The 57008-nt window shown below is 71.4% G+C and carries 48 protein-coding genes and 5 tRNA genes (2 of these 53 running past the window's edge); 23 read left to right on the forward strand and 30 right to left on the reverse strand.

The annotated features are described in order from the left end of the window. Positions 1-660 carry the 5' end (the start) of an ATP-dependent DNA helicase RecG gene (gene recG / locus ACIGYR_RS18225; RefSeq protein ID WP_391847206.1) on the reverse strand. The gene continues 1560 nt to the left of window position 1, outside the view, so only the first 660 of its 2220 coding nucleotides appear in the window; its start codon is at positions 658-660; its stop codon lies beyond the left edge, outside the window. A 197-nt stretch (positions 661-857) separates the two neighbouring features. Between recG and ACIGYR_RS18230 the strand changes: the two genes are divergently transcribed. Both ACIGYR_RS18230 and ACIGYR_RS18235 read left to right on the forward strand, forming a co-directional pair. Further along, positions 858-2696, forward strand: coding sequence for an HSP90 family protein (locus tag ACIGYR_RS18230; protein WP_399598304.1), 1839 nt, complete (start codon positions 858-860; stop codon positions 2694-2696). Further along, positions 2693-6169 carry a tetratricopeptide repeat protein gene (locus tag ACIGYR_RS18235; protein ID WP_399598302.1) on the forward strand — a complete coding sequence of 1159 codons (3477 nt, stop codon included), beginning with the start codon at positions 2693-2695 and terminating at the stop codon, positions 6167-6169. The genes ACIGYR_RS18230 and ACIGYR_RS18235 overlap by 4 nt, the downstream gene beginning before the upstream one ends. A gap of 679 nt (positions 6170-6848) precedes the next feature. Here ACIGYR_RS18235 and ACIGYR_RS18240 read toward each other — a convergent pair. Further along, complete coding sequence (locus tag ACIGYR_RS18240) at positions 6849-8618, reverse strand: DAK2 domain-containing protein (RefSeq protein ID WP_399598299.1); 1770 nt, start codon at positions 8616-8618, stop codon at positions 6849-6851. Between the two features lie 257 nt (positions 8619-8875). On the opposite strand from ACIGYR_RS18240, the gene rpmB reads away from it, so the two are divergent. After that, on the forward strand, positions 8876-9061 hold the full coding sequence (gene rpmB, locus ACIGYR_RS18245; protein ID WP_003973430.1) for a 50S ribosomal protein L28: 186 nt from the start codon (positions 8876-8878) through the stop codon (positions 9059-9061). Positions 9062-9292: 231 nt separating this feature from the next. On the opposite strand, the gene thiD is transcribed toward rpmB, so the two are convergent. Further along, positions 9293-10102, reverse strand: a complete 810-nt coding sequence (gene thiD, locus ACIGYR_RS18250) for a bifunctional hydroxymethylpyrimidine kinase/phosphomethylpyrimidine kinase (protein WP_391847199.1) — start codon at positions 10100-10102, stop codon at positions 9293-9295. Beyond that, on the reverse strand, positions 10099-11064 hold the full coding sequence (locus ACIGYR_RS18255; protein WP_391847197.1) for a thiamine-phosphate kinase: 966 nt from the start codon (positions 11062-11064) through the stop codon (positions 10099-10101). Before ACIGYR_RS18255 ends, thiD begins: the two co-directional genes overlap by 4 nt. Before the next feature lie 268 nt (positions 11065-11332). Here ACIGYR_RS18255 and ACIGYR_RS18260 point away from each other — a divergent pair, with 268 nt between their 5' ends. Beyond that, complete coding sequence (locus ACIGYR_RS18260; RefSeq protein ID WP_391847195.1) at positions 11333-11566, forward strand: Lrp/AsnC family transcriptional regulator; 234 nt, start codon at positions 11333-11335, stop codon at positions 11564-11566. 20 nt (positions 11567-11586) lie between these two features. After that, positions 11587-12108: a DUF3515 domain-containing protein gene (locus tag ACIGYR_RS18265; protein ID WP_391847193.1), complete on the forward strand. Its 522-nt coding sequence runs from the start codon at positions 11587-11589 to the stop codon at positions 12106-12108. Between the two features lie 12 nt (positions 12109-12120). Here ACIGYR_RS18265 and ACIGYR_RS18270 read toward each other — a convergent pair whose 3' ends face one another. The 3 genes from ACIGYR_RS18270 to ACIGYR_RS18280 all read right to left on the reverse strand — a co-directional run bounded on the left by ACIGYR_RS18270 (position 12121) and on the right by ACIGYR_RS18280 (position 15182). Then, positions 12121-13278: a D-alanine--D-alanine ligase family protein gene (locus tag ACIGYR_RS18270; protein ID WP_399598296.1), complete on the reverse strand. Its 1158-nt coding sequence runs from the start codon at positions 13276-13278 to the stop codon at positions 12121-12123. A gap of 126 nt (positions 13279-13404) precedes the next feature. Further along, a complete protein-coding gene (locus ACIGYR_RS18275) occupies positions 13405-14415 on the reverse strand; it encodes an NAD(P)H-dependent glycerol-3-phosphate dehydrogenase (RefSeq protein ID WP_391847189.1) in 1011 nt (336 codons plus the stop codon). Next, the gene (locus ACIGYR_RS18280; RefSeq protein WP_399598294.1) at positions 14412-15182 is read right to left on the reverse strand and encodes a lysophospholipid acyltransferase family protein; all 771 of its coding nucleotides are present in this window, start codon (positions 15180-15182) and stop codon (positions 14412-14414) included. The genes ACIGYR_RS18275 and ACIGYR_RS18280 overlap by 4 nt, the downstream gene beginning before the upstream one ends. Positions 15183-15380: 198 nt before the next feature. On the opposite strand from ACIGYR_RS18280, the gene cofC reads away from it, so the two are divergent. Then, on the forward strand, positions 15381-16016 hold the full coding sequence (gene cofC / locus ACIGYR_RS18285; RefSeq protein WP_399598292.1) for a 2-phospho-L-lactate guanylyltransferase: 636 nt from the start codon (positions 15381-15383) through the stop codon (positions 16014-16016). Positions 16017-16126: 110 nt separating this feature from the next. Beyond that, on the forward strand, positions 16127-16330 hold the full coding sequence (locus tag ACIGYR_RS18290; protein WP_161294781.1) for a hypothetical protein: 204 nt from the start codon (positions 16127-16129) through the stop codon (positions 16328-16330). Positions 16331-16401: 71 nt separating this feature from the next. Here ACIGYR_RS18290 and ACIGYR_RS18295 read toward each other — a convergent pair whose 3' ends face one another. The 4 genes from ACIGYR_RS18295 to leuC all read right to left on the reverse strand — a co-directional run bounded on the left by ACIGYR_RS18295 (position 16402) and on the right by leuC (position 19737). After that, positions 16402-17064, reverse strand: coding sequence for an HU family DNA-binding protein (locus ACIGYR_RS18295; protein WP_391847183.1), 663 nt, complete (start codon positions 17062-17064; stop codon positions 16402-16404). 136 nt (positions 17065-17200) lie between these two features. Next, positions 17201-17431: a hypothetical protein gene (locus tag ACIGYR_RS18300; RefSeq protein WP_391847181.1), complete on the reverse strand. Its 231-nt coding sequence runs from the start codon at positions 17429-17431 to the stop codon at positions 17201-17203. A gap of 275 nt (positions 17432-17706) precedes the next feature. After that, positions 17707-18300: a 3-isopropylmalate dehydratase small subunit gene (leuD, locus tag ACIGYR_RS18305; RefSeq protein ID WP_391847179.1), complete on the reverse strand. Its 594-nt coding sequence runs from the start codon at positions 18298-18300 to the stop codon at positions 17707-17709. A gap of 6 nt (positions 18301-18306) precedes the next feature. After that, positions 18307-19737: a 3-isopropylmalate dehydratase large subunit gene (leuC, locus tag ACIGYR_RS18310; protein WP_399598287.1), complete on the reverse strand. Its 1431-nt coding sequence runs from the start codon at positions 19735-19737 to the stop codon at positions 18307-18309. Between the two features lie 208 nt (positions 19738-19945). On the opposite strand from leuC, the gene ndgR reads away from it, so the two are divergent. Next, a complete protein-coding gene (ndgR, locus tag ACIGYR_RS18315) occupies positions 19946-20662 on the forward strand; it encodes an IclR family transcriptional regulator NdgR (protein ID WP_009320373.1) in 717 nt (238 codons plus the stop codon). 122 nt (positions 20663-20784) lie between these two features. Here ndgR and ACIGYR_RS18320 read toward each other — a convergent pair whose 3' ends face one another. Beyond that, the gene (locus tag ACIGYR_RS18320) at positions 20785-21270 is read right to left on the reverse strand and encodes a DUF4188 domain-containing protein (protein WP_399598285.1); all 486 of its coding nucleotides are present in this window, start codon (positions 21268-21270) and stop codon (positions 20785-20787) included. 101 nt (positions 21271-21371) lie between these two features. Between ACIGYR_RS18320 and ACIGYR_RS18325 the strand changes: the two genes are divergently transcribed. Then, positions 21372-22019: a MerR family transcriptional regulator gene (locus ACIGYR_RS18325; RefSeq protein WP_391847172.1), complete on the forward strand. Its 648-nt coding sequence runs from the start codon at positions 21372-21374 to the stop codon at positions 22017-22019. A gap of 49 nt (positions 22020-22068) precedes the next feature. Here the strand turns inward: ACIGYR_RS18325 and ACIGYR_RS18330 are convergent. From ACIGYR_RS18330 to ACIGYR_RS18370, 9 genes are all read right to left on the reverse strand, one after another. Continuing rightward, positions 22069-22141 (reverse strand) — tRNA-Glu (locus ACIGYR_RS18330). 28 nt (positions 22142-22169) lie between these two features. Next, a tRNA-Gln gene (locus ACIGYR_RS18335) sits at positions 22170-22241 on the reverse strand. A gap of 21 nt (positions 22242-22262) precedes the next feature. Further along, positions 22263-22335 (reverse strand) — tRNA-Glu (locus ACIGYR_RS18340). Positions 22336-22397: 62 nt separating this feature from the next. Further along, positions 22398-22470: transfer RNA gene (locus tag ACIGYR_RS18345), tRNA-Glu, on the reverse strand. Between the two features lie 21 nt (positions 22471-22491). Then, positions 22492-22563 (reverse strand) — tRNA-Gln (locus tag ACIGYR_RS18350). A gap of 89 nt (positions 22564-22652) precedes the next feature. Then, complete coding sequence (locus tag ACIGYR_RS18355; protein WP_391847170.1) at positions 22653-23384, reverse strand: HAD family hydrolase; 732 nt, start codon at positions 23382-23384, stop codon at positions 22653-22655. 134 nt (positions 23385-23518) lie between these two features. Then, the gene (gltX, locus tag ACIGYR_RS18360) at positions 23519-25003 is read right to left on the reverse strand and encodes a glutamate--tRNA ligase (protein ID WP_399598281.1); all 1485 of its coding nucleotides are present in this window, start codon (positions 25001-25003) and stop codon (positions 23519-23521) included. Further along, entirely contained in the window at positions 24996-25781 is a 786-nt protein-coding gene (locus ACIGYR_RS18365) for a fumarylacetoacetate hydrolase family protein (protein ID WP_391847166.1), read from the reverse strand. The genes gltX and ACIGYR_RS18365 overlap by 8 nt, the downstream gene beginning before the upstream one ends. Positions 25782-26003: 222 nt before the next feature. Then, a complete protein-coding gene (locus tag ACIGYR_RS18370; RefSeq protein WP_391847164.1) occupies positions 26004-26198 on the reverse strand; it encodes a hypothetical protein in 195 nt (64 codons plus the stop codon). 569 nt (positions 26199-26767) lie between these two features. Between ACIGYR_RS18370 and ACIGYR_RS18375 the strand changes: the two genes are divergently transcribed. The 9 genes from ACIGYR_RS18375 to ACIGYR_RS18415 all read left to right on the forward strand — a co-directional run bounded on the left by ACIGYR_RS18375 (position 26768) and on the right by ACIGYR_RS18415 (position 40703). Next, complete coding sequence (locus ACIGYR_RS18375; protein WP_399598277.1) at positions 26768-30640, forward strand: nitrate- and nitrite sensing domain-containing protein; 3873 nt, start codon at positions 26768-26770, stop codon at positions 30638-30640. A gap of 9 nt (positions 30641-30649) precedes the next feature. Then, on the forward strand, positions 30650-31063 hold the full coding sequence (locus ACIGYR_RS18380) for a roadblock/LC7 domain-containing protein (protein ID WP_030346561.1): 414 nt from the start codon (positions 30650-30652) through the stop codon (positions 31061-31063). Between the two features lie 111 nt (positions 31064-31174). Beyond that, on the forward strand, positions 31175-31573 hold the full coding sequence (locus ACIGYR_RS18385; protein ID WP_009190816.1) for a DUF742 domain-containing protein: 399 nt from the start codon (positions 31175-31177) through the stop codon (positions 31571-31573). Beyond that, entirely contained in the window at positions 31554-32129 is a 576-nt protein-coding gene (locus tag ACIGYR_RS18390; RefSeq protein ID WP_391847160.1) for an ATP/GTP-binding protein, read from the forward strand. The genes ACIGYR_RS18385 and ACIGYR_RS18390 overlap by 20 nt, the downstream gene beginning before the upstream one ends. Positions 32130-32509: 380 nt before the next feature. Further along, entirely contained in the window at positions 32510-35818 is a 3309-nt protein-coding gene (locus tag ACIGYR_RS18395) for a nitrate- and nitrite sensing domain-containing protein (protein WP_399598275.1), read from the forward strand. Between the two features lie 10 nt (positions 35819-35828). After that, entirely contained in the window at positions 35829-36242 is a 414-nt protein-coding gene (locus ACIGYR_RS18400) for a roadblock/LC7 domain-containing protein (protein WP_030948713.1), read from the forward strand. A gap of 94 nt (positions 36243-36336) precedes the next feature. Next, complete coding sequence (locus ACIGYR_RS18405; RefSeq protein WP_399598272.1) at positions 36337-36900, forward strand: DUF742 domain-containing protein; 564 nt, start codon at positions 36337-36339, stop codon at positions 36898-36900. Continuing rightward, positions 36881-37462: an ATP/GTP-binding protein gene (locus tag ACIGYR_RS18410; protein WP_009314218.1), complete on the forward strand. Its 582-nt coding sequence runs from the start codon at positions 36881-36883 to the stop codon at positions 37460-37462. The genes ACIGYR_RS18405 and ACIGYR_RS18410 overlap by 20 nt, the downstream gene beginning before the upstream one ends. Positions 37463-37610: 148 nt before the next feature. Then, positions 37611-40703 (forward strand): NACHT domain-containing protein, encoded by a 3093-nt coding sequence (locus ACIGYR_RS18415; protein WP_399598269.1) that lies wholly within the window; start codon positions 37611-37613, stop codon positions 40701-40703. Between the two features lie 58 nt (positions 40704-40761). On the opposite strand, the gene ACIGYR_RS18420 is transcribed toward ACIGYR_RS18415, so the two are convergent. The 4 genes from ACIGYR_RS18420 to ACIGYR_RS18435 all read right to left on the reverse strand — a co-directional run bounded on the left by ACIGYR_RS18420 (position 40762) and on the right by ACIGYR_RS18435 (position 45603). Next, positions 40762-40956 (reverse strand): acyl-CoA carboxylase subunit epsilon, encoded by a 195-nt coding sequence (locus ACIGYR_RS18420; RefSeq protein ID WP_345053599.1) that lies wholly within the window; start codon positions 40954-40956, stop codon positions 40762-40764. A gap of 57 nt (positions 40957-41013) precedes the next feature. Next, the gene (locus ACIGYR_RS18425; protein WP_391847150.1) at positions 41014-42609 is read right to left on the reverse strand and encodes an acyl-CoA carboxylase subunit beta; all 1596 of its coding nucleotides are present in this window, start codon (positions 42607-42609) and stop codon (positions 41014-41016) included. Positions 42610-42763: 154 nt separating this feature from the next. Continuing rightward, positions 42764-45067: a polysaccharide lyase 8 family protein gene (locus ACIGYR_RS18430; RefSeq protein ID WP_399598660.1), complete on the reverse strand. Its 2304-nt coding sequence runs from the start codon at positions 45065-45067 to the stop codon at positions 42764-42766. A 29-nt stretch (positions 45068-45096) separates the two neighbouring features. Then, a complete protein-coding gene (locus tag ACIGYR_RS18435; RefSeq protein ID WP_391847148.1) occupies positions 45097-45603 on the reverse strand; it encodes a hypothetical protein in 507 nt (168 codons plus the stop codon). A 214-nt stretch (positions 45604-45817) separates the two neighbouring features. Here ACIGYR_RS18435 and ACIGYR_RS18440 point away from each other — a divergent pair, with 214 nt between their 5' ends. Continuing rightward, positions 45818-46423, forward strand: a complete 606-nt coding sequence (locus tag ACIGYR_RS18440; protein WP_399598265.1) for a YceI family protein — start codon at positions 45818-45820, stop codon at positions 46421-46423. Between the two features lie 51 nt (positions 46424-46474). On the opposite strand, the gene ACIGYR_RS18445 is transcribed toward ACIGYR_RS18440, so the two are convergent. Beyond that, on the reverse strand, positions 46475-46909 hold the full coding sequence (locus tag ACIGYR_RS18445) for an ATP-binding protein (RefSeq protein ID WP_399598263.1): 435 nt from the start codon (positions 46907-46909) through the stop codon (positions 46475-46477). 112 nt (positions 46910-47021) lie between these two features. On the opposite strand from ACIGYR_RS18445, the gene ACIGYR_RS18450 reads away from it, so the two are divergent. Both ACIGYR_RS18450 and ACIGYR_RS18455 read left to right on the forward strand, forming a co-directional pair. Next, positions 47022-47843, forward strand: coding sequence for a Scr1 family TA system antitoxin-like transcriptional regulator (locus ACIGYR_RS18450; RefSeq protein ID WP_399598261.1), 822 nt, complete (start codon positions 47022-47024; stop codon positions 47841-47843). Beyond that, positions 47840-48076: a DUF397 domain-containing protein gene (locus ACIGYR_RS18455; RefSeq protein WP_399598258.1), complete on the forward strand. Its 237-nt coding sequence runs from the start codon at positions 47840-47842 to the stop codon at positions 48074-48076. The genes ACIGYR_RS18450 and ACIGYR_RS18455 overlap by 4 nt, the downstream gene beginning before the upstream one ends. A gap of 19 nt (positions 48077-48095) precedes the next feature. Here the strand turns inward: ACIGYR_RS18455 and ACIGYR_RS18460 are convergent, their stop codons facing one another. Together ACIGYR_RS18460 and ACIGYR_RS18465 are read right to left on the reverse strand one after the other, a co-directional pair. Next, positions 48096-49463 (reverse strand): hypothetical protein, encoded by a 1368-nt coding sequence (locus ACIGYR_RS18460; RefSeq protein WP_399598256.1) that lies wholly within the window; start codon positions 49461-49463, stop codon positions 48096-48098. A 55-nt stretch (positions 49464-49518) separates the two neighbouring features. Continuing rightward, complete coding sequence (locus ACIGYR_RS18465; RefSeq protein WP_399598253.1) at positions 49519-52530, reverse strand: glycoside hydrolase family 3 N-terminal domain-containing protein; 3012 nt, start codon at positions 52528-52530, stop codon at positions 49519-49521. A gap of 124 nt (positions 52531-52654) precedes the next feature. Between ACIGYR_RS18465 and ACIGYR_RS18470 the strand changes: the two genes are divergently transcribed. Both ACIGYR_RS18470 and ACIGYR_RS18475 read left to right on the forward strand, forming a co-directional pair. Next, positions 52655-54520 (forward strand): ricin-type beta-trefoil lectin domain protein, encoded by a 1866-nt coding sequence (locus ACIGYR_RS18470; protein WP_399598250.1) that lies wholly within the window; start codon positions 52655-52657, stop codon positions 54518-54520. A 242-nt stretch (positions 54521-54762) separates the two neighbouring features. Further along, positions 54763-55365, forward strand: coding sequence for a GPP34 family phosphoprotein (locus tag ACIGYR_RS18475; RefSeq protein WP_391847135.1), 603 nt, complete (start codon positions 54763-54765; stop codon positions 55363-55365). Positions 55366-55368: 3 nt separating this feature from the next. Here ACIGYR_RS18475 and ACIGYR_RS18480 read toward each other — a convergent pair whose 3' ends face one another. Together ACIGYR_RS18480 and cimA are read right to left on the reverse strand one after the other, a co-directional pair. Beyond that, the gene (locus ACIGYR_RS18480) at positions 55369-55794 is read right to left on the reverse strand and encodes a VOC family protein (RefSeq protein ID WP_399598248.1); all 426 of its coding nucleotides are present in this window, start codon (positions 55792-55794) and stop codon (positions 55369-55371) included. A 13-nt stretch (positions 55795-55807) separates the two neighbouring features. Continuing rightward, positions 55808-57008 carry the 3' portion of a citramalate synthase gene (gene cimA / locus ACIGYR_RS18485; protein ID WP_399598245.1) on the reverse strand. It continues 410 nt past the right edge of the window, so 1201 of the gene's 1611 nt are visible here — the last part of the coding sequence; its start codon lies beyond the right edge, outside the window; it ends in the stop codon at positions 55808-55810.

Raw genomic sequence — 57008 nt, forward strand, 5'->3', positions numbered from 1 at the left:
GTGCGGCCGGTGGATCTTGAGCAGGGCCTCGGGGAGGGTGACCAGGCCGCGGCCGTCGCGGAGGGAGTCCGGGAGGGGGTCCAGGGCTTCCTGGGCGCTGGGCAGCACCGTCTGGACCGCCTTGCCGATCTTCCAGGACTCCAGCTTGCCGGTGGCGGGGTAGATCGGGATCAGGGAACCGGCCCAGGTCTCGACGGCTTCGGCGCTGTCACTTCGGAGCAACTCGTAAGCCGGGTGGGCGAGTTGGAGGCGTCGATTGAAGAGCGAGACCTTGCCGGCGAACATCGCGCGGGTGCCCGGCAGCAGCTCCTTGTGCGGTTTGTGGACGCCGTTGCCGAAGAAGACGAGCTGGAGCCGGCCGCTGCCGTCGGTGATGGTGACCTCGAGGCGCTGGCCCTTGCCGCGGGGGGCCTTGGCCGAGGCGAAGGTGTGCAGGCGGGCGTCGGCGACCTGGGCGACCACCGTGACGTGCTCGTCCATGGGCAGGTCGGCGAGGTGGGTGAGCTGGCCGCGCTCCTCGTATCTGCGCGGGTAATGGTGCAGGAGGTCGCCGACGGTGTGCAGGCCGAGGTGCTCGGCCATCACCTTCGCGGTGGCGGGGCCGAGCACTGACTTCAGGGGCTGCTTCAGTGGTTCTCGCAGTGCGGGCACGAGATCCATTGCACACCACGGCACTGACAATGCCGTAGACGCCGTCCTGCGTCTTCCCGGCGCAGTGCCGTAAACATCGGGGAAACTCCTGGTCAGGTGGGCTGATCGGCTCTAGGATGACGCGCTCCGGCCATCCTTCGCGGTCACCGCCCCGCCGGGACCGCCCGACCCCGCGCCGCCCGCACCTCCCCTCCGGCGCAGTGACGATGGACTCGCAGACCTCACAGCCACCCCAGGCATCCCACTCACCTCACACACCTCATACGTTCCAGGTCGACCTGCGTGGTCTGGTGGACCTGCTCTCCCATCACCTCTACTCCAGCCCCAAGGTCTACCTGCGCGAGCTGATGCAGAACGCCGTGGACGCCATCACCGCCCGGCGGGCCGCCGAGCCGGACGCTCCGGCGCGGGTGCGGCTGTACGCGGTGGACGGCGGGCTGCGGGTGGAGGACACCGGCGTCGGGCTCACCGAACCGGACGTGCACAGCCTGCTGGCGACCATCGGCCGCAGCTCCAAGCGGGCCGAGGGCCTCCAGGAGGCCCGCTCGGACTTCCTCGGCCAGTTCGGCATCGGGCTGCTCGCCTGCTTCGTGGTCGCCGAGCGGATCAGGGTCGTCAGCCGCAGCGCCCGTACGCCCGAGGCCCCGCCGGTGGAGTGGACGGCCCGGGACGACGGGTCGTACACCGTGCGGACGCTGTCCGGCGCGGAGCGGCCCGAGCCGGGTACGACCGTGTACCTGACGGCACGGGCCGGAGCGGCGGAGTGGCTCGCGCCCGAACGGGTCCGCGCCCTGGCCCGCGACTTCGGCTCCCTGCTGCCGTACGACGTCCGGGTCGGTGACGAGCCGGTCGCCGATCTGCCCGCGCCCTGGGACCGCGCCCATCCGAGCCCGGCCGGCAGGAGGGTGGCGCTGGCCCGGCACTGCCAGGAACTGTTCGGGTTCACGCCGCTGGACTCGATCGACCTTGACGTGCCCCTGGCCGGGACCCGCGGGGTGGCGTACGTGCTGCCGACGGCGGTCAGCCCGGCCCAGCGGGCGACCCACCGCGTGCACCTGAAGGGCATGCTGCTCACCGAGCGGGCCGAGCAGCTGCTGCCGGACTGGGCGTTCTTCGTGCGCTGCGTCCTGGACACCGACAGCCTGCGACCCACCGCCTCGCGCGAGTCGCTGTACGAGGACGAGACCCTGGCCGCCGTACGGGACGCGCTGGGCGAACGGATCCGGTCCTGGCTCACCGGGCTCGCCGCCGGTGACCCGGAGCGCCTGTCGGCCTTCCTCGCCGTGCACCACCTGGGCGTGAAGTCCCTCGCCCGGCACGACCGGGAGATGCTGCGCACGATGCTGCCGTGGCTGCCGTTCGAGACCACCGACGGGCAGATCTCCCTGGAGGAGTTCGCGCGGCGGCACCCGGTGGTGCACTTCACGCGGACGGTCGAGGAGTACCGGCAGGTCGCGCCGATCGCCTCGGCGCAGGGCGTGGGCGTGGTCAACGGCGGCTACACGTACGACAGCGAGCTGGTCGAGGCGCTGCCGCGGGTGCGGCCCGGGACCGTGGTCGCCGAGCTCGACGCGGACACCGTGACCGCGCACCTGGACGCGGTCGACCCGGGCGAGGAGCTGGCGCTGTCCGGGTTCCTGGCCGCCGCCCGGGACCGGCTGGACCCGCTGGGCTGTGACGTCGTCCTGCGGGCCTTCCACCCGCTGTCCGTGCCCGCGCTGCACCTGGACGACCGGGCCGCCCGGCACGAGCAGGCCCGCGCGGCGGCCGAGGAGCGGGCCGACGACCTGTGGGCGGGCATCCTGGGCTCGCTGCGCGGCAGTGCCCCGCGCGCGCGTCTGGTGCTCAACCATCTCAACCCGCTGGTCCGGCGCATCGGTTCGCTCGGCGACCCGGAACTGATCGGCACCGCGACCGAGGCGCTGTACGGGCAGGCGCTGCTGATGGCGCAGCGCCCGCTGCGGCCGGCCGACTCGGCGCTGCTCAACCGGGCGTTCATCGGGCTGCTCGAATGGGCGACCCACGGGGAGGGGGACGGACGATGACCGAGATCACGGACTTCGACGCGCTGCGCCGGGCGCTGGCGGAGAACTCCGGGCAGCCGGAGGGTCCGGCCCGCAACGCGCGCGCGGAGCAGCTGCTCGCCGAGGCGGAACGGCTGGACGTCCCGCTCGCCGTGATCGAGGCGCTCGGGCACCAGCTGAAGGTCTACAACTACAGCTCCGAGAAGGACAAGATGTTCGTCCCGTTCGCGCGGCTGCTGCGCATGTGGGACGAACGGCCGGCGGACTTCGACGAGTACGAGGCGCACTCGCTGCACTGGGCCTTCAAGTGGATGTCGGCGGGCATGCTGGACCAGCCGCACATTCCGCTCGCCTCGATCGAGAAGTGGCTCGGCGAGATGGGACACCGCTACCGGCTCGCCGGGCACTCCGAACGGGCGGTGCGCGGCGCCGAGTTCAGTGTGGCCTCGCACATCGGGGACCTCGCGCGCGCGGAGCGGGCGTACGCCGCGTGGCTGGCCGCGGACCGGGACCGGATGGCCGACTGCCACGCCTGCGAGCTGCACGGGCAGGGCGCCTGGCAGGTCCGGTGCGGGCGGGACGCGGAGGCGCTCGAGCTGTGGCGGCCGGTGCTGGAGGGTGAGTTGGCCTGCGCGCACGAGCCGCACACCGTGCTCGCCTCCTCGCTGGCCCCGCTGCTGCGCCTCGGCCGCGTGGACGAGGCGCGCGCCCACCATCTGCGCGGATCCCGTCTGGTGCGGCCCATGGAGAGCATGCGGGGCGCGTACGCCGACCATGTGGAGTTCTGCGCGCTGACCGGCAACGAGGCGCGCGGTCTCGAGCTGCTCGCCGAGCGGCCCGCCTACTTCACGGACACCGGGCATCCGCGCAGCCGGCTCGACTTCATGGCCGTGGTGACCCTGTTGACGGACCGGCTGACCGAGCTGGGCCTCGGCGGGCAGCGGGTACCGGGGCCGGCCGGGCGGACCTGGACCGCGCGGGAACTGGCCGCGCACGCGCGCGTGGAGGCGACGGAACTCGCCGAGCGGTTCGACCGCCGCAACGGCACCTCCTCCGTCGGCGACCGGATCCGCGCGCGGATGGCCCAGCGCCCGCTGGTGGAGCGGCTGCCGCTGGGCGTGCGGGCGGTACGGCCCCCGGTGACGCCGCCGGCCGCTCCTCCCCCGCCCGTCGAGGCGACCGGCGAGCCGGCCGCCGAAGCCGGGCTGCCCGTCCTGCTCGCCGAGGCACGGCGGCTGTCGGAGACCTTGCAGCCACACGCGCTGGAGGCGTGGGCGGCGGTCGCTCGGGCCGCGCAGGACGGCGCCGGGCTGGAGCCGCGGGACCGCGCGGAGCTCGCCGACCACGAGGCGATGGCCCGTGGCCCCGAGGGGCTCGCCCTGTTCGAGCGGGCGGCGGCGCTGTACGCGGAGGCGGGAGACCCCGGGGAGGCGCTGGCGGCACGCGCGCGCGGGGCGTACGTCCGCGCGCTGACGGGAGAGGTGGACACCGCCCTGGCGACGGTCACGGGCCTGTACGACGAGGTGCTCGCGCTGTACTCCGACGAGGGCACCGGGGTGCGCCAGACCGCGTCGGTGGCGATGAGCCGGGCCCGGATCCTGATGCGCCGGGTCCACGAGACCACGGCTCGGAACGCCGCGCACGCCGACACCGAGGGATCCACCGGGACGGCCGGCGCGGACGCGGGGCAGCAGGGCGGTACGGCCACCGGGCAGGGCGGAGCGGACGCCGGGCTGGGCACCGCGGACGCCGGACAGGACGGAGCGGACGCCGGACAGGACGGAGCGGACGCCGGGCAGGGAACTGTGGACGCCGAGCGGTGGGCTGCGGACGCCGGACAAGACGGTACGGACGCCGGACAGGACGGAGCGGACGCCGGACAAGACGGTACGGACGCCGGACAAGACGGTACGGACGCCGGACAGGACGGAGCGGACGCCGGGCAGGGAACTGTGGACGCCGAGCGGTTGGCTGTGGACGCCCGGCCGGCCGCCGGCGACGCCGATCGAGACGCCATGGACGCCCGGCCGACCGGCGCGGACACCCCTTCGAACGCCGGGCCGGCCGCGGACGGCGCCCGCCGAGCCGTCCTCGACGCCGAGGCGGCTGTGCGGGAGGTGCTCGCGCTCGTCGAGGGGCGCGGTGGGGACGACGTGCGGCTGGCGGCGCGGGCCGCCGAGGCTCGGGCGATCCTCGCCGAGCTGGCCGGACTCAGCGGGGACACGGAACGCGCGGCGGAGCTGTTCCGGCGGGCCGCCGGCGCGTACGTGTCCGCCGGGCTTCCCTGGTTCTCGGTGGAGTACGAGGTGCAGGTCGCCGCCCTGGCCCACCAGTCCGGTGACCTGGCCGGGGCCGAGCGGGCACTGCGGGCGGCCCTGGTGCACGGCGGGCCTTACGTGGAGCCGGTCGGGCGGTCCCAGCTGCACCTCCAGCTCGCCGAGGTGCTCGGCGGCCGGGACGCGACCGGCGAGGCGGCCGAGCACGCGCTGGAGGCCGCGCACTGGGCGGACGAGGCCGGGGAGAGCGGCACCCTGGGCGCCTGGGCGCGGCAGCAGCTCGGTGGGTTCCTGCTGCGCCTGGGCCGGTACGCGGAGGCCGCCGAGGTCCTGGAATCGGCGCTGGCCGACCTGAGCGCCGACACACACGGCGACGGCGCGGTCGTCCAGGCCCGCTGGTGGCTCGGGGACTGCCTGGGCGAACTGGGCGAGCACCGGGCCGCCGCCGAACAGCGGCTCAAGGCCGCCGAGCTGGCCCGGCACTGGCCCGAGCAGCAGGACCACGCCACACTCGCCCACCTCGCCGCCGAGTCGCTGGCCAATGCCGGCCTGGCGGAGGAGGCGGACCGGGCCTACGCGCGCGCGGGCGGCCTGTGGCGCTCACTGGGCAACGCGCAGTTCCTGGTCCGCTCACTGCGCGCCCGCGCCTGGCTGGCGCTGGACCGGGACTCCGGCGCGGCGGACGCGCGCGAGCTGATGGCGAGCGCGGTGCGGGAGTGCGAGACGGCGATGGCGGCGGCGGACCCGGTGGACCGGGAACAGTTGTCCGCGGAACTCGGCGGCACGTACCGCCAGTTCGCGGAGCTGCTGGCCCGTTCGGCGCCGGAGGAGGCCGAGGACACGGCGATCCGGGCCGCGTTCGCGGCGGCGCTGGAGCAGATGACCCGGGCCGTGGCGGTGTTCGCCGCGCTCGGCGCGGCCGGACTGCACGACCGTACCGGCGCCGAACTGGCGGCGGGCTGGCTGGAGGCGGACCTGAGCCGCCCGGCGCGGGCAGCATCACGCGCGCGTGACGTACTCGCGGCCTACGAGGACGCCGCCGACGGCGAGGGCGAGGGCGAGGGCGACGAGACCGTCCGCGCGCGGCGGGCGGAGGCGGCCCAGCTGCTGGAGGCGGCGCAGGAGGCGGCAGAGACACAGGAGGCGGTGGAGCCGCCGGAGACACAGGGGGCCGTGGAGGCGCAGGAGACGGAGGAAGCGGAGGAGACGGAGGCGTAGGAGCACCGGGGGACGGAGCACGGGACCGAACGCGGACGGGACCGAGGCACGCCGAGACAGAGCACGCCGGGGACCGAGCACGGAGGAGACGGAGCACGGAGGAGACGGAGGAAGCGGAGAAGGCAGGGTCGGCAGTGCTCGCGGCACCGCCGCAGGGGCGGTCCGGACCTCGGGGCTGCGTCACTCCCGCCGGTCACGCCACCCGGATCGCTGCCCGCCGGTCACGCCGCCCGGATCACTGTCCGCCCGCCAGCCACCCGGATCCGCTGCCCGCCGACACACCACCAAGACCGCTACCCCACCCGCCAGCCACCCGGATCACTACCCGCCAGCCACGCCGCCCGGATCACTGTCCACCCGCCAGCCACCCGGATCACTACCCGCCGATCACGCCACCCGGATCACTGTCCACCCGCCAGCCACCCGGATCACTACCCGCCGATCACGCCGCCCGGATCACTGTCCGCCCGCCAGCCACCCGGATCCGCTGCCCGCCGACACACCACCAAGACCGCTACCCCACCCGGCAGCCGCCCGGATCGCTACCCACCGATCACGCCACCCGGATCACTGTCCGCCCGCCAGCCACCCAGACCGCTACCCACCGGTCACGCCACCCGCATCCGCTGCCCACCGAGCACGCCACCCGGATCCGCTGCCCGCCCGTCAGCCAGGCCCGTCACTCCACGCCGATGAGCAGCAGCGCCCCCTGTCGGCCGCCGCGGTACACCGCCGTGTCCACGGCCAGGTAGGACTCCCGTACGCGTGCCTCCAGGTGCGCGGCGACGGTCCGGGGCGCCTCGTCGCCGACGACGAGCGTGACCAGTTCGCCGCCGGCCTGGAGCATGCGGTCCAGAACGATCCGCGCGGTGGCGGTGACGTCCGAGCCGATCACCGCCACGTCACCGTCGATCAGGCCGAGCACGTCCCCGGCCTGGCAGATGCCGGCCGTCGTCCAGGACTGGTGCTCGGCCACGACGACCTCGGCGTACCGGGTGGCGCCCGCCGCCGAGGTCATCTGCACGACGTCCTCGTCGAACCGGCGCCCCGGCTCGTGCACGGCGAGCGCGGCGATGCCCTGGACCGCGGAGCGGGTCGGGATCAGGGCCACCCGGATGCCCTCGGTGCGGGCCTGTTCCGCCGCGGCGGCGGCCGTGTGGCGCAGCTCGGCGTCGTTGGGCAGCAGGACCACCTCACGTGCGTGGGCGCGCCGTACCGCCTGCACCAGCTCTCCGCTGGCCGGTGGCTCTCCGGGGCGGGCCAGGACGGTGGTCGCGCCGGCCTCGGTGTACAGCCCGGCCAGTCCCTCGCCCGGTACTACGGCGACGACCGCCCGCTGGGCGCGTTCGCGCGGCGGGCGCGCGCGGCCGGCGTGCGCGTCGCCGAGCCCGAAGTGGGTGATCCGGATCCGGTACGGCCGCCCGGCCTCCACCCCCGCCTCCACGGCGGCACCCGCGTCGTCGACGTGCACATGGACGTTCCACAGGCCGTCGCCGCCGACCACGACCAGGGAGTCCCCGAGGGCGTCGAGCCGGGAGCGCAGCCGGGCGACGGCCGTGTCATCGGCCTCCAGCAGGTAGATCACCTCGAACGCGGGCCCGCCGGTGCCGGTGGCTTCCGCGCAGAGTTCGGCTTCGGACAGCCCGGCACCGGAAGCACTCTCCACGCGCACGTGCCCGCCGGAATCCGTCACGGTCTCCACGCGCGCGTGCCCGCCGGAATCCGCCACGGTCTGCACGCGCACGTGCCCGCCGGAATCCGCCATCGTCTCCACGCGCGCGTGGGCGCCGGGACCCGCCTCCCCCGTGAACGCCTCCACCAGCGCCCCCAGCACCGCCACCAGTCCCCGTCCGCCCGCGTCGACCACACCCGCCCGCTTCAGCACGGCCAGCTGGCCCGGCGTCGCCGCCAGGGCCGCCCGCGCGCCCTCGTAGGCGGCCCGCGCGACCGTCCCGCAGTCGCCCTCGGTTCCCTCGGCGGCGTCGGCGGCGGCCGAGGCGACCGTCAGCACCGTGCCCTCGACGGGGTGGGCGACGGCCTGCCGGCCGGAGTCGGCGGCCCGGCGCAGGGCCAGCCGCAGCCCCGGGCCGTCGACGCGGGAGGCGTCGCCCGCCTCCGCGAGCACCTGCGCCATCCCCCGCAGCAGCTGGGCCAGGATCGTCCCGGAGTTGCCGCGGGCCCCGATGAGCGCACCGTGGGCCATGGCCCGTACCGCGTCCGCCAGGGAAGGCTCCGCGCAGCCGGTCTCGTAGCCTGCGAACACCGCCTCCACGGCCGTCGCAGCCGACTCCAGGGTCAGATAGAGGTTGGTCCCGGTGTCGCCGTCCGCCACCGGATAGACGTTGATCGCGTCGATCTCCTCACGGGCCCGTCCCAGTGCCCGGAGCGCCAGACCGCACCAGGTGCGCACCGCGAGAGCATCGAAGAATGTCTGCGGCACCTGCGCCACCTGCGCCTCCCTGAGCTGGCTGGACGTGGGAGGCAGCGTAGACCCCGGACCGGTGTCCTCCGGAAGAGGGCCGGGAGCCTGGTCCTGAGCTGCCGTGGTAGTTTCGTGGAACGGGCGCAGCCGTTGTATGCTGCTCCGGTTGCCCGATCTGATCGGGCTATTCCCCTGGCAGCGCCACTCAAGATCTCATGTCTTAGATCTCGATCCCGGCATGCCGGGATTAACCGTAAGTGCATCTGAAGTCTTTGGAGTGACCCGTGGCTGCCAACTGCGACGTCTGCGGCAAGGGGCCGGGCTTCGGCAACAACATCTCGCACTCGCACCGCCGTACGTCCCGCCGCTGGAACCCGAACATCCAGCGTGTACGTACCGTGGTGAGCGGGACGCCGAAGCGCGTGAACGCTTGCACCTCGTGCATCAAGGCCGGCAAGGTCTCGCGCTGACGCTACAGCTGAGCGCGCGGCCACTGCCTGGTTCGCTGCACTGAAGCCGGTCCACCTCCGGGTGGGCCGGCTTCTTGCCGTTCCCTGCCGCCTCCGGGCCGCCCCCGCCTGATCACCTCTGGCCGCCGTACCCAGCCGCCCCGGCCGCCGCACCCCGGCCGGGAGCACCGTCGTGTCCGGCCGTGTTCTCCAAGCGGCTGACGGAGACGGCGGCGACGACAGCCACCGGGCTCAGGGGGTATCCCGCCTGAGCGCCCAGCCGTGGTCCACGGGCCCGATGCCGGCACCCAGGGCGAACCCGGCGGCGATCGCGCCGGTGACGTACTCCTTGGCGGCGGTGACCGCCTCCGGTACGGAGCGCCCCTTCGCCAGGCCGCAGGCGATCGCGGAGGCGAGGGTGCAGCCGGTGCCGTGGGTGTGCCGGTTGTCGTGGCGGGGGGCCCTGAGCAGGAGTTCCTCGGAGCCGTCGGTGAGCAGGTCCACGGCCTCCCCGGACAGATGGCCGCCCTTGATCAGCACCCACCGCGGCCCGTACGCCAGCACGGCCGCCGCGGCCCGCCGCAGGTCGCCCTCGGACTCGACGCGCACTCCGGTGAGTTGGGTCACCTCGTCGAGGTTCGGGGTGGCCACGGTGGCCACGGGCAGCAGCCTGGTCCGTACGGAGTCCAGTGCGGATGCGGCCAGCAGCGCGTCGCCGTGCTTGGAGACGCCCACCGGGTCCACCACGGCCGGTGCGTCCGTGCCGGAGATCAACTCGGCGACCGTCTCGACCAGTTCGGCGGAGGACAGCATGCCGGTCTTCACGGCCTGGACGCCGATGTCGTCGACCACGCTGCGGTACTGGGCCCGGACCGCGTCCACGGGCAGTTCCCAGGCGCCCTGGACGCCCACCGAGTTCTGCGCGGTCACCGCGGTGAGCACGCTCATGCCGTGCACGCCGAGCGCGAGCATCGTCTTCAGGTCGGCCTGGATGCCGGCGCCGCCGCCGGAGTCCGAGCCGGCCACCGTCAGTACGCGGGGAGGCACCTGCGCAGCGCTCATGACTCGATGTCCCCGAAGTGGTCCCAGCCGCCCTTGCTGGTCCAGGGCGCCCCGTCGACCGTGACCTGGGGCAGCGCGGACGGGTTGAGGACCTCGCCGATGACCTTCCATCGGGCCGGGAGCTTGGTGTCGGACGGGAAGGTCGCGACGATCGCGTGGTCCTCTCCCCCGGTCAGCACCCACTGGAGCGGGTCCACGCCGACGGCCTGTCCGATGTCGTTCATCTGCGTGGGGATGTCGATCGCGCCGGAGCGGATGTCGATCCGGACCTTGCTGGCCTCGGCGATGTGCCCGAGGTCGGCGATCAGACCGTCGCTCACGTCGCACATCGCGGTGGCGCCGAGCCCGGCGGCGGCCGGGCCCGCGTGGTACGGCGGCTCGGGGCGCCGGTGGGCCTCCACGAAGGCGCGCGGCGAGCGGAAGCCGCGGGCGAGCACCGCGTACCCGGCCGCGGACCAGCCCAGCCAGCCGGTGACGGCCACGAGGTCGCCGGGCTGGGCACCCGCGCGCGTGACGGGTTCCTGGTTGCGCAGGTCGCCGAGCGCGGTGATCGACACCATGATCGTGTCGCCGCGTACGACGTCCCCGCCGACCACGGAGGCGCCGGCGACCTGGCACTCGTCGCGCAGGCCGTCCATCAGCTCGGTGGGCCAGGCGACCGGCAGTTCGGCCGGGACGACCAGGCCGAGCAGCAGGGCGGTCGGTACGGCGCCCATCGCGGCGATGTCCGCGAGGTTCTGCGCGGCGGCCTTGCGGCCGACGTCGTAGGCCGTGGACCAGTCACGGCGGAAGTGCCGGCCCTCCAGCAGGATGTCGGTGCTCGCCACCACCCGGCGGTCGGGCGCGGCGACCACCGCGGCGTCGTCGCCGGGGCCGACCCGGACCGCCGGGGTGGTGGTGAGACGGGAGGTGAGCTCCCTGATGAGCCCGAACTCCCCGAGCTCACCAACAGTGCCCTTCATGGTCCCTTGCTCCCCTTCTCTGCCTTACGGTGCCCAGTCGCGCGTCATCAGTGTCCCCGATACGGTCGAGGTGTCTGTCGTCGCGGTCGGGACGACCGTTCACACGGCCGTCCCGGCCGTCGATACGGTCGGGTTGCCGTCAACGTCCGTGGTGCCTGCACCCTGGCGCGCAAGCCCGGTTCCCGCAGGTCTCCCCGCGGGGAGCGGCGACGCGATACCGTGGCGTTCCTTTTCCCCACATGATCCTCGTGGCCGCTCTGGAGGTTCCGTGGTACAGGCATACATCCTGATCCAGACCGAGGTCGGCAAGGCGTCGACCGTCGCCGAGACGATCGGCAAGATCCCTGGAGTGCTCCAGGCCGAGGACGTGACAGGTCCGTACGACGTCATCGTGCGCGCCCAGGCGGAGACGGTCGACGACCTCGGCCGCATGGTGGTCGCGAAGGTCCAGCAGGTGGACGGCATCACGCGCACCCTGACCTGTCCGGTCGTGCATCTGTAGCCCCCGTCTACGCTTGGCCGGTGAACTTCTTCCGTCACCGGCCTCTCGGCCTGCTCGCACCGGCCCTGCTCCTCGCGGTCGCGGGCTGCTCCACGGCAGACGACAGCGACGCCGTGGCGGTTCCCACCCCCGACGGGAAGACCGCCCCGCTCTGCCGGGACCTGGACCGGGTGCTGCCGCGCAAGGTGGACGGGCAGAGCCGCAAGGACCCCGAACCCCGGTCCGCCTACACGGCGGGCTGGGGAAGCCCGGCGATCATACTGCGCTGCGGCATCGTCCGGCCGCCGAAGATGGTCGATCCGGCCGTGGCGCAGGGCAAGGACCCCGACGCGATCGGCGGCGGGGTCAACGGCGTGGAGTGGCTGATGGAGAAGGAGGGCGACGGGACATGGCGGTTCACCACGTCCGGTCGCCTCGCCTATGTGCAGGTGACGCTGGCGAAGAAGCTGTCCGGGCCGGACGACAGCGCCCAGGTGCTGATGGATCTCGCCGCCGCCGTCAAGAAGGCGATCCCGACCGGGGTCGCCTCCATGCGGCACTGACCCGGTGCGGGGTCAGCGCAGGCCCGTCGAGCGGCGCAGCGCGGCCTGCACCAGGCGGTCGACCAGCTCGGGGTAGCTGATCCCGCTCGCCTCCCACATCTTCGGGTACATGGAGATCGGGGTGAAGCCGGGCATGGTGTTGATCTCGTTGATCACGAACTCGCCGTCCTCGGTGAGGAAGAAGTCCGCGCGGACCAGGCCCTCGCAGGAGGCCGCGTCGAACGCCTCGACCGCGAGCCTGCGCACCTCGGCGGTCAGCTCCTCGGTGAGCGGGGCCGGGACGACGCCGGGCGTGGAGTCGATGTACTTGGCCTCGAAGTCGTAGTACGCGTGCGCGTCCGGCGGCGGGATCTCGGCCGGGACGGAGGCGCGCGGCCCGTCCTCGAACTCCAGGACGCCGCACTCGATCTCGCGGCCCCGCAGCGCCGCCTCGACCAGGATCTTCGGGTCGTGCGACTGGGCCTCGGCGATCGCCTCGTCCAGGCCGGACAGGTCGTCGACCTTGGTGATGCCGATCGACGAACCCGCGCGCGCCGGCTTCACGAACAGCGGCCAGCCGTGCTCGCCAGCGAAGTCGACGATCTTCTTGCGGGCGGCGGCCTCGTCCCGTGCCCACTCGCGGGGCCGGATCACCACGTAGGGGCCGACCTTGAGCCCGAAGGAGGTGAAGATCCGCTTCATGTACTCCTTGTCCTGGCCGACGGCCGAGGCGAGCACGCCCGCACCCACGTACGGCACCCCGGACAGCTCCAGCAGACCCTGCAGGGTGCCGTCCTCGCCGTAGGGACCGTGCAGCACCGGGAAGACCACGTCGACCTCGCCGAGCGCCTTGGGCACGGAGCCGGACTCGCTGTAGACGACCTCGCGGTTGGCCGGGTCGACGGGGAGCACCACGCCGCCCTCGTGCGACTCCGCCAGCTCCGCCACGCTGGGCGTACGGCGGTCGGTGATCGCCATCCGCTCCGGCTCGTCGGCCGTCAGCGCCCAGCGGCCGTCCGTGGTGATGCCGATCGGCAGGACGTCGTACTTCGTCCGGTCGATGGCCTTGAGGACGGCGCCGGCGGTGACCACGGAGATCCCGTGTTCGGAGCTGCGCCCGCCGAACACGACGGCCACGCGCGGCTTGCGCGACGGCTGCTCAGGGCTGTGGGGAAGGTTCTCGGTGCTCATATCGCGTTGAGAGTACCCGGAGGCAGCGCCCAAGTCAGCGCGCGCTCCCGGGCCGTCGCTCAGCGTCGCGCGGACGGTCGCACAGCGTTGCGCGGCAGGCCCGGGACGGGCCCTCGTGTGCGGGTTTCAGCGCCGCTCGGGCTTGGCGCTGCGCGCCATCAGCTCCTTGAGCGCGACGACCGGCGACTTGCCTTCGTGCACGATGCCGACGACCGTCTCGGTGATGGGCATGTCGACGCCGTGCCGGCGGGCCAGATCGAGCACGGACTCGCAGGACTTGACGCCCTCGGCGGTCTGCCGGGTGACCGCGATGGTCTCCTCCAGGGTCATGCCCTTGCCGAGGTTGGTGCCGAAGGTGTGGTTGCGGGACAGCGGCGAGGAGCAGGTCGCCACCAGGTCGCCCAGGCCCGCGAGTCCGGAGAAGGTCAGCGGGTCGGCGCCCATCGCGAGGCCGAGCCGGGTGGTCTCGGCGAGGCCCCGGGTGATGAGCGAGCCCTTGGCGTTGTCGCCGAGTCCCATGCCGTCGGCGATGCCGACCGCGAGCCCGATGACGTTCTTGACCGCGCCCGCGAGTTCGCAGCCCACCACGTCGGTGTTGGTGTAGGGCCGGAAGTACGGCGTGTGGCAGGCGGCCTGGAGCCGCTGGGCAACCCGTTCGTCGGTGCAGGCCACGACGGCGAGGGCGGGCATGCGGGCGGCGATCTCGCGGGCCAGGTTGGGTCCCGTGACCACGGCGACCCGGTCGGCGCCGACCTTGGCGACGTCCTCGATGACCTCGCTCATCCGCATGGTGGAGCCGAGTTCGACGCCCTTCATCAGGGAGACCAGGACGGTGTCCGGCGCGAGCAGCGGGGTCCACTCGGCGAGGTTGGCGCGCAGCGTCTGGGAGGGCACCGCGAGGACCGTGAAGTCCGCGTCGCGCAGCGCCTCGGCCGCGTCCGCGGTGGCGCGCAGGTTCTCCGGGAGTTCCACGCCGGGCAGGTAGTCGGGGTTGGTCCGGGTGGAGTTGACCGCCTCGGCCAGCTCCGGGCGGCGGGCCCACAGGGTCACGTCACAGCCGGCGTCGGCGAGCACCATGCCGAAGGCGGTGCCCCACGAACCGGTACCCATGACGGCCGCCCGCACGGGCTTGCTCACTTGCTCCGCCCTTCCGCTTGGCTGCCCTGTGTCTGTGCCTGGGTGCGGCGCCGCTGCTCGATCCGCTCGCGGCGCGGGTCGTACGGCGTCTCGGGCGCCTTCTCGCCGCGGATGTCCTCCAGCCGGCGGGTGATGGCCGCCATGATGACCTCGGTGGCCTCCTTCAGCACGTCCGGGGTCATCTCCCGGTCGTAGAACCGGGAGAGGTCCACGGGCGGGCCCGCCAGCACGTGGTGGGTCTTGCGCGGGAAGAGGCTGGGCTTCCTGGCGTACGGCGGCAGCAGTTCGTTGGCGCCCCACTGGGCGACCGGGATGACCGGGCACTTGGTCTGCAGGGCGACCCGGGCGGCGCCGGTCTTGCCGGTCATGGGCCAGCCGTTCGGGTCGCGGGTCAGGGTGCCCTCGGGGTAGAAGGCCACGCACTCGCCGCGTTCCACGGCGTCGATCGCGGCCCGGAAGGCGCTGAGCGCGTCCGTGGACTCGCGATAGACGGGGATCTGCCCGGTGCCACGCATGGCGGCGCCGACGAATCCCTTCTTGAAAAGCCCGCTCTTCGCCAGGAATCGGGGGACCCGTCCGGTGTTGTACTGATAGTGCGCGTACGCGAAGGGGTCCACGTGGGAATTGTGGTTCACCACGGTGATAAACCCGCCCTCGGCCGGAATATGCTCCATTCCACGCCAGTCCCGCTTGACCAGAACCACCAGCGGCGGTTTGCAGAGCACCGCGGCGAAGCGGTACCAGAAGCCGATTCTGCGGCGGGGCACAAGGACACCTTCCTCTAGGACTGCCACCCCGGCGGGGGCCGCACAAGTGTGGCCCCGGGCCGCCGGTCTGTCGAGAACACCGTACGCCCGCCCGTCATCCGCCCCCACCCTCGCAAGGCGCTGCGCGCACCTGCCGTTACCCACGGCCGCGGACGGCCCGGGTGACAATGAGCGGGACGAGAGAGGGACGGTACGCCGGTGCAGTGGACCTTGGTCATCCCCCTGAAACCCCTGACGCAGGCGAAGAGCAGGCTCGCGGACACCGCCGGTGACGGGGTGCGCCCGGGGCTGGCGCTGGCGTTCGCGCAGGACACGGTGGGCGCGGCGCTGGCCTGCGCGGCGGTGTCCGATGTGGCGGTCGTCACGGACGACGAGCTGGCCGGCCGGGAGCTGGCGGCCCTGGGTGCGCGCATCGTCCCGGACGCCCCCGGCGGCGGCCTGAACGCCGCCTTGGCCCATGGCGCCGCCGTCGTAAGGGAAATCCGCCCCGGCGCTCCCGTCGCGGCCCTGAACGCCGATCTGCCGGCACTGCGTCCGGAGGAACTCCACAGGGTGCTGACCGCTGCCGCGGAATTCCCGCGGGCGTTTCTCGCGGACGCGGCGGAGTGGGGTACGACTTTGCTGGCGGCGGCCGGTGATCGCGCATTGCGGCCGGCCTTCGGTAGGGATTCCCGTTCCCGGCACCGGGCCTCCGGCGCGGTGGAACTCCTGCTCACGGGGGTCGATTCGGTACGACAGGACGTGGACACCGGTGCCGACTTGCGGGCGGCGCTGGCCCTGGGGGTGGGGCGGTACACGGCCGCGGCGTCGGCGGGATTGCTCGAAGCGCGCTGAGCGACGCCCCGGAGGGCTGCGGGGAGCCGCGCGAACGGTCCGGCCGGGGCTGCGGCCGGTGCCGGAGAGCGGGCCCGGCAACGAACCTGCGCAGGCACTACGCTGGCCCCATGCAGGCCACCGCATACACGTACGACCCGGAAACCCGCAGCGGGCAGGTGCTCCTCGACGACGGGACCCCCGTGCCCTTCGGCACCGCGGCGTTCGACGCGGGCGGGCTGCGACTGCTCCGGCCCGGCCAGCGCGTGCGGATCGAGACCGAGGGTGCCGGGACCGGCCTGCGGATCACCCTCGTAACCCTTCAAACCCTTTAACTGCCCTTACACACGCCGCGGGCCGGGCTCCCTCGGGGAGTCCGGCCCGGCGCGTGACTGCTCCGGCGGCCTTACGACGTCGCCTTGCGGGCGGTGGTCTTCTTGGCGGTGGTCTTGCGGGCCGTCGACTTCTTGGCCGGGGCCTTCTTGGCGGTGACCTTCTTCGCCGGCGCCTTCTTGGCCGTCGCCTTCTTGGCGGTGGTCTTCTTCGCCGCGGTGGTCTTGGCGGTCGCCGTGGTCTTCTTGGCCGGCGTCGCCTTCTTGGCGGTGGTCTTCTTCGCGGCGGCGGCGGCCGTCGTCTTCTTCGCCGGCGTCGCCTTCTTGGCGGTGGTCTTCTTCGCGGCGGCGGCCTTGGTGGTCCTCTTCGCGGCGGCCTTCTTGACCGTCGCCGCGGCACCGCCGGTCAGGCTGCCCTTGGGCGCCTTCTTGACCGAGACCTCGCCGCCGCGCGGCAGCTTCTTCGAGCCGCTCACCAGGTCCTTGAAGCCCTGACCGGCACGGAAGCGCGGCACGGAGGTCTTCTTGACCCGAACCCGCTCGCCCGTCTGGGGATTGCGGGCGTAACGGGCGGGGCGGTCCACCTTCTCGAAGGACCCGAAGCCGGTGACCGAGACCCGCTCGCCCGCGACGACCGCGCGGACGATGGCGTCCAGGACATGATCGACAGCATCGGCGGCCTGCTGGCGGCCACCCATCTTGTCGGCAATCGCTTCTACGAGCTGCGCCTTGTTCACGTCTTCCCCTTCGGAGACCTCGCCAGAACGAAAGTGTTCAAGCTTTTTCGCACGTTAGGCAGATATATACCGCAAATCAAACACGAAACGGGCCTATCACCCTTGTGCCGCAACAGACTCGGTGGTCTCGGGCTGTTCAGTGGTCCTCGTCGGGGATCCGACCCTCGTCGAGGTCCGCGTTGAACCGCTCGAGCCGCCTTGCCGCAGCGGCCGGATCGTGCTTGGCCGCGGCCGTAATGACCAGCAGCTTCCGGGTCAGCGCCATCCGTACGCCCTCCGGGACTTGCAGTGCGCGCACTTTTGCGTGCGCTTCCTTGAGCTGGTTCGCGACCGCCGTATAGAGCTGGAGTTGGCCGTCGTGTTCCATGCACAGATTGTGCCATCTGGGGCGAGTTGTCGCCTGCGCAGGGGGCAACTGCCGCCTCAAATGGCCTTCCAGGCACTTGCGGAGACCGCGAACACAGCACTCACTTACCCGAACAACATCCTTCGTAACATGGGAAGTTGAGGGCTCCCGCGCAGGACAGCAGGTCCGTTCGGGTGCAGACATGGCTGTACCCCCAATCGTGGCGACCGGGGGTACAGACGGGGTGTTGAGGTGGCCGAAACCCGACCCGCTCGGGGGGCCGGGCTCCTGCCGGGTCAGACCTGGAGCGTCCGCGGCTTGTAAGCGGGCCGCTTGCCTTCGTAGGCGGCGATGTCGGCCTCGTCCCGGAGCGTGATGGAGATGTCGTCCAGGCCGTTCAGCAGCCGCCAGCGGGAGTTCTCGTCCAGCTCGAAGGAGGCGGTGATCCCCTCGGCGCGCACCTCACGCGCCTCAAGGTCCACAGTGACCTCAGCGGTGGGGTCCTGCTCGGTCAGCTCCGACAGCGCGTCCACGATGCTCTGGTCCAGGACCACCGTGAGCAGGCCGTTCTTCAGCGAGTTGCCGCGGAAGATGTCGGCGAAGCGGGAGGAGATCACGGCCTTGAAGCCGTAGTTCTGCAACGCCCAGACGGCGTGCTCGCGGGAGGAGCCGGTGCCGAAGTCGGGGCCGGCGACCAGGACGGACGCGCCCTGCCGCTCGGGCCGGTTGAGGATGAAGGAGTCGTCCTTGCGCCAGGCTTCGAACAGCCCGTCCTCGAACCCGTCGCGGGTGACCTTCTTGAGCCAGTGAGCAGGGATGATCTGGTCGGTGTCGACGTTGCTGCGGCGCAGCGGCACGGCCCGGCCGGTGTGGGTGGTGAAGGCTTCCATGGCTGATCAGACTCCAGCGGGCGTACGGGGTGCGACGTCGGACAGGTCGGCGGGCGAGCCGAGGTGGCCCAGGACGGCGGTGGCCGCCGCGACCTGCGGCGACACCAGGTGGGTTCGGCCACCCTTGCCCTGCCGGCCCTCGAAGTTGCGGTTGGAGGTGGAGGCGGAGCGCTCGCCCGGGGCCAGCTGGTCGGGGTTCATGCCCAGGCACATCGAGCAGCCCGCGTGCCGCCATTCGGCGCCGGCCTCCTTGAAGACCACGTCCAGACCCTCGGAGACGGCCTGCAGACCGACCCGGGCGGAGCCGGGGACGACCAGCATCCGTACACCGTCGGCGACTTTGCGGTCCCGCAGGATGTCGGCGGCGGCGCGCAGGTCCTCGATGCGGCCGTTGGTGCACGAGCCTACGAAGACGGTGTCCACGTTGATGGAGCGCAGCGGCTGGCCGGCCGCCAACCCCATGTACTCCAGGGCCTTTTCCGCGGCCATGCGCTCCGATGCGTCTTCGTACGAAGCCGGGTCGGGGACGGACGCCGAAAGGGGTGCGCCCTGGCCGGGGTTGGTGCCCCAAGTGACGAACGGCGACAGCTCGTCGGCCTCGATGACGACCTCGGCGTCGAAGACGGCGTCCTCGTCGGTCCTCAGGGTCTTCCAGTACGCGACGGCGGCGTCCCAGTCGGCGCCCTCCGGGGCGTGCGGGCGGCCCTTGAGGTAGTCGAAGGTGGTCTCATCGGGAGCGATCATGCCCGCGCGGGCGCCGGCCTCGATCGACATGTTGCAGATGGTCATCCGGGCCTCCATCGAGAGCTTCTCGATGGCGGACCCGCGGTACTCCAGGATGTAGCCCTGGCCGCCGCCGGTACCGATCTTCGCGATGATCGCCAGGATCAGGTCCTTCGCGGTGACGCCCTCGGGCAGCTCGCCCTCGACCGTGATCGCCATGGTCTTCGGGCGGGCCAGCGGCAGCGTCTGGGTGGCCAGCACGTGCTCCACCTGGGAGGTGCCGATACCGAACGCCAGCGCGCCGAAGGCACCGTGCGTGGAGGTGTGCGAGTCACCGCAGACGACGGTCGTGCCGGGCTGGGTCAGCCCCAGCTGCGGGCCGACGACGTGCACGACGCCCTGCTCGACATCGCCCAGCGGGTGCAGGCGCACCCCGAACTCGGCGCAGTTCTTGCGCAGCGTCTCCAGCTGGGCGCGGGAGACCGGGTCGGCGATGGGCTTGTCGATGTCGAGGGTGGGGGTGTTGTGATCCTCGGTCGCGATGGTGAGGTCGAGGCGGCGGACCTGGCGGCCGTTCTTGCGCAGACCGTCGAAGGCCTGGGGGCTGGTCACCTCGTGCAGCAGGTGCAGATCGATGTAGAGGAGGTCGGGCTCGCCCTCGGCGCGCCGGACGACATGGTCGTCCCAGACCTTCTCCGCGAGTGTCCTACCCATCGCTTTCCCTCCGGCCGGCAAACGTCCACCGGCCCAACTAGAGATCTTGAGGAAGCGGAGACTGCCCAATAGAGGGGCCCCTGAAGTCGTGATTCCGGGCGTCCACCGCCGGGCCCGTTGGTCTGCGGGCCGCTGTCTGATTCCAGGGTGGCGCTTTCCACGGAAAATTGAACTTGCGTTTCACAGAGTGAGACGTGAGTATCGTTGCATGGACAACAGTAGCGGCGTCGGCGTTCTGGACAAGGCGGCCCTCGTCCTGAGCGCTCTGGAGTCCGGTCCGGCCACCCTCGCGGGTCTGGTCGGGGCCACCGGACTGGCACGACCCACGGCCCACCGCCTGGCCGTGGCTTTGGAACACCACCGCATGGTGGCACGCGACATGCAGGGCCGGTTCATCCTCGGCCCGCGGCTCGCGGAGCTCGCGGCGGCGGCGGGCGAGGACCGCCTGCTCGCGACGGCGGGCCCCGTGCTGACCCACCTCCGCGATGTCACCGGCGAGAGCGCACAGCTCTACCGGCGCCAGGGTGACATGCGGATCTGCGTGGCCGCGGCGGAGCGCCTGTCCGGCCTGCGGGACACGGTCCCGGTCGGTTCCACGCTCACGATGAAGGCGGGCTCCTCGGCTCAGATCCTGATGGCCTGGGAGGAGCCGGAGCGCCTGCACCGCGGTCTCCAGGGCGCCCGCTTCACGGCGACGGCCCTGTCCGGAGTGCGGCGGCGCGGCTGGGCGCAGTCGATCGGCGAGCGCGAGCCGGGCGTCGCGTCCGTCTCCGCGCCCGTGCGCGGTCCCTCCAACCGCGTGGTGGCCGCCGTGTCCGTCTCCGGCCCCATCGAGCGCCTGACCCGTCACCCGGGCCGCATGCACGCCCAGGCGGTCATCGACGCGGCGGCCCGCCTCTCGGAGGCCCTGCGCCGCTCGGGCTGAGCCCGCCGCGAAGAACGCCGAGGAGGGCCTGCCCCAACGCCGCGGCAGGCCCTTTTTCGTGCTCCCGGCACCGGGGCGACGGCTCAAGGCGCGGTCCTGCGGATCGGCGCCGGGCCGGGCCGTCAGGAGGCGCGCAGGCGGTCGGCCGCCCGGTCGCCCCGGCGGCCGACCGGAACGACCCCCGTGGCCTCCGCCAGCCCGTAGGCGGGCATGTTCATGTAGATCGACTCGTGCCGGCCGGCCGGTACGACGTACGTCTCGTGCCAGAAGCCCACCTTGCCCCTCCCCTCCCGGAGCCGTCGGTTGAAGGCCGCCCAGGCCGGGCGGTGGTGGCGGTCCGGCGCGGAGGCGTAGGCGAGGAGCTTCTCCTCCGACTCCCAGTACTGCACGATGTAGAACTCCCGCATGCCGCCCCGCAGCATCTTGCAGCCGAGCAGCCCGCTGTCCGGGTCGCGGCGGAGTTCGGCGAGCATCGGTCCCATCGCCTTCGCGACCGGCCACCAACTGCTCACGGCCGCGAAGCTGTTGACGCGCATCCCGATGAGGAAGACGACGACGCCACCTTCGTGCGCGGCGGTCATGCGCCCCTCGACGATCTTGTCTCCCATGAGATCCCCCAGCCTCCAGGTGCTCGGATAGTGGCACTATCCATGCTTGGATAGTGCCACTTCCCAATGGCGGGCGCAAGCAGGAGAGGAACACGCACGGAATGCGACTTGCGGAGCTGAGTGCACGCAGCGGGGTCTCCACGGCCACGATCAAGTACTACCTGCGCGAAGGGTTGCTGCACCCCGGGCACCGGGTCACGGCCACCCAGGCCGAGTACGACGAGGAGCACCTGCGCCGGCTGCGGCTGGTGCGGGCGCTCATCCAGGTGGGACGGATCCCGGTGAACTCGGCCCGTGAGGTGCTCGCCGCCCTTCAGGAGGAGGGACTCGGCCGCAACAGGCGCCTGGGCACGGCGGTGTGGGCGCTGCCGCACGGCCCGGCGCCCGACGACCGCGACCCGGCCACCGCCACCGCCCGGCGCACCGCCGACGAGCTGCTCGAACGCCTCGGCTGGCGCTACGGAGGCGCGGCTTCGGACACCCCGGCCGCACCGCCGTACGAGATGCTGGTGACCGCGATCGCCGCGCTCGCCCGGCTCGGATACCCGTGCGATGCGGCCGATTTGGAGCCGTACGCCCGCGCCATGGAGCGGATCGCCGTCGAGGACCTGGATCTGGTGGAGCGCTACGCACCGGACGAGCAGGTGGAGGCGGCCGTGGCGCTGACCGTCCTGTACGAGCCGGTGCTGCTCGGGCTGCGCCGGCTGGCGCAGGCCGAGGAGTCGCGCCGACGCTTCGAGGGGAAGTGACCCCGGACACGCGAAAGGGCCCTCCCGAGGGAGGGCCCTTTCGACTGCGTACCCCCGACCGGATTCGAACCGGCGCTACCGCCTTGAGAGGGCGGCGTGCTAGGCCGCTACACAACGGGGGCCTGGACTCTGCGTTTCCGCAGGTCCGAGCTGGTCTACCTGGACTCGAACCAAGACTAACTGAACCAGAATCAGTCGTGCTGCCAATTACACCATAGACCAATGATGGTTTAGACCAATCAGTACCCCCGACCGGATTCGAACCGGCGCTACCGCCTTGAGAGGGCGGCGTGCTAGGCCGCTACACAACGGGGGCCCTAGCGATCCTGCATCGGTGGCAACGGGTGCGACCCGGATTGCCTCCGCGGGAAGGATCAGTACCCCCGACCGGATTCGAACCGGCGCTACTGCCTTGAGAGGGCAGCGTGCTAGGCCGCTACACAACGGGGGCTTTGCAGATAAGCTCTGCGAGCTGGCCTACCTGGACTCGAACCAAGACTAACTGAACCAGAATCAGTCGTGCTGCCAATTACACCATAGGCCACTGGAACTCAAGCCCCTAAGGGTTCTCGTTCTAGCTTGCTCCTCGGGTCTTGGGCCTTCCGGCCTGCTCCCCTCGGCGCAGGAAGAACATTACCCGAATGTGGACGGGGCTCCAAAACGGGTATCGGCGCGCAGGAGCGCCGGTAGTTCGGCGAGGGTCGAGATCCGGTGGGCCACGAGCTCCCCGGCGCCCCGAGCGCAGACCGTGCCGCGGTCGATCCACACCGACAGCAGCCCGGCCTCGGCGGCACCCCGCCCGTCGATCTCCGGGTGGTCCCCGACGTACGCCACCTCGTGCGGGGGCAGCCGCAGCGCCTCGCAGACCGCCAGGAAGGCACCCGGATCCGGCTTGGAGACGCCCAGCTCGGCGGCGCACAGCACCGCCTCGAAGCGGTCGAGGAGGCCGAGGGTGCGCAGCTTGTGCTCCTGGACCCTGATGCTGGAGTTGGAGAGCACGGCGTGCCGGTGGCCGGCCGCGAGGACGTCCAGGGCGGGCAGGACGTCCGGGAAGAGGCTCCAGGCGGCCTCGTAGTGGACCAGATAGCGCTGGAACCACGCGTCGGCCTCGTCGTCGGCCAGTTCCCGGCCCAGGAAGACGCGGGTGCGGTCGCGGCGCTGTGTGAGGAAGTCGACCTCGCCGGAGGCGAACCGGGCCCACTGGGCCTCGGTGATCTCCCGCCAGCGCAGCAGGGCCCGCTCCACGCCGTCGTGCGCGCGGAGCAGGCCCTCGGCCAGGAGATGGGCCCGCATGCCCGCCCGGTCCGCGGTCGTGTAGTCGAAGAGGGTGTCGTCGACGTCCCAGACCACGGCTCTGATCGTCATGCCACCGACGGTACCCGCCGAACGGCCGGCACGCGGGGCGCCTGCCGGTCGACGTAGCTACGCACGGTGCCCGTGACGAACACACGAGGGGCGGCACCCGGGGTTCCGGATGCCGCCCCTCACGCTCGGGTCGGTCACGCGTTCAGCTTCGCCAGCGCCGCGTCGATCCGGGCCAGGGTCCGCTCCTTGCCGAGGATCTCCAGGGACTCGAAGAGCGGCAGGCCGACGGTGCGGCCGGTGACGGCCACCCGGACCGGGGCCTGCGCCTTGCCGAGCTTGAGGCCGTGGGCCTCGCCGGCGGCCAGGACGGCCTCCTTGAGGGACTCGGCCGAGGTCCAGTCGGCCGCCTCCAGGTTCTGGCGGGCGGTGTGGAGCAGGGCGTCGGAGCCCTCCTTCATCGCCTTGTTCCACGAAGCCTCGTCGAAGACCGGCTCCGGCAGGAACAGGAAGTCGACGTTGTCGGTGATCTCGGACAGGACCTTCAGGCGGGTCTGGGCGTGCGGGGCGATCGCCTCCCACTTCGCCGCGTCGAAGTCCTCCGGCGCCCAGGGGGCGAACGGCGCCTGCAGCCACGGGCGGCAGCGCTCGGTGAACTCCTTCACCTCCAGCATGCGGATGTGGTCGCCGTTGATCGCCTCGCACTTCTTCAGGTCGAAGCGCGCCGGGTTGGGGTTCACGTCGGAGATGTCGAAGGCCGCGACCATCTCGTCGATCGTGAAGATGTCCTGGTCCGCGGAGAGCGACCAGCCCAGCAGCGAAAGGTAGTTGAGCAGGCCCTCGGGGAGGAAGCCCCGCTCGCGGTAGAGGTTGAGCGACGACTGCGGGTCTCGCTTGGAGAGCTTCTTGTTGCCCTCGCCCATGACGTACGGCAGGTGGCCGAAGGCCGGGATCTGCTGGGCGATGCCCAGGTCCATGAGCGCCTTGTACAGCGCGATCTGGCGCGGGGTGGAGGAGAGCAGGTCCTCGCCGCGCAGGACGTGGGTGATCTCCATCAGGGCGTCGTCGACCGGGTTGACCAGCGTGTACAGCGGGGCGCCGTTCGCGCGGACGATGCCGTAGTCGGGCACGTTCTCCGGCGTGAAGGTCAGCTCGCCGCGGACCAGGTCGGTGAAGGTGATGGTCTCGTCCGGCATGCGGAAGCGGACGATCGGGGTGCGGCCCTGCGCCATGTACTCCTCGACCTGCTCGGCGGTCAGGTCGCGGCAGTGGCCGTCGTAGCCGGACGGCTTGCCGGCGGCACGGGCGGCCTCGCGGCGGGTGTCCAGCTCCTCCTGGGAGCAGTAGCAGCGGTAGGCGTGGCCGCCGTCGAGGAGCTTCTGCGCGACGTCGGCGTAGATGTCCATGCGCTGCGACTGCCGGTAGGGCGTGTGCGGGCCGCCGACCTCGGGGCCCTCGTCCCAGTCGAAACCGAGCCAGCGCATCGCGTCGAGCAGCTGGTTGTACGACTCCTCGGAGTCGCGGGCCGCGTCGGTGTCCTCGATACGGAAGACCAGGGTGCCCTGGTGGTGCCGGGCGAACGCCCAGTTGAACAGGGCGGTGCGGACCAGGCCCACATGGGGGTTACCGGTGGGCGAGGGGCAGAAACGGACGCGTACGGGGGAGCCGGGTGCGCTAGCCACGCTTGACAACCTTGTTGGTGAGAGTGCCGATGCCTTCGATGGTGACGGCGACCTCGTCGCCGACGTTCAGGGGGCCGACCCCCGCGGGGGTACCCGTGAGGACGACGTCGCCGGGGAGCAGCGTCATGGCCTCGGAGATGTTGACGATCAGGTCCTCGATGGGGTGGATCATCTCGCTCGTGCGGCCCAGTTGGCGCTGTTCGCCGTTGACGGTGAGCTGGACGGTCAGGTCGTTCGCGCGGGCGAGGTCCAGGTCCGTCTCCACCCAGGGACCGAGCGGGCAGGAAGTGTCGAAGCCCTTGGCCCGGGCCCACTGCTTCTCCTGCTTCTGCACATCGCGGGCGGTGACGTCGTTGGCGCAGGTGTAACCGAAGACCACGTCCTTGACCCGGTCGCGCGGGACCTCCCGGCACATGCGGCCGATGACGACGGCCAGCTCGGCCTCGTGGTGCAGTTCCCGGGAGAACGAGGGGTACTGGATGTCGTCGCCGGGGCCGATCACGGAGGTGGACGGCTTGAAGAAGGCGAACGGCGCCTCGGGCACCTCGTTGCCCAGCTCGCGCGCGTGGTCGGCGTAGTTGCGGCCGAACGCCACGACCTTGTTGGGCAGCACCGGCGGGAGCAGCCGGACCTTGCTCAGCGGCACCTTCGTACCGGACAGCTCGTAGTCCGCGAACGGGATGCCCTTGATGATGTCGAGGACGAGTTCGTCCTGCTTGTCGCCTTCGACCGCGCCGAAGGCGACGTTCCCGTCGATGGAGAACCTGGCGATGCGCACGGGATCCTTGCGCCCCTCACTGAGAACCGGCGTATTGACACCCCAGGCTATCGGAGCTATCCGACGTCAATCGCTTCTGGGGGCATTGCCGCAGGTCAGAGGCGGGTCAGTGGAGCGCCCTCAGTCACCGTCCCCGACAGGACGGGCTTCGCCGGGGAAATACGAGAGCGCGGCCGGAAGGACCGTCGGTGATCCTCGCGACCGCGCCCGGCGGAACCGTCGTCACTCGCCGGCCGCGACACCCGCGCCGGCCGGGACCTCCATGAGGACGGTGCGCCTGGGGTTGGCCGTCTGGGCGGGCAGGTCGACGGGGTGCTCCGGCAGCTCGGGCGTGCGCAGCTCGCCGGCGTCATCGAGGTGCACCAGGGTCGTGCGGCGCGGGTTGGCTATCGTGCGGAACATCATCGTCGTCTTCACCGTTGTCGTCCTGTGGCCTCTGTGTCGGGTGGGTTGGCAGAGTCGTCCCTGTTGTAAAGCGTCAGGCTAAACATCCGATTCCCCGACGAAGACACCAACTGCTCATGAGATGCGTGTGAGTTTGCTCACGAACTCACGGGCAAACCGGTCAATTCCGGCCGACAACCCGCCCTAACGAAACGGACATTGACCCCCTGAAGCCACCATTCCGCTCCTGATCATGGCGACTGGGACACGTGACACCGAGCGACGACTCGCAGGCGTATGCCCGTTATCGGCCGAAACAGGTTCCACGGCTGGTAATCCGTCACTCACTCGCCGTCACGGAGGTCACAGCTCGGTCCACTGCCCTTGTTGGAGATCCTGCACTGTGCTGGAATTCCACGGACCGCCGCAGGATCGAGCCGGCGCGCAGGGGCGCTCACAGCGCCGAGCGGCGGCAAGATAGGGGGGAACCAGCGCCGGTCACTCAAGACCACCGGGGGGCGTATTCAGGGCGCTCTCCAAACGCCGACACCGTGTCCCTCCGTTCCAGCGGGGGGGCGCCTGGTCCAGAGGTTGCGACGCTAGTGCAGGGACGTTTCAAGAGGGATGGCAGCGCTTCGGCGGAGCCGGAGCCGCACGACGGGACTGGCCCGATGAAAGGCAGCTCCTCGCCCCAGCACGCCCAGAACCCGGGCCCGGCCGGGGACGGTGGTGAGCGCGGCGGGCGTTCCGGCGCGCCGGCCTCGTCGGCATCCACGACAGCCGCACCCTCGGGCAGCCCCGCCCCGACGGTGAAGCCCGCACAGGCCGCCACCAGCACCGGTTCGCGGCTGGCCCTGCGCAACTGGCGCATCTCCACCCGCCTGGTGTCGCTGCTGGCGCTGCCCGTGGTCGCGGCCACCTCGCTGGGCGCGCTGCGTATCAACCAGAACATGGACGACATCCAGCAGCTCGACAACATGAAGCTGCTGACGGAGATGACCAAGCAGGCCACCGAGCTGGCCATGGCGCTCCAGGACGAGCGCGACCAGTCCGCCGGCCCGCTGGCGCACGGCGGTCTCAAGACGAACGACTACCAGGTCAAGGCCTACCAGCAGAAGACCGACCGGGCTCGCGACAACTTCCTCGACTCCTCCGAGCAGATCGACGCGGCGAGCAAGGAGGGCAACCTCCAGGGCGTCCGCGACGCGCTCGTCGGTCTCGCCAACCAGCTGGACGACCTGTCCCGGATCCGCCAGAAGGCGTACACGTCCAAGGACAACTCCACCCAGACGGTCGAGTCCTACCACCGGCTCATCAGCCAGCTGATCGGCCTCTCCCAGGACATGGCCGAGGCGTCCAGCAACCCGGAGATGATCTCCCGCACCCGCGCCCTGGCGGCCTTCTCCACCGCCAAGGAGTACGCCTCCGTGCAGCGCGCCGTGATCGCGGCCGCGCTGCCCGCGACCACCGACACCAAGGGCGACCTCTCCGAGAACGACCGCCTCTACGGCCAGTCGGCGTACGAGAGCGAAGGCTCCGAGCTGGCGATCTTCCGGAAGATCTACGCCGACCAGAACGCCGAGGAACTGCTCAAGCCGATCGACGAGGGCAACCCGACGATCGAGTCCGCCGACACCTACGCCAAGCGCTCCTTCGAGTCCCCGGACGGCTTGCAGCAGCAGCCGACGCGGTCCTACAAGGACTGGGTGGACGACAGCTCGACCAAGATCGAGCAGATGAAGAAGATCGAGCACACGCTCCTGGAGGAGATGGAGCAGAAGGCGCGCGAGCTGAAGAGCGCCACCCAGCGTGACGCCATCATCTCCGGTGCGCTGATCCTGCTCGTGCTCGGTGTCTCGCTGGTCGGCGCGTTCGTCGTCGCCCGGTCCATGATCCGCTCGCTGCGCCGGCTCCAGGACACCGCGACCAAGGTCGCCCAGGACCGCCTGCCCGAGCTGGTCAAGCATCTGTCGGAGTCCGACCCGCAGGACGTCGACACCTCCGTCGAGTCCGTCGGTGTGCACTCCCGGGACGAGATCGGCCAGGTGGCCGCGGCCTTCGACGACGTGCACCGTGAGGCGGTCCGCCTCGCCGCCGAGCAGGCCCTGCTGCGGGGCAACGTCAACGCGATGTTCACCAACCTCTCGCGCCGCTCCCAGGGCCTGATCCAGCGCCAGCTGTCGCTGATCTCCGAGCTGGAGTCCCGCGAGGCGGACCCGGACCAGCTGTCCTCGCTGTTCAAGCTCGACCACCTCGCCACCCGTATGCGCCGTAACGGTGAGAACCTCCTGGTCCTCGCCGGTGAAGAGCCCGGCCGCCGCTGGACCCGCCCGGTCCCGCTGGTCGACGTGCTCCGCGCCGCCGCGTCCGAGGTGGAGCAGTACGAGCGCATCGAACTGGCCGCCGTGCCCACCACCGAAGTGGCCGGCCGGGTCGTCAACGACCTCGTGCACCTGCTCGCCGAGCTGCTGGAGAACGCGACCTCGTTCTCCTCGCCGCAGACCAAGGTCAAGGTCACCGGTCACGCGCTGCCCGACGGCCGCGTGCTGATCGAGATCCACGACACCGGTATCGGCCTCTCCCCCGAGGACCTCGCGGCGATCAACGAGCGGCTCGCCTCGCCGCCCACCGTGGACGTCTCCGTCTCCCGCCGCATGGGCCTCTTCGTGGTCGGCCGGCTGTCGCAGCGCCACGGCATCCGCATCCAGCTGCGCCCGTCCGACTCCGGTGGTACGACCGCTCTGGTCATGCTGCCCGTGGACGTCGCGCAGGGCGGCAGGAAGCCCGCTCCGGGCAAGCCCGGCGCGCCCTCGACCGGTGGTCCCGCCGCCGCGCAGGCCGCCGCGGGTGCCGCCGCGGCCCGGCGCCAGAACGGCAACAACGGCGGCGGCGCGGCCGGTGGCGGTCTCCTCGGTGGCGGTCCCGCCCCGCGCGGCCAGGTCGGCTCCGGCCAGGGCGGTCACCGGGCCGCGCTGCCCGGTACGGGCCCGGGCGGCCGTCCGGGTACGCCGGGCGGAGCGCGCGGTCCCCAGGGCGGTCCCGGTTCCCCGCAGCAGGGCCGGCCCGCGCCCGCGGGTTCCGGTGCGGGCGGCTTCGGCGGTCAGGCACCGGGTGCCCCGCAGAACCTGCAGACCGCCAACCCGAGCGGACCGCAGCAGGACTTGTTCGGCGGTCGTGGCCAAAAGCGCCCCGGTGCTCCCGCGGACCAGGGCCGGGGCCGCCAGCCTCAGCTGCCGCCGCGCGGTGGCCCGCGCGCCGAACTGCCCGGCGGTGAGGCGCAGTCGCGCACCCCGGGCTGGAGCGACTCCCAGGCCCCGGTGTCCCGCGCCTCGCTGGACACGCCGCGCGGTCACGACGAGCAGGACCCGACGCGGACCGCGCGCATGCCGCGTGTGGACGACCGGCAGGGTCCGGGTTCGACCGCGGAGATACCTCGGATCGACGCCCAGGGTCAGGCCACGACGGGTGAGTTCCAGCGCCCCGAGCTGCCCGGCCCGGGCGGCTCCGCCCAGCAGACCGGCCAGTACGCGCGTCCCGACAACAGCCAGCAGACCGGCCAGTACGCGCGCCCTGACAACGCCCAGCAGACCGGCCAGTACGGGCGCCCCGACAACAGCCAGCAGACCGGCCAGTACGCGCGCCCCGACAACGCCCAGCAGCCGGGCCGCTTCGACGGTCCCGGCGCGCAGCAGGACACCGGGTCGTTCGTCCGCTCCGACGTGTTCGGCACGCCGGCCGCCGGGCGGCCGGACAGCGGCGCCCAGAACACGGGCCAGTTCCCGGCCCCGCAGGCTCCGCAGGCGTACGACGGCGGCTCCACCGGGCAGCACGCCCTGCCCGGCCGCCAGAACCCCGGCCAGACCGGGCAGTTCGAGCGCCCGCAGCCGGCCGGCCAGAACGACTTCGGCGCCTCGCGTCCGCAGGTTCCGGCCCCCCAGCAGCGTCCGGTGCGCTCAGAGCCGCACAACGGGGGCGCCGCGCAGCGGCCCGATGACGGCCGGGGGCCGGGTGACGGGTGGGCGCTTCCGCCGGCCAGCGGCCCGGGCGACGGCCGTACCCCGCTGTACGACACGCTGGAGACCAACTGGTTCCACGGTCAGCAGCAGGAGGGCGCACCCGCGCCGCAGCAGCCGCAGGCTCAGCAGCCCGCGTCCGCTGCGCAGCGGCCCGCGTCGAACACCGGCTCCTGGCGCACCTCGCCGAACGACGAACTCGTCCGGCAGGCCGAGCGTGTCCGGCAGCCCGCCGCGGGGGGAATCACCACCTCCGGCCTGCCGCGCCGCGTACCCCGGGCGAACCTCGTGCCCGGCACGGCTCAGCAGCAACAGCACCAAGCCGGTCCGCAGGTCTCGCGTGCGCCTGATGACGTACGCGGCCGGCTGACCAATCTTCGTCGGGGCATCGCTCAGGGCCGTCAGGCCGGCAGCGGCCAGACCGGCAGCTTCCCGAGCCCCACTCACCAGCAGGAGCATTAGTTGAGTCCGATGAGCCAGGCGGCACAGAACCTGAACTGGTTGATCACCAATTTCGTGGACAACACCCCCGGGGTGTCGCACACGGTGGTGGTCTCCGCCGACGGCCTTCTGCTGGCGATGTCCGAAGGTTTCCCACGGGACCGCGCCGACCAGTTGGCGGCCGTCGCGTCCGGACTGACCTCCCTGACGGCCGGGGCGTCCCGGATCTTCGAGGGCGGCACGGTGGCGCAGACGGTCGTCGAGATGGAGCGCGGGTTCCTCTTCCTCATGTCCATCTCGGACGGGTCGTCCCTCGCGGTCCTGGCCCATCCCGATGCGGACATCGGCCTCGTCGGCTACGAGATGGCACTGCTCGTCGACCGCGCGGGTGCGGTACTCACCCCGGATCTGCGCGCCGAACTCCAGGGAAGTCTGCTTCACTGACCTCCCCCGGCACCACCCACCTCACCAAAACACCGTCCGGCCGCCACAATCCCCCCACCGGCCCCGTCAGACGGCTTGACTGACCGACTTGCTGTCCCGCCCGGAGGATTCATGACCCCGCCCACCGCCCATCATGATCCGTACGCGGAGCCGTACGGGGATGAGGGCGATCAGCCGCTGGTGAGGCCGTACGCCATGACCGGCGGTCGGACCCGGCCTCGCTACCAGCTCGCCATAGAGGCGCTGATCAGCACCACGGCCGACCCGGCAGCGCTCATGGGGCTGCTCCCGGAGCACCAGCGCATCTGCCACCTGTGCCGGGAGGTCAAGTCGGTCGCGGAGGTCTCCGCGCTGCTGGCCATGCCGCTCGGGGTGGCCCGGATCCTGGTCGCCGACCTCGCCGAGGCCGGCCTGGTCGCCATCCACCAGCCTGGTGGCGACGAGAACAACGGCGGCGCTCCGGATGTGACGCTGCTCGAAAGGGTGCTCAGTGGACTTCGCAAGCTCTGACGGGGGCCGGGCCACCACCTCCGCGAAGATCGTGGTGGCGGGCGGCTTCGGCGTGGGCAAGACCACGTTCGTCGGCGCCGTCTCGGAGATCAACCCGCTGCGCACAGAGGCCGTCATGACGTCCGCTTCGGCCGGCATCGACGACCTCACCCACACCGGAGACAAGACCACCACCACGGTGGCCATGGACTTCGGCCGTATCACCCTGGACCAGGACCTGATCCTGTACCTGTTCGGCACCCCCGGCCAGGACCGCTTCTGGTTCATGTGGGACGACCTGGTCCGCGGCGCCATCGGCGCCGTCGTCCTGGTCGACACCCGCCGCCTCGCCGACTGCTTCCCCGCCGTCGACTACTTCGAGAACAGCGGCCTGCCCTTCGTCATCGCCCTCAACGGCTTCGACGGCCAGCAGCCCTACAACCCCGACGAGGTCCGCGAAGCACTCCAGATCGGACCCGACACCCCGATCATCACCACCGACGCCCGCCACCGCGCGGACGCCAAGAGTGCCCTGATCACGCTGGTGGAGCACGCCCTGATGGCACGCTTGAAGTAGCACTCAAATGCGACAGGACCTACGGCAGTTGTCGTAGAGGGATCGGAGCCGACTGTGGCCTTTGACACGGTCGGCTCCGGCGTTCATAACAGTTCGGCAGAGGAATCGTCCGGTATCACCACGCGACGCGGTCGCGCGGTGCCGCTGTGCGCATGAACGCCCCGCCTTTTGACAAGGCTCGCTCTTTATGACCGTTTTATCTGGCGCTTACAAGTGTGCGCTCCGCCGGTTTCCACTGTTTGGAAGTGCGCTGGTCCACGTGCTGGAATGCCTGAACTGCCCAATGGTCGAAGACGTACTCCGTAGTGGTCTGTGGCGAACCGGGCTCTGAGAGACTGCGGCACGACGTAGGTGCCGACCGCCGAGAGGTTGTTGGTCGAGTGAGGCGAAGCAAGAACGGTCCCGAGCCGTCGGCGCGGGGCAACTTCACCCCGCCGCCGCGCGCTGCGGCGCCCACCCCCGTCGCCGGCGGGGAACCGGCGGCCACTCCCGCTTCCAGCGGCGGCCGTCTGTCCCCGCGGAACTGGCGGGTGCCGACCCGGCTGAACGCGATTCTGCTCATACCCGTGGCTGTCGGTCTCGTCATGGGCGGCTTCCAGGTGAAGAGCTCGATCGACACCTGGCAGCAGGCCCGCGATGCCGAGAACACCGCCCGTCTGGTGCGTGCCTCCCTCAGCTATGCCGATGCCCTGGAGAACGAGCGCGATGTCACCGCGGCGCCGCTGCTCCTGAAAAAGAACGACGCGGCCGGCAAGGCGACCGTCGACGACGCCCGCAAGGCCACGGACCAGGCCGCCGCCGCCTTCCACGAGGCGACGAAGAGCGCGCCGGACCAGTCCGGCCTGCAGCGCCGGCTGAAGCTGTTCGGCGAGGCCGAGCCCAAGCTGGCCCAGCTGCGGCAGGCGGCCTACACCTCCAAGATGACCGGCGTCCAGACCGAGGAGGGCTACGTCGCCGTCGCCCACCCGCTGATGGAGTTCGCCAACGAGCTGGGCCTGGGCACCGGAAACATCACCTCCTACGGCCGTACCGTCTACGCCATCTCCCTGACCAAGGCGGCGCTGTCGCTGGAGCGGTCGATCGGCACGCATCTGCTGGTCAAGCCGGGTCCGGACGCCCCGAACCTGGCGACCCAGCGGGTCTCCCTGTCCTCGTACGCGTACCTCGAGCGCATCGCCGTCGAGGAGTACACGGGCGGTGGCACCGAGGCCGACGCGCAGAAGCTCGACGACGCCAAGGAGAAGATCAAGGCGGACGGCGCCGCCCTGGTCGAGAAGGCCAAGGCGGAGGACCCGAAGTACGTCGCTCCCCCGTCCGACCCGACCGACATGGTGACGGCGCTCGCCACCATGCAGGACACCAGCACGCTCACCCGCCAGCAGCTGGCCACCAAGGGCATCACCGCCGAGAACTGGTGGGCGGCGAACACGCTGAAGTACAAGGCGTACCGCCAGATCGAGTCGGACCTTGCCGAGAAGGCCGTGACCGAGGCGTCCGGCATCGCCGACGACGCCAAGACCTCCGCCTTCATCACCGGTGCCGTGGTCGTCATCGCCCTGCTGGCCGCGTTCATCCTGGCCGGTCTGGTGGCCCGCCAGATGAGCCGCGCGATGCGCCAGCTGCGCAACGCCGCCTTCGGCATCGCCGAGCAGCGCCTGCCGATGCTGGTCGACCAGCTCTCCCGCACCGACCCCGGCCGGGTCGACACCCGGGTCGCGCCGATCCCGATCACCACCAAGGACGAGATCGGCGAGGTCGCCCGCGCCTTCGACCAGGTCCACCGCGAGGCGGTCCGGCTCGCCTCCGAGCAGGCCCTGCTGCGGGGCAACATCAACGCGATCTTCACCAACCTCTCCCGCCGCAACCAGTCGCTGATCGAGGGCCAGCTGACCCTGATCACCGACCTGGAGAACAACGAGGCGGACCCGGACCAGCTGGAGAACCTCTTCCGGCTGGACCACCTGGCCACCCGTATGCGCCGCAACGGCGAGAACCTCCTGGTCCTCGCCGGCGAGGAGCCCGGCCGTCGCTGGGACCAGCCGGTCCCGCTGGTCGACGTGCTGCGCGCCGCCTCCTCCGAGGTGGAGCAGTACGAGCGCATCGAGCTGTCCGGTGTGCCGGAGGCCGAGATCCACGGCCGCGCGGTCACCGACCTCGTGCACCTGCTGGCCGAGCTGCTGGAGAACGCCACCACGTTCTCCTCCCCGCAGACCAAGGTCCGCGTCACCGCGACCCGTCTGCCCGACGGCCGCGTCATGATCGAGATCCACGACAAGGGCATCGGTCTGACCGCCGAGGACTTCGCGGACATCAACCACAAGCTGGCCAACCCGCCGACCGTGGACGCCGCGATCTCCCAGCGCATGGGCCTGTTCGTGGTCGGCCGGCTGTCCGACCGGCACGGCATCCGGGTCCAGCTGCGTCCCTCGGGCGAGCAGGCCGGTACGACCTCCCTGGTCATGCTGCCGGACGCGATCACGCACGGTGGTGGCGGCGAGGCGCCGCTGGGCGAGGAGTTCACCGTCTCGCAGATCATCCCGGAGCAGCAGTTCCAGGGTGAGAGCTTCGGGCAGCAGCAGCCGTTGCGTACCGCCGCCGAACTGGGCTTCGACGACAGCCAGTACACGGAGGTCCCCGACGACATCCGGGACCTGAATCCCGTCGGCCGCTCCCTGATGCGTGAGGAGCGCCGCGCCGCGCTGGAGGCCCAGGGCCACGGCGAGGAGTCCGAGCCGCGGCAGGATGCCGGCGAGTCCCCCACCGGGTACACGGACCCCTTCACCGGTCAGCACACGTACCAGGAACAGCCGCAGCAGGCGTACCGGGAACAGCAGCAGCCGTACCAGGAGCAGCAGCAGGCGTTCGAGGAGCGGCAGCAGCCGTACCAGGACCGCCAGCAGCCCTACCAGGAGCAGCAGCAGACCTTCGAGGAGCGGCAGCAGCCGTCGTACGAGCAGTCGTACGAGCAGCCGTACGACGAGCAGTACTACGCGCCGAACGGCGAGGTGCAGCAGCACGAGGGCTTCTCCGCCTCAGGCGGCTACCCCGACCAGACGGCCCCCTATGCGGAATCTGCTCAGGCACCGTCGTACCAGGACGATTGGCCCCAGCAGGACGGCTACCAGAACGGTTATCCGGCCCAGTACGCTCCGGAAGCGGAATCCGCACAGGCCGCTGACGCGAGTGAGCGGAACCGCGTAGGCTTCGACCGTCCGGGAACGGCCGCTCCCGCCGGAAACGGCCTGACCGACGCCGGACTGCCCCGCCGTGGTGCCGCCACGAGCGGTTCGAACGGCGCCGGCTCCGCGAACGGCACCGCGCGCGTGCAACGGGAGGCGCCGGCCCCGGCGACGGGCAACGCCCCGGCGACGGGTGGCGACGGCGACTGGCGTTCGGCGAACGACGAGCGCTGGCAGCAGGCCGCGCAGCTCCGGAAGCCCAAGGCAGGCGGGGTCACCGCCTCCGGTCTGCCGCGGCGGGTTCCCAAGGCCAACCTGGTCGAGGGCGCCGCCGAAACCACCCCCCAGGGCGGCCCACAGGTCTCCCGCGCCCCGGAGGACGTCCGGGGCAGGCTGAGCAACCTGCGCCGGGGCGTCCAGCGCGGACGCAGCGCAGGCAGTGAAACGAACGGCCAGGCCACCACACATCAGCACGGTGGGCCTGACAGCACCTACAACCAGGAGCGTTAGTGTGAGCCCGATGAGCCAGGCGGCACAGAACCTGAACTGGTTGATCACCAACTTCGTGGACAACACCCCGGGGGTGTCCCACACGGTGGTGGTCTCCGCCGACGGACTCCTTCTGGCGATGTCCGAAGGCTTTCCCCGCGACCGTGCCGACCAGCTCGCGGCCGTCGCCTCCGGTCTGACCTCGCTGACCGCCGGTGCCTCGCGCATCTTCGAGGGCGGCAGCGTGAACCAGACGGTTGTGGAGATGGAGCGAGGATTTCTCTTCCTCATGTCCATTTCCGACGGTTCGTCACTCGCGGTGCTGGCCCACCCGGAGGCGGACATCGGCCTCATCGGGTACGAGATGGCCCTTCTGGTGGACCGCGCGGGCACGGTCCTCACCCCGGATCTCCGCGCGGAGCTCCAGGGAAGCCTTCTCAACTAGTTATCGGACGGTGCGTATTCGTGTCCCGGGGCCGTAAGGTTTCGGGACGCGGCTCCACAGTTTTGGGTGCCCGGCGCAGTCGGAGGAGGAGAAAGTGGCAACACCCCCAGGCGGTTCGTCTTCGGGTAACTGGTCGTACGGCCCGGGTCAGGGGCAGGGCGACGGTTCGGCGAACCGGTACAACTTCCCCTCCTCCCCCAGCCACCGGCAGCCGTACGCCCCGCAGGGCCCCGGTCCGTCCCCGTACGACCAGCCCCAGGCCCCGCGGATCCAGCCGGTGCAGCCGCAGCGCCGCCCGGAGCCGGCACCGGCGGCGCACAACCCCCTGGTGCGTCCGTACGCCATGACCGGCGGCCGGACCCGCCCGCGCTACCAGCTCGCCATCGAGGCACTGGTGCACACCACCGCCGCTCCGCACCAGATGCAGGGCCAGTTGCCCGAGCATCAGCGGATCTGCAACCTGTGCCGGGAGATCAAGTCGGTGGCCGAGGTCTCGGCCCTGCTGACGATCCCCCTCGGCGTGGCCAGGATTCTCGTCGCCGACTTGGCGGAGGCGGGCCTGGTCGCCATCCATCAGCCCGGCGGCGACGAGAACGCCGGTGGCCAGCCAGACGTGACACTGCTCGAAAGGGTGCTCAGTGGACTTCGCAAGCTCTAGCGGCGGTCCTTCCCGCTCCACCACCTCCGCGAAGATCGTGGTGGCGGGCGGCTTCGGCGTGGGCAAGACCACGTTCGTCGGCGCCGTCTCGGAGATCAACCCGCTGCGCACAGAGGCCGTCATGACGTCCGCTTCGGCCGGCATCGACGACCTCACCCACACCGGAGACAAGACGACGACCACCGTCGCCATGGACTTCGGCCGTATCACCCTGGACCAGGACCTGATCCTGTACCTGTTCGGCACCCCCGGCCAGGACCGCTTCTGGTTCATGTGGGACGACCTGGTCCGCGGCGCCATCGGCGCGATCGTCCTGGTCGACACCCGCCGCCTCGCCGACTGCTTCCCCGCCGTCGACTACTTCGAGAACAGCGGCCTGCCCTTCGTCATCGCCCTCAACGGCTTCGACGGCCAGCAGCCCTACAACCCCGACGAGGTCCGCGAAGCACTCCAGATCGGACCCGACACCCCGATCATCACCACCGACGCCCGCCACCGCGCGGACGCCAAGAGTGCCCTGATCACGCTGGTGGAGCACGCCCTGATGGCACGCTTGCGCTAGGGCCCCGCACCACGCGACCGGAACCGGCCCCCGCCTCTCTCGCCGAGAGGTACGGGGGCCGTCCGCATGTGTGGCCGCGAAACCGGGACGCGGTTCGGCACAGCGGGTGACAATGCCGGGATCGCAGCGCGCACGGAGGGGGTGGGCGATGAGCGGCGCCGAGGTGGCGGCGTTACGGCTGGGGACGACCGTGGCGAAGGCCGCGGCCCAGATGTGGCTCGGGGGGAAGCGGCGGGAGCAGGAACGCCGGCTGGACATGGCCGAACTGATCCGGCTGCGGGTGTCGGGGCTGCGCTTCCAGCGGGGCGTCCAACGGCAGTTCGAGGAGATCGCGGACGCGGTGTACGACCGGCTGGCACCCTTCCTGGACAGGGAGTTCCCCGGGCTGGCGGAGAACAGCCGACAGGCCGTGGTCGACGGGGTGTGCGACACGTTCGCGGCGGCGGACCTGTCGGACGGCGCGGTGCTGGCGGCGGACCTGAACCCGGCGGAGATCGTGCGCCGGGTGACGGGAGAGGTACGGCCGCCGGCCGGTCTGGGCGAGGCGGAGAGCCGGCTGTACGAGATGCTCTTCGCGGAGTGCGTCGAGTACTACGTGCGGGTCGTGCGCGGGCTGCCGGTCTTCGAGGAGCGGGCGCTGACCGAACTGCTGGGCCGCACCACGTCCTTGGGTGCGGAGATCGCCCGGGTGCTGGAACGGCTGCCCGACCGCTCGCTGTTCGCTCCGGAGGGCACGGACCGGGACGGGGGCTTCCGGCGCCGTTATCTGGAACTGGTCAGCACGAGCCTGGACGAGATGGAACTGTTCCGGCGCACCTCCGACCGGGCGGGTGCGCAGGTGCGGCTGTCGGTGGCGTACGTGAGCCTGCGGGCGACGGGGGACGACGGAAGCCGGCGGCGTCCGGCCCGCTCCCTGCCCGTGCTGCGCCCTGACATGAGCGACTGGGAGGAGCCCGGGAGCGAGGGCGCCGGGATGCGGGTGGAGGCGGCCCTGGGCGGATCCGCCCGGGTGCTGCTGCGCGGCGAGGCGGGCTCGGGCAAGACGACGCTGCTGCGCTGGCTGGCGATCACGGCGGCGCGGGGCGCCTTCACCGGCGAACTGGCGGGCTGGAACGGTCTGACGCCGGTGTTCGTGAAGCTGCGGGAGTACAGCGGGCGGGAGCTGCCGAGGCCGGAGGCGATGCTGGACTCGGTGGCCGGGCAGATCACCGGCGTCATGCCGAAGGCGTGGGTGGAGCGCCAACTCGCCGACGGAAACGCCCTGCTGCTCGTCGACGGCGTGGACGAGCTGCTGGACGGCGAGCGGCGCGGCGTACGGGAGTGGCTGCGCAGGCTGCTCACCGCCTACGGGGACGTGCGGGTGGTCGTCACCTCGCGTCCCGCGGCGGCACGCGCCGACTGGCTGCGCCGCGAGGAGTTCACGGCCCTCCACCTGGACCGCATGGCCCCGCCCGACCTGGCGGCCTTCGTACGGCAGTGGCACCGGGCGGTACGGGAGCTGGACGACGACCTGCCGTGCCCGGTGGAGGAACTTCCGCGCTACGAGCAGTCGTTGCTGACGAGTCTGAAGGACCGCCCGCACCTCCAGTCCCTGGCGGGTACTCCGCTGCTGGCGGCGATGCTGTGCGCGATGCACCTCAACCGGGGCAGCCAACTCCCCCGGGACCGGATGGAGCTGTACCGCAACGCCCTGCACGCCCTGGTCCACGAGCGGGACGCGGACCGGAACGTGCCCAGCGCGGTGGACAGCCGGCTGAGCCTGAACGACAAGCTGGTCCTGCTCCGGGATCTGGCGTGGCGGCTGTCGGACAACAACCGCAGCGAGATCGGGCTGGAGCAGGCGGCCGTGCACGTCGGCAGGAAGCTCACCGGGATGCGGCACGTGGAGGAGCAGGACGGCGCCAGGGTCCTGGAGCAGCTCCGGGACCGCTCGGGGGTCCTCCGCTCCCCCGCCGAGGGCCGTCTGGACTTCGTGCACCGGACGTTCCAGGAGTACCTGGCCGCCGAGGAGGCGACGGAGGAGGACCGCGTCGGCAACCTGGTCGAGCGGGCCCACCTGGACCTGTGGCGCGAGACGATCGTCATGGCGGCGGGCCATGCGAACCGTCCGCAGCGGGAGGAACTGCTGGGCGGCATCCTGGACCGGGCCCGGGAGGAACCCCGGTACGGCAGGAAGCTGCGGCTGCTGGCGGCGGCCTGCCAGGAGACCGTGCCGGAGGTCTCCGACGGCCTCGCCGGGAGGCTGGAGGAGGCCGTGTCCGCTCTTCTCCCGGCGCGACGGCAGACCGACCCGCCCGCGTTGGCGGCGGTCGGGCCGAGTCTGCTGCGGAGGCTGCCGCGCTCGCTGGGGGAACTGACGGCCAAAGCGGCGGTGCAGACGGTGCGGACCGTGGCGCTGATCGGCGGGGAGCAGGCGCTGACGGTCCTGGAGGGCTACGCGCGGGACGGGCGTCGTGATGTGGTCGCCGCGCTCATCGACGCCTGGGGGTACTTCGACGCGGATGCTTACGCCGATCGGGTGATGAGCCGGCTTCCGTTGGACAGCCACCGAGTGGAGGTGAAGCACTCGGCCCAGGTGCGAGCCACGGTACGGCTGAGGTCGCTGACCTCGCTGTGGATCAAGTTCGGCCTGCCGGACTTGTCCCTGCTCGGCGAACTCGCTCCGCTTCGGGAACTGACGTGCACCGTGCAGGGCACGGCTGACCTGTCCCTGCTGAAGGGGCACGGCGAGCTCGGTGGCTTCCAGCTCCTCGGTGCTGCGGCGGTGCGCAATGCGCAAGACCTGGCGTACCTGCCCGCGCTGCGCCTCTTGCAGTTGCCGCTCGCCGGCGGTGCCGGCATCGCGGGCCTCCCGGTCCTGCCGAAGCTCGACACGCTGGTCTGCTCGCGCGTGACAGTGGCGACCAGGCTGGACTTCCTGAGCGCGCTCAGCGGCGTCGAAAATCTGTACCTCGTCAGTGATCACCACAACGGGCTACCCGAACTGGCCGCCTTGTCCGTGCTGGACCGTCTGCGCAGCCTGAGGCTGTACTACTTCGACGCCCGGGATCTGCCCGGGCGACTCGCGCCGGTCCGCGACAAGCTCACCGGTCTCGGCCTGCACGGCTGTCTCCTGCCCGACGGACCGGACGGCCTGCGCCCGTGGGCACGGCTGAGGTGGCTGGAGCTGAGCGACTGCGAGACCGGCGCGGGACCCGTCACCGAACTGCGCCTCCCCGGCGTCCACGTCATCATCGACTGAACACACCGCAGCCCCGCCGCCCAGAAGGGCGAGCGGGGCTGCGGTCATGTGCTGAACCTCAGTGCCAGCTGTGCGGCGCCCGGAAGCCGCCCTCGCGCTCCAGGCGGCGCCAGCCCGCCTTGGCGCGGCCTCGGTGGGTCTGGGCCGAAGGCTCGGGGCGGGCGGCGGCACGGGCCATGAGGACGGCCGTGATGGCGGCGACTTCCTCGGGCTCGGCGTGGCCCTTCTCGACGCGGATGTCAGGAGTGCTCATGGGTGTCAGTCTCCGTGGATGAGAGGTCCGCGGGGTTGCCGCGGCGGGTCCGCTCGGTTACTGCGGGGGGTTGCCGTGCTTGCGCGAGGGCAGGTCGGCGTGCTTGGTGTGCAGCATCGCCAGGGACTTGGCCAGTACCTCGCGGGTCTCGGCGGGGTCGATGACGTCATCGACCAGGCCCCGCTCGGCCGCGTAGTAGGGGTGCATCAGCTCGGCCTTGTACTCCTTGACCATCTTCTGACGCATGGCCTCGGGGTCCTCGGCGCCCGCGATCTGCCGGCGGAAGATGACGTTGGCCGCGCCTTCCGCGCCCATCACGGCGATCTCGTTCGTCGGCCAGGCGTAGGTGAGGTCGGCGCCGATCGACTGGGAGTCCATGACGATGTAGGCACCTCCGTACGCCTTGCGCAGGATGAGCGAAATCCTCGGCACGGTCGCGTTGCAGTAGGCGTACAGCAGCTTCGCGCCGTGGCGGATGATTCCGCCGTGCTCCTGGTCGACACCGGGGAGGAACCCCGGCACGTCCAGGAGGGTGACGATCGGGATATTGAAAGCGTCACACATCTGCACAAAGCGTGCAGCTTTTTCACTGGCCTCGATGTCCAGGACGCCCGCGAGGACCTGCGGCTGGTTGGCGATGATGCCGACCACCTGACCGTCCAGGCGGCCCAGCGCGCAGATGATGTTGCGCGCCCAGCGCTCGTGGACCTCCAGGTAGTCGCCGTCGTCGACGATCTCCTCGATGACCTTCGCCATGTCGTACGGCCGGTTGCCGTCGGCCGGGACCAGGTCGAGAAGGACGTCGGAGCGGCGGTCCACGGGGTCCGTGGAGTCCACCCGGGGCGGGTTCTCACGGTTGTTCTGCGGCAGCAGCGACAGCAGGTACCGCACCTCGGCGATGCAGGTCTCCTCGTCGTCGTACGCGAAGTGGCAGACGCCGGAGGTCTCGGCGTGGACGTCGGCGCCGCCCAGGCCGTTCTGGGTGATCTCCTCGCCCGTCACCGCCTTGACCACGTCCGGGCCGGTGATGAACATCTGCGAGGTCTCGCGGACCATGAAGACGAAGTCGGTCAGGGCGGGGCTGTACGCCGCGCCGCCCGCGCACGGGCCGAGCATCACCGAGATCTGCGGGATGACACCGCTCGCCCTGGTGTTGCGCTGGAAGATGCCGCCGTAGCCGGCGAGCGCCGAGACGCCCTCCTGGATACGGGCGCCCGCGCCGTCGTTGAGCGAGACCAGCGGCGCGCCGGCCGCGATGGCCATGTCCATGATCTTGTGGATCTTGGTGGCGTGGGCCTCGCCCAGCGCACCGCCGAAGATCCTGAAGTCATGGGCGTAGACGAAGACCGTACGGCCCTCCACCGTGCCCCAGCCGGTGATGACACCGTCGGTGTACGGCTTCTTCGCCTCCAGGCCGAACCCGGTCGCCCGGTGCCGGCGCAGTTGCTCGACCTCCTGGAAGGACCCGGGGTCGAGAAGCAGCTCGATCCGCTCCCGCGCCGTCAGCTTGCCCTTGGCGTGCTGCGCCTCGGTCGCCTTCTCGCTCGGGCCTGCCACGGCCTGGGCACGGATCTCGTGCAGTTCGGCGACCCGTCCGCGTGCGTCCGTCGGCTCGCCGGTCGGCTCACCCGTCGTCTCTTCCAAAACGGTCATGTAGTGACCTTACGAAGGACACGAAGAAAAGCGAGCCGTCGACTCTGTACAGTCTCCGGCCCGTTTTCCTGGTACCAGTGAACAGAACCATCGCGGGATGCAGCCGTTCCGACTGCTCAGAAGGGCCGCGGCTTGTAGGTAGGCCACAAAGCCATCACCTGAGAGCCACCTCACATTCGTGGGTGGAACATGCCATCCCCGGAGTGACACGGAGCCTCAGACGGCGGTCCGCCGAGAGGACCTCGACACTGTCGTCGGCCCGCACGACCGCGCGCACCGGGTGATCCCAGACGAGTTCCAGCGGGGCTCCGGTGCGGGCCGGCTCGCTCACCCGGAGGGTGGCCGTACGGCCCCGGCGGACGACGAGCACGCTCGCGCCGGCCGAGACACTCAGATCCCCCACCGTACCGGCTCGCCAGAAGTTGCCGGCCGTCAGCCCCTGCCGGGGAACGGCCACGGCCTGGCACGCCGGGTCGTTGGCGAGGACGGTCAGCCAGTGCCGGTCGCCGGCCCGGGCGGCGGTCTGCGCACGAGTGGCGCCGGGGAGCAGGACGTAGGCGTAGCGGGCGTCCACCGGGTCGGTGCCGTGGTCGAGCCAGAGGGTCTGCCAGCGCCGGGTGCGCCGCTCGGTGTCGCTGGTGGTGTTGATGTCGGACCAGGCGCCGGTGCGGTCCTCGCGAAGGGCGCGCAGTTCGCCGCCGCACGGCAGGATCCATCCGCCGTGTTCCGCCAGGTGCGCCCAGTCCGGGCCGCGTACGAAGGGCTGGGTGCCGTTCTCTCCCAGGTTGCGGTTGTCCACGACCGTCTCGACCGGGACGCCGTCGGCACAGGAGATCCCGGCGCCGAGGCAGACCACGGCGTCGGCGAGGAAGAACCAGGACTTGCGGGCCTCCAGGGTGGAGCCGAGGCCCTTGAGGTGCTGGCCGACGGCGGCGCGGGTGCCGTCGGTGGTCCCGCCGACCCAGCGCACGTCCGGCTTGGGGGCGCCCCACTCTCCGCCGGCCCGGTCGGCGAGCCGCTTGGTCGACACCGTGGTGCCGGGCAGCCGGTACCAGTCGACGGTGGGCCAGTACCAGTCGGTGTACTGGTCGCTCCGGCCCCGCGGCCACCAGGAGAGCAGGCCGGAGCCGGTGTGCCAGCCGCGCGGGTTCTCGCCGTTGCCGCACTCGTAGTGGGCGATGCGGTCGCTGGCCATGGCGAGAGCGGCGGTGAAGCGGGGCGTCCGGTGGACGGCGCGGTCCATGGCCGGGAAGAGGCGGTGGCCGAGGGGTTCCGGGGCCGCGGGTCCGGGCGAGGCGGCGATGGCGTGCAGCCGCGCGAGATCGGCCACGTCGAACTGACGGGACGTCAAGAGGGGTGCGGCGGTGTCCCGTTCGATCCAGCCCTTGACGCTGCCGTGCCAGCGCTGCCGCTCCGCCTCGCTCGCACCGGCCGCGAGCAGGGCGATGGCGGCGATCAGGGCCTGGCCGTGGTAGTGGTCGCTGCGCAGGACGTGCAGGTCGTCGCCGCGCAGGTAACCCCGGCTGATGGCACGGCCGTTGACGCAGTCCATCACCAGTCCGTCGTGGACGAGGGGCGCGTAGGCGTGCTCGACGCCGTCCAGGATGTTCTGCCGGGCGGGATCGGTCACCTCCCACGCCGACCCGGCGAGCAGCGCGAACAGGCGCCCGAGGCCGTCGAGCAGGACCTGGCCGTACGTGCCCGAGTAGGCGACCCAGGTGTGCTGGACGAAGGAACCGTCGGCGTAGAGGCCGTCGCCCCGGGTGACGTGGGGGAAGACCGGTGAGAGGGCGTCCCGGGCCAGGGAGATCCGGCCGGGGTCCCGGCCGAGGATGCCGCGCAGGACGACCGAGCGGCACAGGTCGACGCGGTTGGCGCCGGTGGAGGTGCCGGAGTAGCCGGTGAGCATCGCGTCCGGGATGAAGTGGTCGACGGCCGCGCAGGCCGCCGCGACCCGCTCCGGGCCGAGCTGTGCGTACAGGGCGGCCGTGATGTCCATGAGCAGGCGGGGGCTGCCGATCTGCCACTCCCACCAGTTGCCGTACCGGGTGGTGGAGGGGTTGTAGACCGTGGCGGACAGATGGTCGAGGCCGCGGAGCACGTCGGCGAGGAGACCGGGGTCGCCGGTGGCGCCGGTGCCGCCCTGCGCGTACGCCTGGGCCATGGTCCACAGGCGGCCGTAACTGAAGGTGATGCCGGACGGCGGATCGAAGGGGTGCCCGGGCCAGAGCGAGTCCGGGGCGGGGGCCATGCCGGCCCGGAACTCCTGCGCCTGTTGCCCGAGTCGGGCGAGCCGGGAGGCGTACGGCTCGGCCCCCGGGTCGTAGCCGGTGCCGAGCGCGATGCCGAGCCAGCGGCGGCGCAGCGTGTCGTAGGGGTCGTCGCCGGCAGCCCGCGCGCGTGCGGGGGTGGCGGCGAGGGCGGCGGCCAGCAGGAGTGCGCGTCGGGTCATGCCCATGGGCCCGGTCACCGCCGTCTCCCGCCGGCTCAGCAGCCGCCGCAGTTGTAGTAGAGGACGTCCCAGTGGCTGCCCTCGTCGGCGTAGATGTTGCCGGAGCCGGACTTGTACTGCGGGGCGCCGTCGCCGCGCAGGCCGATGTAGGTGAAGTTGTTCTTGATGTACGACGTCACACAGGTGTTCTTCCCGTAGTCGAGCTTGTAGCCGTTCCAGTGGGAGTAGGTGCCGGAGGCGTGTCCGGTCTCGGTGCCGCCGGTGATGTTGAGGGCGCAGCCGCCGGCCCGCTTGAGGGTCTGGGCGCCCTGCGCGGTGGCGAGGTTGAGCTGCTCGAAGGACGTGCAGGTCGAGTTGTTCCGGTCGGAGCAGTTGCCCGAGGACGACCAGGTGATGCCGGCGTCGCGGAACATCTGGGTGGCGGTGGCGTGGCTGATCTTGGTGACGGCGAAGGCGTCGGTCGCGGTGCCGAGGACGGCGACGCCGGGGGCGACGACGAGGGCGAGCGCGGTGAGGAGCGCGCGGAGCTTCAGCGGCTTCATGGGGACCTTCCTGCGGTGGGCCGTGCTTCCGGTGGGGTCGGCTGTGCAGGTGGTGCAGGCAGATGGTGCCCGAGCGCTCCGTGGGTGCGCCAGGGGGCGTGCGCGGTGACTGTGCGCAGCGAGGAAAATACGCTCCGGATGATGTTGAAAACCGAACCGAATGGGTCTACTGTCGGGGAGACCACTTCGTTTAACGTTCAACTAGGAGCACGCCATGGGTATCTTCAGCCGCAAGGACACCGCCCTCGCCCCCGCCGCGCAGGCCACCGCCGGCCCCGACCTGACCGCGCTGACCGGTGACTACACGATCGATCCGGCCCACAGCACCATCGGCTTCGTCGCCCGGCACGCCATGGTCACCAACGTCAAGGGCGGCTTCCACGACTTCACCGGCACGCTCCACCTGGACGGCGCCGACCCCGCCCGCTCCACCGCCACGCTCGACGTCCAGATGGCGAGCATCGACACCGGCAACGCCGACCGTGACGGCCACCTGAAGTCGGCCGACTTCTTCAAGATCGAAGAGTTCCCCGCGATGACGTTCCGCTCCACCAAGGCCGAGGCCCTGGGCGGCGACGACTACCGCATCACCGGCGACCTGTCCCTGCTCGGCGTCACCAAGCAGATCTCCATCGACCTGGAGCTCAACGGCGCCGCCACGGACCCCTTCGGCAACGAGCGGGTCGGCTTCGAGGGCAAGACCGAGCTTCTGCGCTCCGAGTGGGGCCTGACCTGGAACGCGGCGCTGGAGACCGGCGGCGTCCTGATCTCCGACAAGATCAAGCTGGTCTTCGACATCTCCGCCATCAAGAACGCGTGAGGCGTCGGCGGGGGGCGGACATCCGAGAGGCGGGGCCCGTGTCCGCCGGCTTCAGGTGAACGCCGGTACGGCCGCCCCGCCACCCCGCACGGCGAACTCGCACCACACGATCTTGCCGGGGTTCCGCTCCCCCACGCCCCACTTGTCGGCGAGGGCCGCGACGAGGAGCAGACCCCGGCCGCTTTCCGACTCGGGAGACGTTTCCGGGGTGCGGACCTCACCCGGGCCGCTGTCGTGCACCTCCACCCGGAGCACGCCGCCCCGGTACAGCACCAGACGGACCAGGTACCCCCTGCCGGGCGGCACCCCGTGCAGCAGCGCGTTGGTCGCCAGTTCGCTCACACACAGGAGCACGTCGTCGCGCCGCTCGGCCAGCGACCAGTCGTCCAGGGTCACGCCCGCGAACATGCGGGCCAGCTGCACCGACCTGCGCTCCCGGTGACAGAAGGTCGCACGCACCGCAAAGGGTCGAAGTTCCGCGTTCATGCAACGAGTGTCACTGTGCGTCACTACGCTGGGCCAACGAGTGAGGTCGTAGTTCCTTTCACTACGACCTCGGTACGACCGGTTCGTCCATGCACGGGGGTAGGCAACGCCCATGAACCCAACACCCAGGAGCCGGAAGGTCGGTACGTGGCAGGCGGTGGGATCGCTGGTCGCCCACTACCGCAAGCAGGCACGGCTGACCCAGGAGCAGTTCTCCGAACTGGCCCACATCCACGTCGACACGGTGCGCTCCATCGAACAGGGCCGACTGGCCCTCCAGCCGGACCGCGCCGAGCAGTTCGACGAACTACTGGGTACGGGCGGGGCGTTGGCCGTTTTCGTGACCCGCTTACCGGTGCGGGAACGGATCGTGCAGTTCGCGCAGGGGCTGGTCGACCACGAGCAGGAGGCGGTGGGGATCCTGGCTTACGAGACACTAATGGTGCCTGGACTGCTCCAGACCCGGGACTACTGTCTCGCGGCGTTCGACTCCCGCTATCCGGCGCTCGGGAGCGAGACCGCCGAGCAGTGGGTGGACGCCCGCATGGACAGGCAACTGATCTGGCAGCGCGATCGGCCACCCGTGGGGCACTTCGTGCTGGAGGAGAGCATCCTGCGGCGGCGAGTTGGCGGGTCACGGGTGATGCGGGACCAGATCCGGCAGATCCTGGAATACACCGAGCCCGTTCACATGAGCTTCCAGATCATGCCGATGGACCGGATGCCGCACGCCGGACTCGCGGGTCCCATGACCCTGCTGGAGACACCCGAGCACGAACGCCTTGTCTACCTCGAAGTACAGACGGCTAGTTTCCTGGTGGACGACCCCGACGAGGTCTCTGACTACCACCACAAGTATGGAATGCTGCGGTCTCAGGCACTCACGCCCGCCGAGAGTGTGCGCCTCTTGCACGGACTGCTAGGAGAGTCATGACGACCGCGTGGTTCAAGTCCAGCTACAGCAGCAACGAGGGCGGTGACTGCCTCGAAGTCACCTACGACTGGCGCAAGTCCAGCTACAGCAGCAACGAAGGCGGCAACTGCGTAGAGGTCGCCGCGCACCCCGCCGCCGTCCACGTACGGGACTCCAAGGCGGCCACGACCGGCCCCGTCCTCACCGTCTCCCCCGCCAGCTGGAGCGGGTTCCTCGACGGCATCGCCCGCTGACCGCTCGGGCAACCGGGGGTCAGAACCCCCCGCCGAAGTCCCCGCCCCCGCCTCCGCCGCCGTCGAACCCGCCCCCGTCGCCGAACCCGCCCCCGAAGTCCCCGGCGTCGAAGTCCGTGCCCGAGACGTCGCCGCCCTGGTAGCCACCCGCGCCGTAGTCGCCGAAGTCGCCGTACCCCGTGCCGTAGTCGGCGGCGTAGGACGGGGTGGCCATCACGCTGCCCAGTACCGTGCCGAACAGCAGGCCCGGGAGCAGGCCGCCGCCGAAGTAGCCGCCTGCCCAGGGGCCGTAGGCGGGGCCCGCGTCCCAGTAGGGGCGGCGGCCGTAGTCGGTGTCGACCTCGCGGATCACGGGGTCGCGGCCGTCGGCCAGACGGGTCGCGTCGGCCGCGCAGACCGGGACCTGGCGTGCGGCGCCGCCGGGCGGGGTCCAGGTGGCGTCGGTGACCGAGGGGCCGTGGCGGGGGTCGAAGAAGCAGGGCGGCCGGCGCTCGGGGAGGGGGCGGTGCTCGCGCCGGGCGCACAGCTGGGCGAGGGAGAAGCGGCCGTCCTCCAGGGCCTCGGTGACCGTGCGGACGTCCTCCGGTTTCGCCGCGGCGGCCATGCGTTGTTTCGCGGTCTCGTAGGCGTCGAGGGCGCGCTCGTAGTCGGCGCGCATGGCGTCGTCGGCGCCCGGTTCCGAGGGCTGGAAGTCCAGACGGTCCAGTTCCTCGCCGAACGCGGTGATGTCCTCGTCCACGACCACCCGCAGCCGGTCCAGCGCGGCCCGCTGCTCCTGCTCGCGGCGCCGCCGGCCCCGGCGGACCAGCGCGTACCCGCCCGCACCGGCGGCCACCAGCACCACGCCCGCGGTGATCAGTCCCGTGGCCGAGGCACCGCCGCCGTCCCCGGCCGAGCCGCCCCAGCTCTTCGGGGCGTGACCGCCCATGTTGGCCAGGGCGCGGTCGGTGAAGTCGCCGAGCTGGGCCTTGGCGTCCTCGCCCTGGACGCTGGAGACCAGGTTCTGCCGGGCCGTGGCCGACATGACGGAGGAGTCGGCGCGGGCGTCGAAGCGGTCGCCGAGACGGATGCCGTAGAGGCCGGTGACCCCGGTGGCCGCGCGCAGGTCGGCGAAGAGGTCCGTGGTGCGGTAGCCGGCCGGGAGGACCGCGATGAACAGGGGTTTGTTCGCGTCCTTGATCCGGTCGGCGAGGGTGTCCGCGTCCGCCGCGGAGAGCTGGTCGCGGGCCGAGGGGTCGACGTAGACCGGGCTCGCGCGCAGGGCCCGGGCGATCGTGGAGACGCTGGTGTCCGTCCTCGTCCCGGGCGCGAACGCGGTCGCCAGGACCAGGGCGAGGACGGCCAGCAGCAGGGCGGGGAGGCTTCGGGTCCGCACGACGGCCTTCATGCTTCGAAACTACCCGAAGCCCCACCAAACCGGTCAGTCATTCCCTTCCCGGGGGTCAGGCCGCCCGGTATGCCTCCGCCAGCTTCTGCACCGCCTTTCCGTAGCGGCCGGTCAGCAGCAGATGGTCGGCGTCGGCGAAGGGCTTCGCCACCGCCTGTGTCAGGTGGCCGCCCGCGCGCTGCTGGACGAGCAGCCGGGCCCTGGTCACCAGCGCGCGCCCGGTCCGGTCGTCCCCGTGCCGTTCGGCCGCCGCCGCCCGGGCCCCGAGGTCGCGCAGGGCGGCCGTACCGCCCTTCGGGACCCGGGTGAGGGTGGTCAGGCCCCAGCCGTAGGGGAACTGCGGGTCGTACGCCGGGTCGCCGACGTTGATCGGCAGCTGGGACTGCGACTTCGGCCAGGTGACGGGGAGCTGTCCGGTGAAGGGGCGCTTGCCGTAGAGGACGTCGGCGACGCCGTCGCCCTCGGTGCCGGGCAGCCAGGAGGCGACCAGGGCGTCGATCTCGCCGAGCCGGTCCCCGATGAGCTGCGGGCGGCCGGAGACGATCAGCACCGCGCACTTCATCGCGCCGCAGACCTTGTCCACGGCTGCCTGGTCGGCCGCGGACAGGGACAGGGAGTGACCGTTGCCGACGTCTCCGACGCCCTCGGCGTAGGGGGTCTCGCCGACGACGACCACACCGACGTCGTAGCCGCCGGTCGGGGCCGAGGCGTCCTTGGAGTAGGTGACGTTCCCGCCCGCCTTGCGCAGGCCCTGGAGGATGGTCGTACCGGGGACGGTGTCGCCCGAGGCGCCCTGCCAGGTGAGCGTCCAGCCGCCGGTCTGGTTGCCGATGTCGTCGGCGTTGGATCCGGCGACGTACACCTTCTGGCTCTGCTTCAGCGGCAGCAGCCCGCCCGCGTTCTTCAGCAGCACCTGCGACTCGGCGGCGGCCCGGCGGGCGACCTCCCGGTGCTCCCGGGAGCCGATGGCGGCGGCGCCGCTGGTGTCGGCGTAGGGGTGCTCGAAGAGTCCCAGCTCGAACTTCTCGGTGAGGATGCGGGTGACGGCGTCGTCCACCCGGTCCTCGCTGATCCGGCCCGCCGTCACCTCGTCGACGAGCGTGGCGGTGAAGTCCTTGTAGCCGTACGGCACCATCATCATGTCCAGGCCCGCGTTGACGGAGGTGCGGACGTGGGCGGCGTAGTCGCCGGGGAGCTGGTCGATGGCGTTCCAGTCGCTGATGACGAAGCCGTCGAAGCCCAGGCGGTCCTTGAGGACGCCGTTGATCATGTCACCGCGGGCGTGCATCTTCACCGCGCCCTTGCCGTCGCCGGCGATGTCCAGGGAGGAGTACGACGGCATGACCGTGCCGATGCCCCGGTCGACGGCCTCCCTGAACGGCGCCAGGTGGATGTCCTCCAGCTGCTCACGGGTGACCTTGGTGACACCCTGGTCGAGGGTGTACGTCCCCGTGGTCGAGGAGCCGTACTCGGTGCCGCCGTCGCCGACGTAGTGCTTGGCGGTCGCGAGCACCTTGTCGTCCCGGTCCAGGTCCTTGCCGTTCGCGCGGCCCTGGAGGCCCTGGATCACGGTCTCCATGGAGTCGACCAGGGCCGGGTCCTCGCCGAAGGACTCGTAGGCGCGGCCCCAGCGTTCGTCGCGGCTCACGCACAGGCAGGGGGCGAAGTCCCAGGGGACGCCGGTCGCGCGGACCTCGGCGGCGGTCACCGCGCCGGTCTTCTCGGCCAGGCGGGGGTCGCGGGTCGCGCCGAGGCCGATGTTGTGCGGCATGACCGTGGCGCCGGAGAGGTTGTTGTGCCCGTGGACGGCGTCGACGCCGTAGATCAGCGGGATCTGGAAGCGGGTCGCCCGGGTGCGCAGCTGGAAGGCGTCGATCATCTTCGCCCACGCCTCGGGGGTGTTGGGCGTGGGTGTCGAGCCGCCACCGGAGAGCAGGGAGCCGAGGTCGTAGGCGGCGATGTCCCCGGGGGCCGTCATCGCGCCGCGCTCGGCCTGGGTCATCTGGCCGGCCTTCTCCGCCAGGGACATGCGGCCGACCAGGTCGGCGACCCGCTTGCGGACGGGCAACCTCTTGTCCAGGTACGGCAGTCCGTGCGCGTCGATGACGACCTGCGGGGTCTCGGCGGGGGCCTTGGCGCCGTCGGCCGTGAGCTTCAGCGGGACGGTCTCGGCGGGTTCGGCCGCCCGGTCCCGGCGGGTGGGCACCTCGATGGTCCGGGTGGCGCCGGACGCGGTGCCGGCCGGGAAGGTGAGCGTGCCCGAGACGGGGGTGTAGTCCGTGCCGGACGTCGCGGTGCCGGCCGCCGTCGCGTAGGTGACGGTGACCGGGGCGGCGAGGGGCTGTCCGCCGGTGGTGGCCACGGCGACCTCGACCTCGGCGGTCGCGCCCTCCTTGACCGGGTGGACGGGGGCGTCGGTGGTGACGGAGGCGGTCAGCGCCTGGTCCGCCGTCCCGTACAGCTCGACGTCGTCCATGGCGAAGTCGCCCTTGACGCCGGCCGGGAGGGTGAGGGCGTACCCCCACATCTCCTTGAGGCCGAGGACGTGGTCGATGCCGCCGACGGGCTGGTAGTCGGTGCGGTAGGTGAAGTCGGTGAAGGGAAGCTCGATCTGCTTCCAGCCGGTGAAGTCGTCGGTGAAGGACGTGGTCCAGAGTTCCGACGCCTCGCCGTTGGCACCGCCGTCCTTGATCTCGAAGGGGATCTTCTTGCCGTTGTCCCGGCCGTCCCACCAGAAGCGGATGCCCCGGTGGGCGGACCAGTCGTGGGCGGGCGCGGTGGCGGCGAAGTCGTGGGTGAAGCCGCCGTAGCCGCTGATGTCGTAGCTGCCGACGAGCACCTTGCCGCCCTCGGGGGCGTCGGCGCGGCCGGCCAGACGGAGGGCGGGCGGGTCGTCGCCGTCGCCGCCCCAGGTGAAGATGCCCTCGGCGGGCTGGGCGGCGAAGGGCACCTCGCCCTCGAAGCGGTCGACGGGGACAGGGGCCGGCTCGTCGGCGGCTCGTGCGGTCGCCCACGGCAGCAGACCGGCGAACAGCGCGGCGGAGGCGAGCAGGGCGGTTCTTCGCATGGACCTTCCCTCGACTCTCGTGGTTCACTCAGGGCTTAGCTCACGCCGTGAGTTAACTAAGGGCGCACCAGCACGTCAAGACGACCCGTCAGCCCTGTCGACCCGAGAGGAAGGGCGACGCACCATGAGGAGAACCCCCCGCACAGTCCGGCTACTGCTCGCCGGGCTGCTCTCCGCCGCCGGTCTCAGCGTGGCCGTACCCCCCGCGCACGCGGCCGGTGAGCAGGTCACCGCCTATCTCACCACCACCGACGACTCCGCCGGCCGGCACGTCGTACGCGGCCTCCAGGCGCAGACACCGTTCGCCTTCCAGTCCGGGACGGGCGGCGGCGGAGAGAACATCACCGTGGACGAGAACACCCGCTACCAGACCTTCACCGGCGGCGGCGCCTCCTTCACGGACACCGCGGCCTGGCTGATGAACAGCAGTGGAGCGCTGTCCCCGGCGACCCGGGACGCCACCATGCGCAAGCTGTTCTCGCCGACGGACGGCATCGGCCTGTCGTTCCTGCGCAACCCGATGGGCGCCTCCGACCTGGCGCGGTACGGCTACACGTACGACGACATACCCGCCGGCCAGACCGATGCGTCACTGTCGAAGTTCTCCCTCGCGCACGACCTGGCGGACGTGGTCCCGCTGACGAAGCAGGCGCTCCAGCTGAACCCGTCCCTGACCGTGATGGCCTCGCCGTGGACGGCGCCGGCCTGGATGAAGGACAGCGGCTCGCTCAACGGCGGCTGGCTGAAGTCGGAGGACTACGGCACCTACGCCTCCTACCTCGTGAAGTACCTCCAGGCGTACAAGGACCAGGGCGTCAACGTCTCGTACGTGACCGCGCAGAACGAGCCGACCTGCTGCTCCGGCTACCCGTCGATGAGCTGGAACGCCGGCGGGCTCGCCTACTTCACGAAGAGCGAGCTGCTGCCCAAGCTCGCCTCGGCGGGCCTCGCCACGAAGGTACTGGCGCACGACTGGAACTGGGACGTCTACGACTCCTACGCCGCCCAGACCGTGGACGACGCGGCCGTCCGCAACCACCCGAACTTCGGCGGCATCGCCTGGCACGGCTACGGCGGCGACATCGCCAAGCAGACGACCGTGCACAACCAGTACCCCGGGCTGGACGCCTTCGGCACCGAGCACTCCGGCGGCACCTGGATCGCCAACCAGCAGCGCGAGGACATGTCCAACATCATCGACTACACCCGCAACTGGGCGAAGTCGGTGACCAAGTGGTCGCTGGCCGTGGACCAGAACATGGGCCCGCACAACGGCGGCTGCGGCACCTGCACCGGCCTGATCACCGTGCACAACGGGGACGGGGCGAGCGGGACGGTGGACTACACGGTCGAGTACTACACCATGGGCCATCTGACGAAGTTCGTCCGGCCCGGCGCCCAGCGCATAGCCTCCACGGCGTCCGCCTCGGTGCCGAACGTGGCCTGGCGCAACCCGGACGGCAGCAAGGCGCTGATCGCGTACAACGACTCGTCCTCGGCGAAGACCGTCACCATCGACTGGGGCTCCCAGCACGCCACTTATGCGCTGCCCGGGAAGACCTCGGCCACCTTCACCTGGTCCGGCACGCAGTCCGGCGGTGGCGGCGGCGCCGGTGCCCTCGTGGGGCTGGCCGGCAAGTGCCTCGACGTCGCGGGCGGTTCGAGCACCGACGGAACGGCGGTGCAGCTCTACGACTGCAACGGTTCCGCCGCCCAGCAGTGGACCGTCCAGGCCGACGGTTCCGTCCGGGCGCTCGGCAAGTGCCTGGACGTGGCCTCCGCATCCACGGCGAACGGGGCCAAGACACAGCTGTACGCATGCAACGGGACCGGTGCCCAACGGTGGTCGTACGACGCCGCCACGGGTGAGGTCGTGAACACGGCGGCGGACAAGTGCCTCGACGTCACGGACAACTCGTCGGCGAACGGGGCCCGGGCGCAGATCTGGTCGTGCACCGGGGCCGCCAACCAGAAGTGGACCCTGCGGTAGAGCGGAACATGTGACCCACGGGGGCCGGGACGGCGGGGACCGTCGGCGGGACGCGGCCGCTCAGCGGCTGTGCCGCCGTCACCCCGCCGCTCACGGGGCGCGGGCCGGCGGACGGCCGGGTGACGGCCCCGGGCGTTTTCGAGCGGCTCGCCACGACGCGTGCTGAGCGGCGTCCGCCCGGCGGCTGGGGGACGATGAGGGAGACCGGCCGTTCCCTGACCCCCGGCGACCCTGGAGCCTTCATGACGACACCGCAGGACCTGTTCCTCGTCAGCCTGGACATCCCCCGACAGGAGCCCGTGGAGCAGGGGGATCTGTCACTGGCGCTGGCCGGGGCCGAGGTGATCGACCTCCTCGGCGCGGGGGCACTCACCCTGGTGGACGGGCGGATCGTGCCGGGGCCGGTGCTGACGACGGGTGACCGGTTGCTCGACGAGGCGGGAGCCGCGCTGGTCCGGACGGAGCCGTACGAGACGGTCGAGGACTGGCTGTGGCGGCGCGGGCAGGGGCTGGCCACGGCCTACCGGGACGTCCTGGAGGCCGAGGGGCAGCTCACCGGGAAGCGCCGGCGCCGGCTCGCGCTGCGCGACCGGGACGACCCCACGGCCGACACCCCCGCCCGTCGGCACGCCGCCGACCGCTGGTGGTCCCACGAGCCCGTCCTGGCGGGCCTCGCCTCCACGCTGGGCATCCCGGACGACCGGCCCGCCGCGCCCGAGCCGGGCGACGAGGCGGTCGTCACCGTGCTGGTGACGGTCGGCGACGCGGTGACGGAGCTGGAGGCGGTACGCGAGCGGCGCCGCATCGAGAACATCGCCTTCGACAACATCTGGCGGGCGCCCTGAGCCTCACAGGATCAGCTCGCCGATCCCGAGCAGGTTCCCCTCGCTGTCCCGGAACCAGGCCCCCCGCTCCCCCCGCGCGCCCTTGCTCGGGTAGTTGCCGTCGATCTCGGCGATCCCGTCCCGGGTGCGCATACCGGGCACGTCGACCTCCTCGAAGACCACGCCCCGGCGGCGCAGCTCCGTGACGGCCGCCTCGATGTCGTCCACCTCGAAGGCCATCTGGGTGAACGTGCCGGGCGAGGCCCCCGTCGACCGGAAGACGACGAAGTCCCCGCCCGCGCACCGGTACAGCAGCCCGCCCGGCCGTTCGTCGACCGGGCGCAGGCCGAGCTTCTCGGCGTAGAAGCGCCGGGCCCGGTCCAGGTCCCGCGCGGGCAGCCGGGTCGCCACGCGGGCCCCGGACAGCACGTCACTCGCGTGTGAGGTCATGCCTCCACTGTGGCTACTGAGCCGGCTGCACGCCCGCCCGGAGGAGGCCGTACGTGTACGCGTCCTCCAGGGCCTGCCAGGAGGCGGCGATGACGTTCTCCGCGACGCCGACCGTGGACCACTCGCCGGAGCCGTCGGAGGTGGAGATCAGGACGCGGGTGACGGAGGAGGTGCCGTGCTTGCCTTCCAGGATGCGGACCTTGTAGTCCACCAGGTCCAGCTTGGCGAGCTGCGGGTAGATCTTCTCCAGCGCCACGCGCAGGGCGCGGTCCAGCGCGTTGACCGGGCCGTTGCCCTCCGCGGTGGCGACGATCCGCTCGCTCTTGGCCCACAGCTTGACCGTGGCCTCGTTGGCGTGGGTGCCGTCGGGGCGGTCCTCCACGATGGCCCGCCAGGACTCGACCTCGAAGTACTTCAGCGGCCTGCCCTCGACCTCGGCACGCAGGAGGAGTTCGAAGGAGGCGTCGGCGGCCTCGTAGGTGTACCCCTTGAGTTCGCGCTCCTTCACGCGCTCGACCACCCGGCCGACCAGCTCGCGGTCGCCGCCCAGGTCGACGCCCAGCTCCTTGCCCTTCAGCTCGACCGAGGCGCGGCCGGCCATGTCGGAGACCAGCATGCGCATGGTGTTGCCGACCTGCTCGGGGTCGATGTGCTGGTACAGGTCGGGGTCGACCTTGATGGCGGAGGCGTGCAGTCCGGCCTTGTGCGCGAAGGCCGAGACGCCCACGTACGGCTGGTGCGTGGACGGCGTCAGGTTGACGACCTCGGCGATGGCGTGGGAGATGCGGGTCGTCTCGCGGAGCTTGCCCTCGGGCAGCACCTTCTTGCCGTACTTCAGTTCCAGGGCCGCGACCACCGGGAACAGGTTGGCGTTGCCGACGCGCTCGCCGTAGCCGTTGGCCGTGCACTGCACGTGGGTCGCGCCCGCGTCCACGGCGGCGAGGGTGTTGGCGACCGCGCAGCCGGTGTCGTCCTGGGCGTGGATGCCGAGCCGGGCGCCGGTGTCGGCGAGGACGGTGGCGACGACCGCGTGCACCTGGGCGGGGAGCATGCCGCCGTTGGTGTCGCAGAGGACGACGACGTCGGCGCCGGCCTCGGCGGCCGTACGGACGACCGCCTTGGCGTACTCGGGGTTGGCGCGGTAGCCGTCGAAGAAGTGCTCGCAGTCCACGAAGACCCGGCGACCCTGGTCCTTCAGGTACGACACGGTGTCG

It is taken from the genome of Streptomyces sp. NPDC053076 (genome assembly GCF_044546845.1).
Lineage (GTDB): Bacteria > Actinomycetota > Actinomycetes > Streptomycetales > Streptomycetaceae > Streptomyces.

Excerpts from the sequence above, each read along its gene's own strand:
- ACIGYR_RS18230 (WP_399598304.1), top strand. The coding sequence starts at position 858 with ATGGACTCGCAGACCTCACAGCCACCCCAGGCATCCCACTCACCTCAC.
- ACIGYR_RS18235 (WP_399598302.1), top strand. The coding sequence starts at position 2,693 with ATGACCGAGATCACGGACTTCGACGCGCTGCGCCGGGCGCTGGCGGAG.
- thiD (WP_391847199.1), bottom strand. The coding sequence starts at position 10,102 with ATGAGCGCTGCGCAGGTGCCTCCCCGCGTACTGACGGTGGCCGGCTCG.
- ACIGYR_RS18255 (WP_391847197.1), bottom strand. The coding sequence starts at position 11,064 with ATGAAGGGCACTGTTGGTGAGCTCGGGGAGTTCGGGCTCATCAGGGAG.
- ACIGYR_RS18270 (WP_399598296.1), bottom strand. The coding sequence starts at position 13,278 with ATGAGCACCGAGAACCTTCCCCACAGCCCTGAGCAGCCGTCGCGCAAG.
- ACIGYR_RS18290 (WP_161294781.1), top strand. The coding sequence starts at position 16,127 with ATGCAGGCCACCGCATACACGTACGACCCGGAAACCCGCAGCGGGCAG.
- ACIGYR_RS18300 (WP_391847181.1), bottom strand. The coding sequence starts at position 17,431 with ATGGAACACGACGGCCAACTCCAGCTCTATACGGCGGTCGCGAACCAG.
- leuD (WP_391847179.1), bottom strand. The coding sequence starts at position 18,300 with ATGGAAGCCTTCACCACCCACACCGGCCGGGCCGTGCCGCTGCGCCGC.
- leuC (WP_399598287.1), bottom strand. The coding sequence starts at position 19,737 with ATGGGTAGGACACTCGCGGAGAAGGTCTGGGACGACCATGTCGTCCGG.
- ndgR (WP_009320373.1), top strand. The coding sequence starts at position 19,946 with ATGGACAACAGTAGCGGCGTCGGCGTTCTGGACAAGGCGGCCCTCGTC.
- ACIGYR_RS18320 (WP_399598285.1), bottom strand. The coding sequence starts at position 21,270 with ATGGGAGACAAGATCGTCGAGGGGCGCATGACCGCCGCGCACGAAGGT.
- ACIGYR_RS18325 (WP_391847172.1), top strand. The coding sequence starts at position 21,372 with ATGCGACTTGCGGAGCTGAGTGCACGCAGCGGGGTCTCCACGGCCACG.
- ACIGYR_RS18355 (WP_391847170.1), bottom strand. The coding sequence starts at position 23,384 with ATGACGATCAGAGCCGTGGTCTGGGACGTCGACGACACCCTCTTCGAC.
- ACIGYR_RS18380 (WP_030346561.1), top strand. The coding sequence starts at position 30,650 with ATGAGCCAGGCGGCACAGAACCTGAACTGGTTGATCACCAATTTCGTG.
- ACIGYR_RS18385 (WP_009190816.1), top strand. The coding sequence starts at position 31,175 with ATGACCCCGCCCACCGCCCATCATGATCCGTACGCGGAGCCGTACGGG.
- ACIGYR_RS18400 (WP_030948713.1), top strand. The coding sequence starts at position 35,829 with ATGAGCCAGGCGGCACAGAACCTGAACTGGTTGATCACCAACTTCGTG.
- ACIGYR_RS18415 (WP_399598269.1), top strand. The coding sequence starts at position 37,611 with ATGAGCGGCGCCGAGGTGGCGGCGTTACGGCTGGGGACGACCGTGGCG.
- ACIGYR_RS18420 (WP_345053599.1), bottom strand. The coding sequence starts at position 40,956 with ATGAGCACTCCTGACATCCGCGTCGAGAAGGGCCACGCCGAGCCCGAG.
- ACIGYR_RS18425 (WP_391847150.1), bottom strand. The coding sequence starts at position 42,609 with ATGACCGTTTTGGAAGAGACGACGGGTGAGCCGACCGGCGAGCCGACG.
- ACIGYR_RS18430 (WP_399598660.1), bottom strand. The coding sequence starts at position 45,067 with ATGGGCATGACCCGACGCGCACTCCTGCTGGCCGCCGCCCTCGCCGCC.
- ACIGYR_RS18435 (WP_391847148.1), bottom strand. The coding sequence starts at position 45,603 with ATGAAGCCGCTGAAGCTCCGCGCGCTCCTCACCGCGCTCGCCCTCGTC.
- ACIGYR_RS18440 (WP_399598265.1), top strand. The coding sequence starts at position 45,818 with ATGGGTATCTTCAGCCGCAAGGACACCGCCCTCGCCCCCGCCGCGCAG.
- ACIGYR_RS18445 (WP_399598263.1), bottom strand. The coding sequence starts at position 46,909 with ATGAACGCGGAACTTCGACCCTTTGCGGTGCGTGCGACCTTCTGTCAC.
- ACIGYR_RS18450 (WP_399598261.1), top strand. The coding sequence starts at position 47,022 with ATGAACCCAACACCCAGGAGCCGGAAGGTCGGTACGTGGCAGGCGGTG.
- ACIGYR_RS18455 (WP_399598258.1), top strand. The coding sequence starts at position 47,840 with ATGACGACCGCGTGGTTCAAGTCCAGCTACAGCAGCAACGAGGGCGGT.
- ACIGYR_RS18460 (WP_399598256.1), bottom strand. The coding sequence starts at position 49,463 with ATGAAGGCCGTCGTGCGGACCCGAAGCCTCCCCGCCCTGCTGCTGGCC.
- ACIGYR_RS18465 (WP_399598253.1), bottom strand. The coding sequence starts at position 52,530 with ATGCGAAGAACCGCCCTGCTCGCCTCCGCCGCGCTGTTCGCCGGTCTG.
- ACIGYR_RS18470 (WP_399598250.1), top strand. The coding sequence starts at position 52,655 with ATGAGGAGAACCCCCCGCACAGTCCGGCTACTGCTCGCCGGGCTGCTC.
- ACIGYR_RS18475 (WP_391847135.1), top strand. The coding sequence starts at position 54,763 with ATGACGACACCGCAGGACCTGTTCCTCGTCAGCCTGGACATCCCCCGA.
- ACIGYR_RS18480 (WP_399598248.1), bottom strand. The coding sequence starts at position 55,794 with ATGACCTCACACGCGAGTGACGTGCTGTCCGGGGCCCGCGTGGCGACC.